The organism is Pseudomonas sp. xss_4 (assembly GCF_043104125.1).
Lineage (GTDB): Bacteria > Pseudomonadota > Gammaproteobacteria > Pseudomonadales > Pseudomonadaceae > Aquipseudomonas > Aquipseudomonas parafulva_B.
On the sequence record NZ_JBICKJ010000063.1, the window covers coordinates 1 to 56,247 of the forward strand.

Consider the following 56,247-nt stretch of genomic DNA (forward strand, 5'->3'; position numbering starts at 1 on the left):
GCCCCAGGATGGGGCCTACAGCGCGGTCCTCCCGGGAGCAAGACCGGAGTGAGGGAACCCCGAAGCGTAGCGTAGGGGCCGTATGAGTGGAGCACAGCGTTTTTTGGTTACTTTTTGTCGCGTTTGACAAAAAGTGACTCGCCGTAATGGCGAAAAGGTGACTAAGCGTCGCCATCGCAAATGGAATGTGCTCTCTTTCAATACCCACGCCAACGCAATCAAACTTGAAGCCTGAAACTTCAAACTTCAAACTTCAAACTTCAAACTTCAAACTTCAAACTTCAAACTTCAAACTTCAAACTTCAAACTTCAGAGTGTGGGCGCATACGGCAAGTTGGTATTCATTGGCGCGGGTGGCGCACAGTCACCTTTGCGCCCTTACGGCGGCTCACTTTTTGTCTTGTCAAAAAGTGAGCAAAAACCGCCTGCTCCTATCACCCGGCCCCTGCGCTGCGCTCCGGGGTCCTCTCGCTCCGGGCTTGCTCCCGGGAGGACCGCGCTGCAGGCCCCATCCTGGGGCCCAGCGCTTGACAGGCATCCATGCCTGTCACCTCCCTCCGCAAGCCCTGCGCTCGGCCTCCTTAAGTCGCGATCTGCGGCGCCTGAGCTATTGCGCGCTTAGAAGCAAAAGCAGAAAGCACGTGGCGGTAAGGACGCGGACAAGGACGACGGTAATCGCTTGGCCATCGCCGAGTGACAGGCGGGCTGGACATGGGTTGCAAGCAACCCAATCCCGCTCGCTCTCCCCCAGATCAGTCCGCCAACCGCCAGGTCGTCCCACCCTTGCTGTCTTCAAGCACCACACCCATGGCCGTCAACTGGTCACGAATGCGATCGGACTCTCCCCAGTTCTTGTCCGCCCGCGCCTGCAAGCGCGCCTGGATCAAACCCTCGACCTGGGCCGCGTCCACCTTCCCCTCAGCGCCTGCACGCAGGAAGTCATCGGCCTCCAGCTGCAACACACCCAGCACGTCACCCAGCTCACGCAAACGCCCCGCCAAGCCAGCCGCGGCCGACACGTCGCTCTCGCGCAGGCGGTTGATTTCGCGAACCAGATCGAACAACACGGCGCAGGCTTCAGGCGTGCCGAAGTCGTCGTTCATCGCAGCAGTGAAACGCTCGACAAAGGCCTCCCCGCCGCTGGCCGGTACACGAGGCAAGCCACGCAAAGCATGGTAGAACCGCTCCAGTGCACCCTTGGCGTCGCGAAGGCTATCCTCTGAATAGTTGATCGCGCTGCGGTAGTGGCTGGCCACCAGCAGATAGCGCACCACTTCGGGGTGATACTTTTCCAGCACGTCGCGAATGGTGAAGAAGTTATTCAGCGACTTGGACATCTTCTCGCCGTTTATGCGGATCATGCCGCAGTGCATCCAGGCGTTGGCGTACGGTTTGCCGGTGGCAGCTTCGCTCTGGGCAATTTCGTTCTCGTGATGCGGGAACTCAAGGTCGCTGCCGCCGCCATGGATATCGAAACTCTCACCCAGGCAGCACGTGGACATCACCGAGCATTCGATGTGCCAGCCAGGGCGGCCAGGCCCCCAAGGCGACTCCCAGCTGGGCTCGCCCGGTTTGACGCCTTTCCACAGGACGAAGTCCAGCGGATCCTGCTTGGCCTCGCCGACTTCGATTCGCGCACCAATACGCAAGTCTTCGATCTTCTTGCGCGAGAGCTTGCCGTAACCCACAAACTTGCCGACGCGGTAGTACACGTCGCCGTTGCCAGGCGCATACGCATAACCTTTGTCGATCAAGGTCTGGATCATGGCATGCATGCCGGCAATGTGATCGGTGGCGCGCGGTTCCTGGTCCGGAGGCAGGATGTTGAGGCGGCGTTCGTCCTCGTGCATCGCATCGATCATGCGGGCGGTGAGTGCATCGAAGGTTTCGCCGTTCTCGTTGGCCCGGTTGATGATCTTGTCATCGATGTCGGTGATGTTGCGCACGTACGTCAGGTTGTAGCCGCTCTTGCGCAACCAGCGGGTGGCCAGGTCGAAAGCCACCATGCTGCGACCATGGCCCAGGTGGCAGTAGTCATAGACGGTCATGCCGCAGACATACATGCGCACGTTGTTGCCGTCCAACGGCTTGAACGGCTCCTTGGTCTTGGTCAGGGTGTTGTAGATCGTGAGCACGGTGGTTCCTCAGCTGCCCCAGGAGTCACGCAGGGTGACGGTGCGGTTGAATACCGGGCGGCCCGGCTGGCTGTCCTTGAGGTCAGCACAGAAGTAGCCTTCGCGTTCGAACTGGAAGCGATCTTCCGGCTGCGCCTGGGCCAGCGAGGGCTCGGCACGGCAGCCGCTGAGCACTTGCAGCGAATCAGGGTTGATGTTGTCGAGGAAAGTGCCACCCTCCTCGGTCTTCTCAGGGTTTGCCGAGCGGAACAGACGGTCGTACAACCGGACTTCGCATTCCACACTGCCCTCGGCCGGCACCCAGTGGATCACCCCCTTGACCTTGCGGCCTTCGGGGTTCTTGCCCAGGGTGTCCGGATCGTAGGAGCAGCGCAGCTCGACGATGGTGCCCTCGGCGTCCCTGATCGCCTCATCGGCGCGGATGACGTAGCTACCGCGCAGGCGCACTTCGCCGTTAGGCTCCAGACGTTTGTAGCCCTTGGGCGGCGCTTCCATGAAGTCGTCGCGGTCGATGTACAGCTCACGTGCGAATGGCAGCACGCGCACGCCCATGTCTTCCTTGGGATGGCGCGGGAGTTCGAGCTGCTCGGTCTGGCCTTCGGGATAGTTGGTGATCACCACCTTCAATGGGCGCAGCACGCACATCGCGCGGGGTGCAGTGCGGTCCAGATCGTCGCGGATGCAGAACTCCAGCATGGACATATCGACCACACCGTCCGAGCGGTTGGTACCGATCATTTCGCAGAAGTTGCGGATCGACGCCGGGGTGTAGCCACGGCGGCGGAAGCCCGACAAGGTGGACATGCGCGGGTCGTCCCAGCCCTCGACGTGTTGCTCGTCCACCAGTTGCTTGAGCTTGCGCTTGGAGGTGATGGTGTAGTTGAGGTTAAGACGGCTGAACTCGTACTGGCGCGGATGCGCAGGCACCGGCAGGTTGTCCAGGAACCACTCGTACAGCGGCCGGTGTCCTTCGAACTCCAGCGTGCAGATGGAATGGGTGATGCCTTCGATGGCATCCGACTGGCCGTGAGTGAAGTCGTAGTTCGGGTAGATGCACCAGGTATCGCCCGTCTGGTGGTGGTGGGCATGGCGAATCCGGTAGAGGATCGGGTCACGCAGGTTCATGTTGGGCGAAGCCATGTCGATCTTGGCGCGCAGCACGCGCTCACCGTCCTTGAACTCACCGGCCTTCATGCGGGCGAACAGGTCGAGGTTCTCCTCCACGCTGCGCTCGCGGTACGGGCTGTTCTTGCCTGGTTCCTTGAGGTTGCCGCGGTACTCTTTGGCCTGCTCCGGCGTGAGATCGCACACGTAGGCCTTGCCCTGCTTGATCAGCTCGACGGCCCAGGCGTGCAGTTGGTCGAAGTAGCTCGAGGCGTAGCGAACGTCGCCGGCCCAGTCGAAGCCCAGCCACTTTACATCGCGCTGGATGGCATCGATGTACTCCTGGTCTTCCTTGGCAGGGTTGGTGTCGTCAAAGCGCAGGTGACAGACACCTCCAAACTCCTTGGCCAGGCCGAAATTGACGCAGATCGACTTTGCATGGCCGATGTGCAGGTAGCCATTGGGCTCGGGCGGGAAGCGGGTAACGATGCTGGCGTGCTTGCCCGAGTCCAGGTCGGCCTGGATGATCGGCCGCAGGAAGTTCGCAGGGACAGCGGGGGCGCCTTTGGCAGCGGCGTTGGGCGCGTTGTCGGCAGTGGGCTTGCTCATAGGATCCTTGAATGCACGTAGCCGGCCTGGGTAGGCCGAATGAATCAAAGGGCCTATCATAGCCGAAGCAGTCAAGCTGCCGACAGTCGGGCTCCGCCAAACTCGCGTGATTTCTCACGCCTTTTTGCCGCAGCCTTGGCAAAATGGCGCAAGCGCGCCATGTGTCCCCAACGCCTGACGCCGCGTCTGGTAGTAATCAGCGCCCAGCGCATCCTATTTTCGATTGCCTTGAAAAAGCGAGTTTCAGCATGTCCAAAGTCAAACTGAGCACCAACCACGGCGACATCGTCCTGCAGCTGGACGCCGAGAAAGCGCCGCAGACGACCGAAAACTTCGTTCAGTACGTCAAGGACGGCCACTACGACGGCACCGTTTTTCACCGCGTCATTAAAGGCTTCATGATTCAGGGCGGCGGCTTTGAAGCTGGCATGTCCCAGAAGAAAACCCGCGCCAGCATCCAGAACGAAGCCGACAACGGCCTGAAGAACAAGAAGTACAGCATCGCCATGGCCCGCACCATGGACCCGCACTCTGCCTCGGCACAATTCTTCATCAACGCTTCGGACAACGATTTCCTCAACCACAGCGGCAAAACCACCCAGGGCTGGGGCTACGCCGTGTTCGGTGAAGTGATCGAAGGCCGTGAAGTCGTCGACGCCATCGAGAAAGTTGCCACCGGCTCGAGCGCTGGCCACCAGGACGTGCCTAAGGACGACGTGATCATCGAGAAAGCCGAGATCATTGAGTGATACTGCTGATCTCCGATCTGCACCTGCAAGAAGAACGCCCGGACATTACCCGGGCGTTTCTTGGTCTGCTCGAAGGTCGGGCTCGCCAGGCAAAGGCGCTGTACATATTGGGCGATTTTTTCGAAGCGTGGATCGGCGACGATGCCATGACCGCTTTTCAGCAGTCGATCTGCCAAGCCATGCGACGGCTCAGCGACAGCGGCACTGCGCTCTACCTGATGCACGGCAACCGCGATTTCCTGATCGGCCAGGCCTTTTGCGAAGCTGCAGGCTGTACCCTGCTGAGCGATCCTTGTGTGGTGGAGCTGGGAGCAGAACGAGTGCTGTTGATGCACGGCGACACCTTGTGCACCCGAGACCTGGGCTACATGAAAATGCGGCGATTGCTGCGCAATCCCCTGAGCCTTTGGTTGCTTAGGCACCTTCCCTTGTCAGTTCGCCTGAAATTGGCACGCAAGCTGCGCAGCGAAAGCCGCGCCCAGACGCGAATGAAATCCACGGAGATCGTTGACGTCACGCCCGAAGAAGTGCACAAGGTCATGGCGGCGCACGACGTTCGCACGCTGGTGCACGGCCATACTCATCGCCCGGCCATTCACAAGCTGATGGTGGATGGGGAGCCGGCCCGGCGCATTGTCCTGGGCGACTGGGACAAGCGTGCCTGGGCCTTGCAAGTGGACGCGCAAGAGTTTCAGCTGGCGCCGTTCGAATTTTCCTGAGCGCTTGAGCGCTATTTGCTCGATAGTGGGCTAGCCCGTCTGATGCTTATGCGGGAGACGAGCAAGGCTTGCCTCCCGTCTCGACACTCACTGAATGCCCAGCCGCTCATCTCGCTCGCGGATAATCACCTCCCGGTACGCCGGATCGGCCTTGATCTGCTTCTCTGTGAACGGCATATCATGCAACTGACCGGCAGCGAACGCCTTGGTCTGATCACTGGCATGGGGCGAGGCCGCCTCGCTCGATTGGGAGAACGCCAGCAGACCGCGTGCCTTGGGACCTTCACCGGTGAAGCTGACCAGCTGTAGGTAGCTGGTGCCGCTGACAACCAAGCGCTTGCCCTGCCCCATCGGCACACTGTACATGGCGTTGTACACGCCAAGCGCCTGGGGCCCGCCCGGCACTGGCGTGCCATCATGGGCCTGTTGTACCTGCCCCCAGTGCGCCTTCGGGTCGATGCCCTCCTCGGCCACTTGCCGGAGTGAGGCAAGGGCCGCCTGATGAACCACCCTGCTCACCGATGCCTGCTCAACCGCCAGACCACGCGGGGTATGCACAGGATCGTTGCGATCGAACGCCACTCGCCATACCTGCGGTTGATGCTCGATTGCGTTGTAGATGTTTTCAAAGTGCACCAGCCCCATGTTGCTCTGCTGGTTGGCCTTGCCGTTCCAGCTGGCCAGGCTGCGGCACACGGGCTCGACATCAGTGGGGGCACGCTTGCACCAGCTCAGCAGATCCGGCAGCAGCAAACGCGCAAGGTAGACTTTGTCATCGGTCACCAAGCGCTGCAGATCTTCCACACCAAGCAGCGCCCTGCCTTGCAGACGTTCCAACGCGAAGCGCCCACGCATGCCCAGAGGCTGATCGCTGCGGCTGACCAAGGGCGAGTAGCCTGTCATCGGCTGCGCAGGGTTGGTCATCCAGGCTGGATCGTTGGAGTTCTGCACGAAATCATCGCGCTCCAGACGGGGCATCAGCTGCGCCGGAACCGTACCGGGTTGGGCAGCGCGGCTGTCGACTTTCCAGTTGCACAGGCTGCGGGAACCATCGAGCACTACCAGCGGGCCTGTCTGTTCGCCACCGCAGGCATCGAGCAATGCCTGGTCGACGTAAGGCACCACTGACTGGTTCAGGTAGGTCGTCTTGCCACGTTCATCCACGGCGACGGTGTTGACCCAAGGAATACCATGCAGCTGCTCAATGGAACGCGTCAGCGCCGCCACGCTGTCGGCACGATTGATCTGGTACCACTGTTGCAGCACGCGGGCGTTATCGCTGTTGGCATCACGCAGGCTGTAGGCCGTATGCCTGTCCCAGTCCAACCGCCCAGGCCACTGAACGACCGGACCAAATGACGAGCTATACAGAACACGCTCGACTTTTTGCAGTCGGCCATCGGCGGCCTTGACCATGATGCTGACGCTTTGGCGGGTCAGCGGCAGGGACTTGCCGTCGAGCACGTAGCGGGTTGGGTCCTTGGGGTCGAGTTGCAGGCGAAACAAGGTGAAATGCCTGGAGGTGTCGACGGTATGGGTCCACGCCAGGTGGCGATTAAAGCCGATGTTGATCGTCGGCAAGCCAGGTAATGCTGCACCCATCACATCGAGTTCACCGGGGATGGTCAATTGCATCTGGTAGAACCGCATGCCTCCCACCCATGGGAAATGCGGGTTGGCCAACAGCAAACCACGCCCATTGACCGAACGCTGGGCACCCACTGCAATGGCGTTGCTGCCACGCTGGGTGGCAAACCGTTGCTGCTGTTCCAGCGCTTTCCCGTAAGCGACGGCGGGCCGCCGGACATCGTTCTCGGGCGGCTGCGCGCCGGCCAGGGCTTCGACGAACTGCCCGACCCCACCTTCTGCAAGTAACCGCCGTGTAAGCTTGACCAGGTCCTGGCTGGTGATGGCGCGCACCCACTCACCCCCTCCACATTCCGGTGGCAGGCCCTGCTGACGACGCTCAGCCAGTGCTCGATTGAACCCACTGGCATAACCCGCCAAGAGAGCCTGGATGGCAGCGGGCTGCGCGTCCAGAAACGCCTGCACCTGTGTCGGCCCGTTGAGCCAGGTGAAGAAGACATCGCTGGCCAGGTTCTCGCGCTGGTCCACGGTCTGGCCTTGACCACCAAAATAGCGCGAGCGCTCACCGCTGACCGTCAGGACCTGGTCAGCCAGCAAACAAAGATTGTCCTGGGCATAGGCATAGCCAATGCCATAACCGAGTCCTCTTTCATCCTTGGCCACGATATGTGGCACGCCATAGGTAGTGCGACGGATCTGGGCGCTGGCATCTGGCGCTACGGGACGAGCGTGTGCGGTTAAGGCCGCAACCATGAGCGCTGCGGCCAGACCGGCACAACGGCTTGAGCGGATAAATGGGGACACGGACACTCCTCGAATACGGTTCATGCCGGTGAAACGAACGAACGCAAGAAGAGTTTAGGCGGCCTTTACGCTCAGGCCTGACGCTCGTGTACAGGGACCAGGCGTGACGGTAAAAGAAGCCGCTTGATCTGAGCCCACAACAACTGATGAAGGTTTTTTCGCTTTGCATTGCAGATTACAGGCGCTCATTCGTCTTATTCAAAGAGGCACCCATCGTTCGGTTCGTCCAAGAAAAGGAGCATTCACATGTACAACCCGCCAACTCCAGTGCAAGCCAACACGGCGCAGGCCAACACCCCGACTGGGCAGGACGCGCAGGTCGACGAACGAACCGGCAACGAGCAGATACGGGAGTTGCTGCGCAGCTTCGGGCTGCGTACGAGCCTGATACGGCTGAAAGTGATAGACGCCCTGCACGCGGCAGAGCGAAATGGAAGAAGCATTGGCGTGCGGGGTGTGCATGCGCAACTGGAGCAGTTGGACATACCGTTGTCATTTCTCAGCGTACGAGAAGTGCTCAAACGGTTATGTGCCGAAGGCGTGATTCAGCTAGGTGCTGACAAATGCTACAGCCTTGATCCGCAGGCACGTGCCCTGCTGGAGCGACCCACCTCAGCCTGAGTAGCTGGGTTGGCCACTGGACCGACAAACGTCATCGCCTGACTTTACGTCGCAGTATGCCGTTGATCACGACCACAACCACGGCAATGGCGATAGCCAGCATCTGAAAGGTCTGCTCGCTGATCGTACCCGCTTTTTGCAAATGGGAAAGGCCGATCATTAGCCCAAGGACCACCAGAATGATCAGGAGGGAATATTTGAGGCGCTGCACGTGTGTCATCGACGGTTCCTTGCTACATCCGGGACAGATGGCTTAGCTCAAGCCGCGCAGATGATACAACGTTCGCACGCCCCGGCGCTGCATTTCCTGCTGCCTGGTAGCACCCCAACCTGAAAACATTCGGCTTCATCACACGTGTGGGGAGCCCCATGAACAAACGCCTGTTAACACTCATGCTGTGCCTGACCGCCACGCCACTGCATGCCTTCAATACAACTGAGGTGCCTTGCGCAAGACTGCTCGATCTTGGTTACACGCTGAGCCAGCAAGCAGGGAGCAGCCAGTGGCAACAGTTGTGGCAACGGGTTCGAAAGGCTGGCTATCTGAATCCTGGCAACACTTCGTTGCGATTCGAGGTGCCCTCCGCTGTATTGCCAACACTTGCGCAGCAGACCCTGGCGCGCGCCGACCAAGTCCGGCCGGTGTCCGAGACCCACGCGATCTACCGCAGGACCTTCGATGACCGGATTATCGGATCCCGTAACGGGCAGCCTCTGCACGCGCTCTGCGTGCAGGTGGACTGGAGGTCCGTGCCATCCGGGCCGAGAAGTCTTCAAGACGCACACGTGGGCAGTGCCAGTCTACTCAGTGCCTACCCCTGCGACTGAGGTGCTAATACCCAAAGTGCCATACGTTGCGCACATCCCTTCGGGAACATTCGTTTTTCAAGCGCTTGCATGTTTTTTTCCTACACCGTGAGACTGCGCTGCCTGCATAAGCTAGTAACCGAAACTACAGCCCTCACCCCTAATGGCGCCTAGCGGGTCCCGCCGGCTATCACAGAGAATTTAGCCACACCTCGACGTTATGCCGCTGGTGACCCCTACCATTTTCGAAGGAGCGTCATATGGAAACGCCAGACTTGAGCCACATCGACGTTAGCCAATTGCCGCAATCGCTACAGGCACTGATTGAGTGCATAGGCATAGAAAACGCGTACCAGCTGACCTGCGCATTTGGCGGTAGGCCTAAGTACATTCCAAAACACCGCGATCGAACCAAACTTGCTGACGTGTTACCGGCTGAGGCACTCGACGCCCTGATCAAGCGCTTTGCAGGTGTCGCGCTTGAGATTCCCAAGGCTGATCATTTTATCCGCCAATTGCGCAACCACCAGATTCAGAAAGAAAGCGCCAGCGGATTCTCGCGCAGCTTGTTGGCCGACAAGTACGGCCTGAGCCTGCGCCAGATCGGCAACATCCGCCGTCAGGATTTGCCGTTGCGATGAGCTAAGCCTCCTCAACCCGTACACACCCTTAACCTGAAATTTAAAAGAGAACCCAGCATGTCCATAGACAACAGCCTCATAGGGTCCGTCATCAATGCCTTGCCCATGGACCGCATGATTGCGGGCCCGTTGCAGGCCATGGTCCAGGCCCAGGTCACCGCCAGCAAATCCTACGCAGACTTCCTCATGCAAGTCTGCGTACAGGACGGCAAGGCGGTCGCCATCCAGTTCGACTATGACGAGACCATCGTCGACGAGCAGGGCCAACCACAAGGCGTGGTGAAGAAGACGCTGCAAGTGCCGCTAATGGCGGCGATCACCCACCCCAACATCGCCATCGAAAACGGCACCGTCGAATTCGAGCTGGTCGTCAATCAGATGTCCGAAGCCACTTCGGCCAGGGACATGAACGCAGAAGGCGCCGCCTCCTTGGGCTGGGGCCCCTTCAAGCTCAACGTCAAGGGCAGCGTGAGCCATAAGTCCTCGCAAACGCGCAAGACCGACACCCGGGCACGCTACGCCTTCAACACGACCCTCAAGCGACAGGACCCACCAGAGGCAATGATGAGGGTGATCGACTTCCTCACGGAGGCGGCTACCAAGCCCATTATTGCAAAGGATGTCACGCAGCAATCGCCAGCCTTGAGTGCGCCACCTCAGGCTCAGGAAGAGCTCGATAGCCCAACGGCATGACTACTGCCAGCGCAGTCACGGCGCGGCGCGAACTGTCCCCCTGAAGGCTCTTCAGGGGACCCACTTGGCCCAATGAGTCGAACCCATGGACAAGAGCCCTGTCCCTATGACCTCCATTGACCTGCGCGAAATCACTCGCGGCCTGCAGGAAGCTGCGAGCGCCGCCAACAGCATGATCGCGCAACAGTACATTGAACTGTTCGATCGTTTTTTCGACTGCAATCACCAGGAGCTGGGCGCGCCGATGACCGCGAAGATGGTCGAGGTGGCCATGGATGGGCAGCACCTGATGCGCGTGCCCCTTTTCGCGCTAGTGTCGCCTAAAGGGTTGGCACTGGAACGGATGCAGGTCGACCTGTCGGTTCGCGTCCAGAATACCGAAGCACGACGAGCATTCACCCCAGCCGACGCAAGCCGCTCGGCCAGTTTCAAGGTAACCATCGGTGGCCAGGGGCGCCAAGGAGATAGCCGCGACCCCGACGAGGTGCAGATCCGGATGCAGTTCCAGGCAAGCGAACCGCCCGAGGCCTTGAACCGGCTGATCGAGGAATACACCAACTTGATCATCCCAGTTCGCGCCCCGGCTCCGGCTCCGGCTCCGGCTCCGGCTCCAGCTCCAGCGCCACCACCCTCGCCCACCAACGAATTCATCGAGGCGGCGACGGTACGTTGATTCCCAAACCACCTGCTTAACCCGACTCTCGGTCGGACCAAGCCGGCAACCTTCGGTGGCGACTAGAAGTCGCGTTTGTAGAAGACGTCCAGGGAGCTTGCCACGCCACTGGCAGCCTCGACATACACCTTCTTGCTGAGCTTGTAGCGCAGGGCGATGGTGTTGGCCGGCTCGAACACGCCCACTCCATAGCGCAGGCTGAGTTTCTCGGTCAGGTTGCCACTGGCCACCACACTGGTGGTGTTGCCTGAGCCCTCGGTATCGAGCTGGAAGTCATCGATACCCAGGCGGGATGCCACATTACCCGTGATCCCTGCGCTGCCGGCCAACCCCAGTCCCAAGGCAGCCTCGGCCAGCATGTTGTTGTCTTCACCCGATGCCCCCAACGGACGGCCAAGCACCAGGTAGGACAACGCTTGTTCCTGGCTCATGGCAGGCTCGGAAAACACCGTACTGGCCGGCTGCTCGGCGTTGCCGCTCAAGCGGATGCCGGCGATCACGTCATCGACTTGGCGGATCGCTTCGATGTCCAGGTAGGGCTGGTCGATCGGCCCGGCAAACAGCAGCCGGGCGCGGCGGATGGTCAGCCGCTGGCCGTAGGCGCGGTAGCGACCATCGGCCAGGCTCAACTCGCCACGCGTATCGAGATTGTCACCGATATGCACGTGCCCCAACAGGTTGGCAGTCAGGCCGAAACCACTGAACGACAGTTTGCCTCGGCCTACCTCGACATCGATATCCATGGCCATGGCCATCGGCGGCTTGCCCTCCTCGGTCTGGTTGCCGACGATGACCGTGTCGTCGGAAACCTTAACCGTGGAAGGGGGCAGCTCGCGCACCGTGATCTTGCCGTTGGGCACCTGCACCTTGCCTGTGACTGCCAACTTGTCGTCGATCAGTTCCAGGGTAAGGTCCGGCGCTACCTCCAGCGTGGCATAGGGTTCGACCGTGACAGGCAACTGCTGCCCTTGCACGCGGATGTTCATCCCCAGCGCCTGGCCCCAGGTCAGGTTGCCATCGACCTGGCCGCGACCTGCAGTGCCGCTGCGCCAGGTGCCGGCAAGCTGCACCTGTTCACCCGCGATCCGGGCCTGAAGGCCCAGGTCCTGGAACTGAATCGGCAGTTCGGCACCGGTGATCTGGCCGCCGCTCAAATTCATGCTGCCGTTGACTTGCGGCGCCAGCATCGTGCCAGACAGCTGCCCGCTCCCCTTGAGCTCCCCAGCCAGGTGCTCAACCATCGGCACGAAGGGACGGGCCACTGAGAGGTCGAGACCGGCCAGGTTGAAGTCGCCGGACAACGGCTTGTCCTTGCCCAGTGGATCGATACGCGCCGTGAGATTCAGCTGCCCCAGGCGCTCCCCCAGGAATGCAAGACGGGTATCGATACGCCGCGGCGCCAAGGTGCTATCCAGCCGCAGGGTCTGGTAGGGGAAATCGACCCAGCGGTTACCGTCATTGACACGCAATGTGCCGCCACTGGCGTCAACCACCACGGTGCCCTTTGGGCCGCTGGCGGGCAGGTCCAGGTTGATGTCGGCATTGAGCAGGCCCTGCCATGCGAAATCCTTGGGCATCCACTGCGCCAGGCTGTCCAGCGGGAAGCGCTTGAGGTGGTACCGCAGGCGCGGCTCAGGCGCCAACCGTTGATCATCACCACACAGACTGGCCTGCCCGGAACGCCAGCAGTGGGCGCCGAAATCCAGCTGACCGCTGGCCAGGCGCCGCAGTTTGGCAGGCGCCTGCAATTGCCAGTCTTGCCCGCCAGCCTGTACCCGCCCAGTGGCCAGGCGGCCGCGCCAGTCACCGTTATCCAGTTGCCCGTCCAGACCCACGTCCAGCTTCAGTTGCGGGCCGTTCAACGCCAGCGTCAATGCCTGTCGTCGCATGTCACCATTGCCGACCGCCTGCAGCGTACCGAGGGCGGTGTCACCCGCCTGGATACCCGTGACTTTCAAGTCGATATTGGCCCGTTGCCGGTCGTCCAGACGGGCCGAGAGATTCAGTTGCTGCAAGCGATTCTCGGCCTGTGCCAACCCGGTACCGCGCAATGCCAGCGTGCCTTGCGGCGCCTGCAGGGTACCGGCCACGTCCAGTTGCCCCTTGACCTGGCCCTGCAGCTCGGGCCACAGCTGCCCCAGCCGTGGCAGATCGATGTCCACCTTGCCGGCCAGGCGCTGTTGCAGGCTGCCACTTCCGTTTATACGATTGTCACCCAGTTGCACGCGCAAGGCTGCCAGTGTCCAGCGCTGCCCTGCCCCGTCCGCCTGAACGTTGAGCACAGCGGGTTGGCCGCGCAGGCGCCCCTTGAGGTCGAGCTGAGCGTCGAGCGACAGGTCATCGCCCTGCAGCTGGCCTTTGCTACGCAACGGCCCGGCCAATGTTCCAGGTAGCTCCGCCACCCAATAGGCCGGGTTCAGCGCCGACAACTGCAGGTCCACGTCCCAGGCGAGCGCTTGCGCGAAGCGTACGGCCACACGGCCTGTCGCCTTGCCTTGTCCCGCAGTAAGCGCCAGCGTTGGCAAAGTGACCTGCTCCAGATCCCCTTCGAAAGGGCTTGCCACCTTGAAGGCGCCGGCAGGCCCGTCCAGATCGCCATCAAAGCTGCCCTCGTAGCGACCGTCGCGATAGCGAACCTGCGCGTTCAGGCGTTTGAGCGTCACCTCAGGCGGTGTATCCAGCGGGTACAGGCGCAGCCAGGGAAAGTCCTGCCAGGCCAATTGGGCGTCCGCTGCCAGGCCGTCCTGCCAGTCGACCTTGGCTTGCAGCTTCACCTGCTGGCTATCGCCTGCGTTGAGATCAAGGCCCTTGACCACGGCACCTTTGCTGTCGACCATCCCGGACAAAGCCAGGGCGATGGGCGACTGCTGGGCTGGCAAGTTGGCAGACCCGGTCAATGCATAGCCCGTCTCAAGGTTCCCATCGGCTAACAGCACCAGGTCATCGAGCTGCAGGGTGTCGGGCAGTGCCTCGGATGGCTTGAACGCCTTGGTCTGAATGCTCAGGCTGGCCGGCAGGTGTTCAGCCAATGCCTGGACCTTGCCCGCAAGGGTGGCATCCAGATACCCATTGCTCGTCCCGGTCAGGTCAAGCGAGCGTTGCAGTTCACCCGTGGCTTGCAATGCCAGTTGCCATGGCTTGTCCCCCACGGCGGGGAGCTGCACCTGGGCCTGCAACTGCACAGGCCAATCGCCTTGAGGCTTCACATCACCTTGCAGGCCCAACTGCAGATCGTCGCGGGTCAGGTGCAGGCTGTCGATGCGCATGCCTTCACCGGTCCAGTGCGCAGCCAGTTGCAGATCACCGAGCAGGTCGCTGCCATCCAGGCGCAGTTGCCCTATCTTCACCTCGCCCAGTTCGATGGCAAGCGGCAAGTCCAATGTGGGCAGTTGCAGCGGGCCGTCGTTGCTGACGTCAGTCGAGGGGGCGAACGCCATGTCGATTCGTTCTGCGTGCAACTGCTCGATGCACAAAGCCCCACGCAGCAGGCATGCCGGGGACCAGTTCAGCAACGGCGCCTGCGTCTGGACTTGGGTCTGCCCATCGACGTAGGAAAGACGAGTGGCTTGCCAGGTGCCCGCCAAGCGTCCTGCGAAACCCTCCACGGTCAGCCCGGGAACCTTGCCCAGCGCCCAACGGCTGCCGCCCTCGGTGCCGATCACCAACGCGATGGTCAGCGTCAGGACGGCCACGAGCCCAAACAGGCCCAGCAGCATGTATTTGATGACAGATTTCAAAGCTCAGGCCCCATGGAAAAGTGCAGGCGGATGCCGCCGTCGTCGTCCAAGGCCTTGGCCAAGTCCAAGCGTAGCGGCCCTACCGGTGAAACCCAGCGTACGCCGAAGCCGACCCCCGTCTTCAGGTTGGGCAACTCGAAGTTGTTGAACGCGTTGCCCTGGTCGACGAAGGTCGCCAGGCGCCATTTGTCCGTCAGGGAATACTGGTATTCGACGCTGCTCGCCACCAGGTAACGGCCACCGATGCGATCCCCGTCGCTGTTTTTCGGCGACAGGGTCTGGTAGTCGTAGCCGCGCACGCTCTGGTCGCCACCAGCGAAGAACCGCAGCGAAGGCGGAACGCTGTTCTGGAAACCGTTGGTGGCGCTGCCGCCGAACTGAACGCGGCCCAGCAGCCGGTGGTTCTGACCTACCGTGGTGAGCCCTTTGAGCAGCACGTTGCCGCGCAGCAGGTTCGTATCGGAACCCAGGCCTTCCTTTGCCACTTGCGCTTCGAACTGCACGCGATAGCCATTATGGGGGTCAATGCGGTTGTCGCTGCGCAGGAATGAATAGCTGATACCGGGCATGAGCAGGTTGCTAAGGCCCGCATCGTCCCCCAGCCGGTACTCTTCGCGCTGGTACTTGAGCGATATGACCCGCTGCCAGCCGCTGGGCAGCTTGCTGTGCCATTCAGGGCCTACCGTCAAGAGCTTGCTGAGGGTGTCGGTGCCCGCCAGTTCTTCGTTCTGGTACCCCCCGGCAAATCGCAGTTTGTCGGTCAATGGCGGGTCCAACGGGATGTCGTACCACAGCCCCACGTTTTGACGCGGCGCCGACAGCTCCGCTTCCCAGCCATAGCTGTGCCCCTGGGGATTGACCCAATGGCGCGTCCAGTTGGCCTTGCCGCGCGGGCCAACGTCGGTGGAATACCCAAGGCCCAAGCCCAATGTGCGAGGCTTGCGGGTTTCCAGGCGTACATCGACCGGAATATTCTGAGCGACTGCGGCCGTGGGCGCGGCGTCTACGCGCACACCCTCGAAGTAGCCGCTGGACTGCAAGTCGCTGTTGAGTTCGGCAATCAGCTCCGAATCGTAGGGCGTACCGGGTTTGAACGAGACCATCCGCTGCAGCAAATCGTCGTCCAACGGCGTATCGCCACTGAAGGTGACCGCGCCCAGTCGGTACCGCGGCCCACTTTGGTAGACCAGGTCGATATCGGCCACCCCGGCGCGGGGATCGACGGCCAGGCGCTGCTGGCTGAAGCGACCTGCGAAGAAGCCATAGCGTGAGGCCTGGTTCTGAATGACACGCTTGGCATCCTCATAGACACCATGGTTCAGTTGCTCGCCAGTGCGAAGCGCGCCCCCGGAAGGCACTCTGAACGCGGTCATGTCACTGGCCGGCCCCTCGACACGCACGGTCACGTTGCGCAGGCGTATCGGCTCGCCGGGCACGATGTTGACCACCAGTCGTGGTGAACCGTCATCGTCGCGGGGCGGCTTGACGTCGGTACTTATCTGGGCCTGGTAGTAGCCCAGCGCCTGGGCCGCTTTGCGCGCCTGCTCCTCGGCCCCGCGACTGAAACGCAGCAGCGCTTGCTCGTCGCGGTCGCCCAAGCTACCGATATAGCCCTCGACATTGGCCTTGAGCGCCTTGTTGGCCGGCTTGACCGTCACCACCAATTCGCTCTGGCCCCATGCAGCAAAGCTGACGGCCCAGATCACCAGGCCCCAGTGAACTCTTCCTGAATATGTCATCCCGCGCATGCTACCAGACCAAGGGTGTAAAAGAAGCCAACCGAAACGCCATTCACGCCAAGGGTTCACTGACCTGAGCGCTGTCATACATCAGAACGCGTTGGCGCACTGTCCCAATGGCGACCTCGCCAACCTCGACAAAGCCTTGCATGTGATAAAACGCCACGTGTTCATCATTGCCCGTGTCGACGACGATCCCTTCGACCTGCCCATTCTTCATACACCATTGTTGTACCGCATGTAACAACTGGGCCGGATACACCTGGCCTTGCAGCGCCGGCAACACCCCCAGTAGCGGCAGCACGTGCACTTGATCGGTAGGCCGGCATGTCGAGACAGCCGCCTGGTACGCCATGAAGCGCCGGGTGGCGCGCACCCCCGCGCCAACCATCATGCGCAGGCGCCAGGCCCAACTGTCAGCCACACCCAGACGCCGCAGTGGCGGCACAATCAGCGCGACGCCTACCAAGCGATCGTCCAGCAGCAGGCCAACGGCGGGCAGTTGCAGGTAGAAATGCTGGCGTACCCACTCGCGTAGCAGCGTACGTAGGCGGCGCTCATAACCAGGGCGATGCGCTTCGAGCAGATAAGCGAAGGTAGGGTCGTCCCGGTAGACGGTATACAGCAGTGCCCGGGTTTCGCGGCGATAACCGGAGTCGAGCAGGCAAACGCGGGCCTCGGCGGCAGGGGCTTGAGACATGGAGGGGAACCTTCTGGGCTGGCTGATAGGCCTTGGAGGCACAATGCCGCCCATCGTTCACCTTCGCGCCATGTCAGCCGCGCCTAAGCGCCCTCATGCTGGTGATCAACGCCGATGTCGGCTAGCATCGCGCCTTTTTACCGGGATCGGCTCTGCATGAAGATCGTCTGTTTCAACATCAATGGCCTGCGGGCGCGCCCACACCAGTTGGCCGCCTTGGTCGAAAAGCACCAGCCGGACATCATCGGCCTGCAGGAAACCAAGGTCAGCGACGATCAGTTTCCACTGGCCGAGGTCCAGGCTCTGGGCTACCACGTGCATTACCACGGGCAAAAGGGCCACTACGGTGTCGCCTTGCTGTCACGCCAGGCACCTTTGAGCTTGCACAAAGGGTTTTCAACGGACGAAGAAGACGCCCAGCGGCGCTTCATCTGGGGCACCTTCGCCGACCACCACGGCAACCCCATCACCGTCATGAACGGCTATTTCCCCCAGGGCGAAAGCCGCGACCACCCCACCAAGTTTCCCGCCAAGCAGCGTTTCTACGCGGACCTGCAAGCGCTGCTCGAAAGCCAGTTTCGCAGTGACCAGCCCGTGTTGGTCATGGGCGACATGAACATATCCCCAGAGGATTGCGACATCGGTATCGGCCCAGACAATGCCAAGCGCTGGCTCAGGACCGGCAAATGCAGCTTCCTGCCAGAGGAGCGGGAGTGGATGGAGCGCTTGAAAGGCTGGGGGCTGGTGGACAGCTTCCGGCATCTGCACCCGGGTGTCGACGACCGTTTCAGCTGGTTCGACTACCGCAGCCGCGGCTTCGAGGACGAGCCCAAGCGTGGCCTGCGCATCGACCTGATCATGGCCTCGGCAAGCCTGGTTCCGAGGATCAAGGCTGCAGGCGTGGATTACGAACTGCGCGCGATGGAAAAACCGTCGGATCATGCGCCCATCTGGCTAGAGCTCAGCTAAGCCAGCCTAGGGCGCAGGAGGCCTTGTACGGCTCACAACGTCGTGCGCAAGGCCTCGCCGATACCCACACCGCGACCATCATCGGCAGCACTGACCAGGGCGAAATTGTAGGCGCCATGGGACCAGTATCGGGCCTGGAGCTGCCCATCGATTCGCTGCCCTTGCGGCATGCGCCGGAAGTGCTCGCCGGGTGAGCGCAGGAACAGGCTGATACGGCGCCCCGCCCCGTCCTGGAACACCACCAGCGCCGCCGGCCCTTGCTCGTTACTGAGCAGCCGGGCGCCCACCGGGGCGAACCCGTAGCCTGCCAAATCAGGCAGTTGGCCCACCTGGTGAAAGTGCGCTTGCAGCCAGGTGCGCAATTGATCGGGGTCACGCGCCTGAATATCCAGCGCTTGGCTGTCGGCGAACAATCGGTGGGCCTGCACGGCATCAGCCATGGGCTTTGCGTCGGCAAAGCTGGCATCGCGCGCCTGCCACCCGCCAAGTCCCCCAACGCCTAAGGCTAGGACGATCGCTGCAGCACTTGCCCAGCGACGCTTCAGGCGGTGTCCCGCCTGTTGGCGCAGCTGATCGCGATCAACCCGCGGGCCCGCCAGCGGCTGCGCAAGGCCCGCCAGGCTCGTGCGCAACTGGCGCGCATCGGCGCGCCAGCCTTCCACACGTTGCGCAGCCTTTGGATGATTGGCCAGCCAGGCCTGGACTTCGGCACGGCGCACCGGGTCCAGGCGGTCATCGACGTAGGCGTGAAGCTCTTCTTCGCTAGGAATAAGACGGGTCATTTCAATCTCCGCAAGGCCGGTGGTCGAGGGCTGTCCTCGGTCAATGCACGCAGGGCATCGCGCGCCCGCGACAGCCGTGACATGACAGTACCGATTGGAATACCCAACGTCTGGGCAGCCTCCTTGTAACTCAGGCCCTCAACGCTCACTAGCAACAGCAACGCGCGCTGCTCGGTCTTGAGCCGGCCAAATGCCTGCAAATCCGCCTGCGCCAGCACGATGTCCTCAAGGTTATCGCCGGCCGTTTCTTCGGCAGCGCTACTGCTGGCGAACCAGGACAGCCAGCGGGCATGCAACCGTTCTCGCCGTTTGCCATCCAGAAACAATCGATAAAGGATGGTGAACAGCCAGGCGCGCAGGGCATCGGGATCCTGATGCTGCTGACGCCGGCTCAAGGCACGTTCGACCGTGGCCTGCACGAGGTCATCCGCACTTCCCGCCTCGCGGGTCAGCCAGAGGGCGAAGCGACGTAGTCGGGCCAGTAGCGCTCGCCATTGTTGGTCGTCCAAGTCCTGCATGGAAAATATCCGGTCGATGATGGGGCAGTCTAGAGAACAGACGCGTTGGAGAAAAAGTTATTCCCGCTCGGGGAATAACTTTTCCAGGGCAGCGTCGTACTGGCACTTTTCGTGAAATCAACGGGACTGACCATGAACCAACCTTTGCACGGCCGGGCCAAGGCCTGGCGGCTTGCCGCAATCGGCGCGGTGATGCTGGCTGCCGGTGCGGGCTTCGCCTACAGCGCCGGCTGGCTTGGCCAATCCGCGCTCACACCACAGCGCATCATCGACACGTTCGAGGCCCAGGCTGGGCACTACCCGGGTTATCGCAAGAACCACGCTAAAGGCCTGTGCGTGAGCGGCTATTTCCAGGCCAGCGGGCAAGCGGCAAGCTTGTCGACGGCACGGGCATTCACCCAGGCGCATGTGCCGGTCACAGGCCGCCTGGCCATTGGTGGTGCCAACCCGTTTGCGCCTGACACCGGCATCCCCGTGCGCAGCCTGGCAATCGAACTCGCCACCGACGATGGGCAAGTCTGGAGGACCGGCATGAACAACCCGCCCGTTCTGGCGGTAAGTACGGCCGAGGCGTTCTACGAGCAGGTGCTGGCCAACACCCCGGACCCGGCCACGCGCAAGCCCGACCCTGCCAAGGTACAGGCCTTCTTTGCAGCCCACCCCGAGAGCGCCGCGTTCAGGCAATGGGCAGCCAGCTACAAGCCCAGCGACAGCTTCGCCAACACCCAGTACCACAGCATCAATGCATTCAAGTTGATCGATCACGACGGCCATGCCCATCCGGTGCGCTGGCAGCTTGAACCGCTCACGCCGTATACGGCCTTACCGGCGAAGGTGGACGACCCTCTGTTCCTGCAACATGACCTGCGACGACGGCTGGCGCTGGGGCCGTTGCGCTGGACCCTGCGCCTGGTACTGGCCGAACCGGGCGACGCTATCGACGACCCTGCCAAGCCTTGGCCAGCGAGCCGGCGCAGCGTCAACGCAGGCACCCTGGTGCTTGAGCAGGTCGACGCACCGGAACAGGGTGCCTGCCGCGACCTCAACTTTGACCCCTTGATACTGCCCCACGGCATCGAACCCTCCGCCGACCCTATACTCGCGGCCCGGTCAGCGGCCTATTCGGAATCATTCAACCGTCGTAGCCGCGAGTCCTTGAGCACGGGAGCCCGACCATGAAACCCACCGCCTTTCATCCCGTCGCCCGCCTGCTGCACTGGTCGATGGCGTTCCTGATCCTGGCCATGCTCTTGATCGGCGTGAGCATGGTCACGGACCTGTCGGTCCGTCACCCCGTACTGGTCAGCTTGCACAAGATCACGGGGCTTGCGCTGCTGGTGCTGATCGTAGCGCGCATCATCGTGCGCCTGAGCATTCCCCATCCACCTCTGCCCCAGGACCTACCAGCCTTCCAGCGCCTGGCTGCCGGCGCTTCGCACCTGCTGCTGTACGGCCTCATGCTAGCCATGCCCTTGCTGGGGTGGGCCATGCTCTCGGCCGGCGGGTACCCTCGCCCGTTTGGCCTGCCGGCGATCGTGCCCCATGATTTGCAGCTGTATGCCGTGCTGCGCCAGGCGCACGGCTGGGGAGGCTACCTGTTGTTCGCCACGGTACTGGTACACGTGGGCGCTGCGCTGATGCACGCCTGGGTTCGCCGTGATGGGGTGCTGCGCAGCATGTGGCCAGGATCAAAGGCGGACTGAGGGCGCCGCATCTTGCCTGGCGATGGCCCGTCCGGCCTCGCTGGCAGCGGGCACCTGCAAACCGCAGCGCGCAAGCCTTGAGAGTGTGTTTTAATGCGCCTCGCTCATTATTCTTGACACCTCTTATTACAAGGCGGCTATGGACACGGGGACGCGACTCAAACTAGTGCGTGAACGCAACAACCTCTCCCAGCGAGAGTTGGCGCGCCGCAGCGGGCTCACCAACTCGACCATTTCGCAGATCGAGCAGAACCGCGTCAGCCCATCGGTCAGTTCCTTGAAAAAGCTGCTGGAGGGCATTCCGATGAGCCTGGCAGAGTTTTTCAGCTTCGATGAACCCGTGCGTGAGGAGCGTTTCGTGTTCCGGGCGGGCGAGCAGCCCGACTTGGGTCGCAACGGATTGCGCATGCTGCTGGTAGGTGCCAGCGTCGAGGGCCGGCAAATGCGCATGCTGCGCGAGCTTTACGCCCCAGGTGCCGACTCGGGCGAGCCCATCGTGCACGCCGAGGGCGAAGAGTGCGGGCTCGTCACGCGAGGCACCGTCGAGCTGTGGGTCGATGGCCAGGTCAGCGTGCTCAATGCGGGAGATGGATACTACATCCCTACCACCCTGCCCCACAGTTTCAAGAATATTGGCCAGGACGAAGCGGAGATCATCAGCGCCAATACCCCCGCGAACTTCTGACCCAGGCGACGTGATGGTTGCAGACCACGTGAGCTGCAACCATCACCGGGTCATCGCACCGTCGGCACCTCAGTATCATCCTGCTCGCGGCTCGCATAGTGTTGGGCCAGCACAGCGCAGACCATCAGCTGGATCTGGTGGAACAGCATCAATGGCAGGATCATTGCGCCGATGCCGCTTCCGACGAACAGCACCTGCGCCATCGGCACACCGGTTGCCAGGCTCTTCTTCGAGCCTGCGAACAGGATGGTGATCCGGTCTTCGAGGTTGAAACCAAGCACTTTGCCCAACAGGCTGGTCCCCACCAACACCACGGTCAGCAGGATGCCGCAAACGGCGAACAGGCCTGCCAGGTGCTGCGGCGAAACAGTGTGCCACAAGCCCGTGACCACCGCCTCGCTGAAGGCGGTGTAGACCACCAGCAGAATCGAGCCCTGGTCGACGATCTTCAGCCAGCGCGCATTGCGTTTAACCCAGGCACCGATCCAGCGGCGGGCCAGTTGCCCGGCCACGAATGGCACCAGCAACTGCAGGGTGATCTTGAGCACTGCGTCCAGACCCGAGCCGGTGTCGCCGCTGGCGCCCAGCAACAGCACCACCAGAACCGGGGTCAGGAATATGCCCAGCAGGCTGGATGCGGCTGCGCTGCAGATGGCCGCTGGCACGTTACCCCGCGCCAGCGAGGTGAACGCGATGGCCGACTGGACGGTGGCAGGCAGGGCGCAAAGGTACAGCACCCCCAAGTAGAGCTCGTCTCCTACCAGTGGCAGGAACAGCGGCTTGAACGCCATGCCCAGCAGCGGAAACAGCACGAACGTGCAGGAAAACACCAGCAGGTGCAGGCGCCAATGCCCCGCTCCAGCGATGATTGCCTCCCGCGAGAGCTTGGCCCCGTGCAGGAAAAACAACAAACCGATCGCCAGGTTGGTGAGCCAGCCGAAATACACCGCCCCCTGCCCTGAGCAAGGCAACACGGTGGCGATCGCTACCACAGCCAGCAAGGCAAGGGTGAAGTTGTCGAACAGCATGCGCAGGTACTTCATCACAGCTCCGTCTTGTCTTTGGGCAAGGACGGAGGATAAGGTCTAGCGCCCCCAGGCGCTAACGCCGGAACCCCTCCTGGTATCGCGCAACGGACAGTCAGCCAAGGAATCTTCATGATCTGCTCCCGCTCCGTGGCCCTTGCGGTCGCCCTCACACTCGGCGCCCCCTGGTTACCCGCCTACGCCAATGACCCGCTGCGAATCAAAGTCGACACCGTCATCGGTCCCCTGATGCAGGCCCAGGGCATCAGCGGCATGGCGGTCGCGCTGTATGCGAATGGCCACGCTCATTACTTCAGCTACGGCGTCGCCAGCCGCGACAGCGGCGTGCCCGTTAGCCGCGACACCCTCTTCGAAATTGGCTCGCTGAGCAAGACATTCACCGCCACGTTGGTGGCAGTGGCCAATGCCGAAGGCCAGCTTGCCCTGGACGCCCCTGCCAAACGCTATCACCCGGCCCTGGCTGGCACTCCCCTGGGCGACGCCACCGTGCTGGACCTGGGCACCTACAGTGCCGATTGCCTGCCCTTGCAGTTTCCCGACACCGTGGAAACACCCCAGCAAGTGGTGACGTTTTTGCGCCAATGGCAGGCCAAAGGCACGCCAGGTGCCCAACGGTGTTACTCCAACCCGAGCCTGGGCCTGTTCGGCGACCTGGCCGCCCGCGCCCAACACCAACCGTTTGCCACCTTGCTTGAGCACAACGTGCTGGAGCCCATGGGCCTGCACAGTACCTACCTGGAGGTGCCCAGTGATGCACGTAGCCTGTATGCCCAAGGCTACGATGCCAGCGACAAGCCAGTGCGCGTAAACCCTGGCCCTTATGCGCAGCAAGCCTACGGCATCAAGACCAGTGCCAGCGATCTGCTGCGTTATGTGCGCTTGAACATGCAGCCCGACGGTCTGCCTGCGCCCTTGGCCCGCGCCACCCTCATCACCCGTAGCGGCTACGCCCAGATCGGTGAAATGACACAAGGCTTAGGCTGGGAGCGTTATGCGTACCCCGTTGCACTGCGCACCCTCATCGCCGGCAATGGCCCGCAGATGATACGAGGCCCCCAGCCGGCACAACGGCTGCAGCCGCCTGCCGCCCCATTGGCGGGAGCCTGGTACAACAAGACAGGCTCCACCAATGGTTTCGGTGCCTACGCAGCATTCGTCCCGTCTGAGGGGTTGGCCATCGTGCTTCTAGCCAACCGCAACTACCCCAACGAAGCCCGCGTGCGCGCGGCATACGAGATTCTTTCAGGGCTTTGAAATCGAGGATTGTCGAACAACTCCACGAAAATGTAGTGAGCAGAAAATATCACTACAAAATGGTTGACGCCGTTCATCGCGTTTGTGCATGATGAGGCCGTCTCCCTGATCGGGAGCCGTGGCAAGGGTGTTCCAGGCCGCCTGCGCGGTAACGCAGGCGGTCCGTGGAGAGGGAACTGTCCAAAAGGCAGCGTGAGAAAGCCCCTGTTGCAAAGCTGCAGTAGCAGCCTTGGAAACGCGCTACATCGCGATAGCGCCAACTGTGAAAATCACCTGAAACTGGGTAATGGGGGCTTTATGATGAACTTGAACGACAATCCGACCATCGATCAATTGGCCAAGCTGTTCGCCACGCGCAAGGACAGCCTTGATGACCATCTGTTGTGGGTGAGCCAAAGCGGCGAAGTGCGCCTGGACCGCTTGCCACCCAACACGATCGAAGATGAATTCCAGGAGCACCTGCCAAGCATGCGTGCGCGATTCAAGGCCTATCGCCGAGGCCAGGGCTATGTGGGCAAGAAGGCGGCTGCCGATACCGAGTTCGTCGGCCGTGTCTTGCAAACCCTGCAACAGCAATGGCCAGAGGCACGTACGCAACGTGCCGTGAAAGTGATCGAAGCGCAGTACTGACCGTCACGCTGTATCAAGCCCGGCCACCGCGCCGGGCTTTTTCATGCGCGCCTTTTGGCGTTTTTAGGTAATGGCATGGCACCTGTGGCCAACGCCCGAGCGCGCTCAACACCCCAAACCAGCGCCCGGGTCATGGTTTCCCCAGAGCGCGCAGGATAATACTCCTCCACCAGAGCCTGCCCATTGCGTGCGTAAAGGCCGAGAAACAGTTGAGTTGCGCCTTGCCTGGACAGGCGCACCTGCACATCCAGGGTGGTGCCATCGCTCAGCACTTCGTCGTGGCAGCGGCTGTGCAGTTGTGCATCGGCCCACTGCCAATAGGTTTCGTCCCTGACTCGCATCGTTTGCGGTCCTCCTTACAAAAAACGTAACCAAGGAACCATATCCGTGCCTGATAGGCGACCGTAACTGACCGACATCATGAGCTTGGTCAATCAACGCTTAAAAAAAGACAGGTAGCACTCGTAATTACTCAGGCCCTCGCAGCCTTGAGCCGCTGTCCGAGTCGGGCGCCGAACACGTTCACCAACAAGCCACTCATAACCAGCAAGGCACCCCAACCCTGGGTTTCGGTCAGGCGCTCGCCCAGCAGCAGCGCTGATGAACTCAGGCCTATGACAGGTACCAGCAGCGAAAAAGGCGCGACCTTTCCGGCCGGATGGCGCGACAACAGCGTGCTCCAGAGGCTGTAGCCCAGAATGGTGGCCACGAATGCAAGGTATGCCAGCGCGGCAATCGAGTGCCAGCCGATGTGCGTGAGCGCCTGGCTGATGCGTTCAGGCCCCTCCAACCAGCCAGAGAGCAGCAGAAAAGGCAGCGGAGGGATCAAGCCGCCCCAGATGACCAATGCCACCAGGTCTATCGACCCGAAGCGACGAGTGATGATGTTGCCCAAGCCCCACATCGCCCCGCCACACAAGGTCAGTACCAGCGCGAGCATGGGGACATGGCTACCGTCTTCGCTGCCGATCAGCGCTAGCCCACCGGCGGCCACCAGCAGCCCGAGCACGCTGGCCACGCGCAAGCGCTCGCCCAGAAACAGCGCAGCGAAGCCCAAGGTGAAGAAGGCCTGGGACTGCAGGACCAATGAAGCGAGCCCCGGTGGCATGCCGCTGGCCATGGCCTGGAACAGAAATGCAAACTGCCCCAGCGAGATGGTCGCACCGTAGGCGATCAACCAACGCCACGGCAGGTTCGGCCGCTTGATGAAGAACACCGCGGGAAAAGCCACAAGCAGAAAACGCAGCGCCCCCAGCAACATGGGTGGCAACCCATCGAGCCCGACCTTGATCACGACGAAGTTGACGCCCCAGGCGATGATTACCACCAGAGCGATGAGCAGGTCCTTGAGCGGCATTGCGGCTTCCTTCTTCAGCACTTATACATATTTCGTTACAGCATAAGGCTATTCCTCAATGAACCACCATTACAGTTGCGCCCTAGCGTTGCGCAACAGTGAGCTGTGCGGCCATCAGCAACATGCGGTTGGTACGCCCATGAAAAAGGGCCGCCTAGGCGACCCTCAACTTGCGCTCTGTCTCCACTGCCTTCATGCCACGGCGAACAGATCGTTCTCGATGTGCGCCTGGGCCGCAGCAATCGCTTGGGTGCGCTGCTCCGGGCCATAAGCCAGGCCATGAGCCCGAACCACTTGCAGGTCGCTAATACCGATGAAGCCCAGGAACACCTTGAGGAAGTCTTCGTGGCCGACCCCTGTTGGTTGATCGGCGTGCATTCCCCCTGCCGTGGAAACCAGCACCACTTTCTTGTCACCGCACAGGCCTTCTGGACCAGCCTCGGTATAACGGAAGGTCTTGCCGGCGACGGCGATGCGGTCGATCCAAGCCTTGAGTTGGGTCGGCACGCTGAAGTTGTACATTGGCGCGCCGATGACCACTGCGTCGGCGGCCAGGAACTCTTCGAGGGTCTCGGCACTGAGCTTGGCCTCGAAGGCCTGGGCCGCATCGCGCAGCTCTTCACCGGTGCCGGCAGCCATCAGGGTTGCGGCCGAGAAGTGAGCGATGGCATCGGCTGCCAGGTCGCGATAACCCACTTCAACGTTCGGCTCAGCGGCCTGCCACGCGGCGACGACTTCACGGCTCAATTGGCGCGAGGCCGAGTTGTCACCCAGGATGCTCGAATCGATGTGCAGCAGTTTCATGGGGTACTCCTGTGAAAGGGGGTAAGGCTGAATATATTCGATGAAAAGGATGTTACCTAAGTGTGTAATGGATGATAAGTGCGCCCAATCGCGCTAGTTTGTCCTACCCCTGGAACAATGAGCCGTGCCATGCAGGATTTGAACGACCTGTTTTACTTTGCCCGTGTCGTCGAAGCAGGCGGGTTCGCCGCCGCTGGACGCCAGCTCGGCATTCCGAAATCAAGGCTATCCCGCCGTATCGCCGAACTGGAGGATCGCTTGGGCATGCGCCTGCTACAGCGCACCACGCGGCAAGTGAAACTAACAGCCGTGGGCGAACGCTACCTGCATCACTGCCAAGCCATGCTCCTCGAAGCTGAAGCCGCTGAAGAGGCAGTAGCCAGCATGAGCAGTGAACCACGCGGCAGGCTACGCGTGTCCTGCCCGGTGGCCTTGGGTCATGCGTTCTTGCCGGACGTGGTAACCCGGTTTCTGCAACAGTATCCGCTCGTGCAGCTGGATCTGGTCTTGCTCAACCGTAGAGTGGACCTGATCTCTGAAGGAATAGATGTAGCGCTGCGAGTGCGCGACTTGGGCGATGAAGACCCTACGCTGGTGACCAGGCGACTGTGTCAGGCACAGATGCAACTGGTAGCCGCGCCCGGTTTCGCCCCCCAGGTGCGCACGCCTGAGCAGCTGGCCGACCTGCCGGTGCTGGGTGCACCCGAGGCCGACCGCCTGGTACACCTGAGGCTGCAGGGGCCAGGGGGCCAACAACGCGCCTTGGCGCTCGAACCCAGGCTGTCAGTGGACGATTTCGTGGTACGTAATGCAGCTGTACGCGCTGGGCTGGGCTTCACCGCCCTGCCCAGCCTGTTTTGTGAAGAGCAGCTCCAACGCGGTGAACTCGTTAGATTACTTCCGGACTGGTCCTTGCCAGGCGGCTACCTGCAGGCGGTTTACCCGCACCGACGCGGTGTCACGCCTGCGGTGCGGGTATGGATCGACCATTTGGCCGCCTCATTCGAAACGTGCGGGGAACGTTACGTGTGACACATCACTGAGCCCAACCCGAGTGGCCGGGACTTCAATGGGGGCGCTCGCCCCCATTCGTGATACAGCGGCTTCACCCCAACGCTGCAGCTCGCCCTTGAAAGAACAGCCAATACGCCCAGGCGGCCTGGTGCACGACCACGATGGCCCAGAACTTGACCTGGTAAGGCACCTTGCGTGTCTTGTGCCGGAACACCTGCTGCGCCAGCAGAGCCCCAGGCCAGCCACCGAACAGTTCTACACCATGCAGCAGCTTCTCCGGGGTGCGTCGCGCTTGGCTGCGGGCCTGGGACTTGTCGCGCCAATAGAGCAACACAGTGAGCAGACTCATCACCGGGTACACCACCAGCGGCCACCACGCCTGCGCGTCGTAGGCCAGGCACGCGACGCCCAACACCGGCAGCACACACAGCAGCCCCAGCAGCACTCCCTTGAACTTGGCATTGCGTATCCGTGTCGGGCGCTGGCGGTCTGACTGCTCATCCATGAGCGACGGTCCAGTCGACCCAGCCAAACAGCCAGCTCGCCAGGATCAGCATGCCGAAGACGATCCGATACCAGGCAAAGGCTGCATAACTGTGGTTGGCGATGAATTTCAGCAGACCGCGTACGGCGATCATCGCGAAGATGAACGAGGTGACGAAGCCCAGCGCAAAGACCGGCAGATCATCGGGCTGGAACAGATGACGGTACTTGTAACCCGAATACACGGCAGCCCCCACCATCGTCGGCATCGCCAGAAAGAAGGAAAACTCCGTCGCGGCAGTACGCGACAGGCCAAACAGCAGGCCGCCGATGATGGTCGAGCCGGAACGCGAGGTCCCCGGGATCATGGCCAGACACTGCACGAAACCGATTTTAAGCGCGTGGCTCCAGTGCATCTCGTCGACATGAGTCACCTGAACCCTGTGTTGGCGTCGCTCGGCCCAGAGCATGACCACCCCACCCAGTACCAGCGCAGCTGCCACGGTGACAGCGTTGAACAAGTACTCATGAATCAGGTCGGCGAACAATACACCCAATACCAACGCCGGCAGGAAGGCCAACAGCAAGTTGCCGGTGAAGCGCTGCGCTCTGGGCTGATTCGGCAACCCACGGACCACAGCGAATATTTTGCCGTGAAACTCCCACATCACCGCCAGGATGGCGGCCAGCTGAATGATGATGTTGAAGGCCATCGCCCGCTCACCTGTGAAACCGATGAGGTCGGCAACGATGATCTGGTGGCCAGTACTGGAAATCGGCAGGAACTCCGTCAGCCCTTCCACCACGCCCAGTATGATTGCCTGAAAGGCCGTCCAAAAATCCATCATTCCCCCGATGGAGCCTGCTCGTGGCAAGCTCCTTGTTCTTGATTTGCCTGAATATTGCCGCACGCGGCCCGGCTGTTTTACAGCGTCTGTTGGTCGCAAAGCCAGTGGAAAAGTTCACGGTTACTAAAGGTTTCATCTTGCGCCGCCGAAATGCTGGCAGAGCTCCTTTGCACTGTCATGACGTGGCAGGCAACAGACTCCACGGCACATGGCACTTAGCCATTGGTCGAGTGGGTCCATGGCCGCAGGCGTGCTTGGATGCAGGTGAGAACAAGAACAAATGGAGCATGCGCAATGAAGACGCTTAGATCGATGTCGATCAGCAGCCGTTTATGGCTGATCCTGATAGTGGCCATAGCCATGCTGTTGGTGCTTGGTCTGCTGATGCTGCGCCAGATCCACGGCGACTTGTACCAAGCCAAGGCAGAGAAAACCCGGCATGTGGTGGAAACGGCCACAGGTGTACTGGCGCATTTCCAACAGCTGGAGGCCGCCGGTACCTTGAGCCGTGACGCGGCCCAGCAACAAGCCCTGCAAGTGGTAAGGGCGTTGCGCTATGACCATGACGACTACTTCTGGATCAACGACCTGACCCCGCGCATGATCATGCATCCGGCCAATCCCAAGCTCGACGGCCAGGACCTTTCGGGCATTCGCGACCCGGATGGCTTTGCCGTATTCAACGAAATGGTCGCGCTGGCGCGCCAGCAGGAGGCTGGGCCCGTGAATTACCGCTGGCCCAAGCCAGGGGCTAGCGAACCTGTTGCCAAGACATCCTACATCCAGCTGTTCAAGCCCTGGGGCTGGATCATCGGCTCTGGGGTCTACGTTGACGACGTACAGACCGAGTTCGCTCGCCAGCTGCGTGACGCTTCGCTGCTGGGCATGGCGATCGCGCTGCTGATGGGCCTGATGGTCTGGGTGATCGCACGCAGCATTGCCCGCCCGCTACAGGAAGCCGTGCAGGCCATGGGCAATATCGCCAGCGGCGAAAGCGACCTGACCCGGCGCCTGGACACCCACGGGCGCGATGAACTCAGTCAGCTGGGCGAGCACTTCAACCGCTTCAACGGCAAGTTGCAAGGGGTGATCGGGCAATTACAAAGTGCGGCGCATGCGCTGGCCAGATCAGCCGACCATGTAGGCGACAATGCCGGTGCGGCGCAACAGCAAAGCGCCCAACAATCCCTGCAGATGGACCAGGTGGCAACGGCCGTGAACGAGGTGACCTACGCCGTGCAGGATGTAGCCAAGACCGCCGAGCAGGCCGCCGGGGAAATGCACTGCGCTCAGCAACAGGTCGCCCATGGGCAGCAGGCGATCCATGGCAGCCTGGCCCAGATCGACCGATTGTCCATCACCATCGAACAGGCGGTGCAAGTAATCCGTGACCTGGCCGGGCACAGTACCCGTATTGGCGGCGTGCTGGACGTGATCCGCTCGATTGCAGAACAAACCAATCTGCTGGCGCTTAACGCGGCGATCGAAGCCGCTCGCGCAGGCGAACAAGGCAGGGGTTTTGCCGTGGTAGCCGATGAGGTGCGCCTGCTGGCGCAGCGCACGGCCCAGTCCACGGCCGAGATCCACACCATGATCGAACACTTGCAGAGCCAGTCCGATGCCGCCGTCAAGGCGATCGACACCAGCAGCGAGGCCTCACGGCAAACCGTCACGCAAGCCCGCGAAGCAGGCGCCAGCCTGGATGCGATCAACCAGGCTCTGCACACCCTGACAGCGTTGAATGCCTCTATTGCCAGCGCCACCCTGCAGCAGTCCCACGTGGTCGAAGACATCAACCGCAACGTGCTGGACACGGCAGGCCTTTCGCAGCAGGCGGCCGAGGCGGCACGCCAGTCCAGTGAGGCCGGCGTGGCGCTGGGCCGCCTCAGCCAGGACCTGGAACAACTGCTGCGCCAGTTCAGGGTCTGAAGCCGACACCGGCTCAGGGCTGCTAGACGGCCCTGATCCCGGCAACGCTCTACACCTTCCTTGAGCTAACCGCTACAATCGCGCCCCTCCCTGAAATCTCCAAGGATCGCCGATGTCCGGCCTTGAATTCATCGCCGCCGTCCTCGGCGTCATCGCTGTGTGGCTCACGGTCAAGCAGAACGCCTGGTGCTGGCCCCTCGGCCTGATCATGGTGCTGATCTATGCCTGGCTATTTTATGAGGTCAAGCTCTATTCGGGGATGCTGCTTCAAGTTGCCTATGGGCTGTTACAACTGTATGGCTGGTGGCAGTGGAAGCGGCCTGAACGGCAAGACGCGGCACGCCAGGTATCGAGCTTACGGCCCGGCGCGCTGGTCATCCACCTGGGCCTGGGCGTACTGCTTAGCGCAGCATTGGGTACTGCCATGGCCACCTGGACCGATGCCGCCCTGCCCTGGCTGGATGCCAGCCTGACCGGCTTTAGCCTGGTGGCCCAGCTGTGGATGGCGCAAAAGCGCTTGCAATGCTGGCCCCTGTGGGTCGTGGTGGACATCATCTATGTCGGGCAGTACCTGCACCAGCACTTGTATTTCACCGCGGCGCTGTTTGCGGTGCTCACCCTCATTGCCCTGCGCGGATGGCTGGAATGGCACCGGGACCCGGCGTTGGTGAAGCCATGAGCGCTGTCACGAGCACCCAGGTTGTGGTGCTGTGCGGCCCCGAATCCAGTGGCAAGAGCTGGCTCAGCGGCCAGATCCAGGCGCGTTTCGGAGGGCTGGTGGTGGGTGAGTACGTGCGTCATTTCATCGACCAGCACTGCCGCGACACGTGCTACGCCGACATCCCCAGCATCGCCCGTGGGCAGTTGGCCTGGGAAGACGCTGCACGCGCAGCCTCGCCGTCGCTGTTGATTCTGGACACCCACCTGCTCAGCAACATGCTCTGGAGCCAGACCTTGTTCGGCGATTGCCCACCTTGGCTGGAGCAGGCTCTGCTCGATCGTCACTACGACCTGCACCTGCTTCTCAGCCCAGAGGGCGTACCCTGGGTTGCCGATGGCCAGCGCACCCAACCAGATGTGCGAGAGCGCCAGCAGTTTTTCGAGGCAAGCCTGCACTGGCTGCAAGACCACGATCAGCCTTATCACATCATCGAAGGTGACTGGACGACACGTCAGGCCCTGGCGCTGGAACTGGTCGCCTCGACGCTGCGGGGCTCTGAGCCGGTGTTAAGCCTCTGACACACCCCGGCTGTTGCCAACCCCGCAAGCATGCGGCTTACGCCGTGAGCTCCGATAAGTGTCACGCCACCGATACACTGCCTGTCATTCCAATCAAACCCAGCCCTAGAGGTGACCGCTTGGTCATCAGTCAATAGTCGTTGTATCAGCACTGACACAACGCAGCCCTACACGACAGCTTTCATCGCGCTAACTCCCTGAAATACAACGACTTCTCAAAAGCGGCACGGCTTCTGCTCTTGCTAGCGCAACGCTGAACAAGGCCAGCGGCTGAAGAAGGAATTGCCGTCGTGAGGAACATCGACAAACGCCTGGGTTACCTGTTGCTGCTGGGGTGCGCGATCAGCTCGCTCAGCGCGACCGCCCAAGCCGACAATGGCACCATCGTCATTACCCGCGACGTGCAGACACGCAATGCCGTGATTCCCCCACTGCGTCCGGACCCCACACCCACCACCGTCAATGCCAACCCGGTCAATCATGTGCTGCGCCAGACCAACGAGTTGAGCGATGGCGACTTCGCCAGCATCAGCAGCGGCTCAGGCATCAACGCCCTGATCACCCAACACACCGATCACCTGGGCAGCAACCTTGGCCACCAGAGCCAGTTGCCCAACCTCTCTGGCGGGCGTGGAGCAGGGTCGGGCAACGGGATCTCCAACATGGTCAATTCGAGCGTGCAGAAAGGCCTCGCGCCCCTGCAGATCCTGACGGGGGGCAAATGACATGAAGCCTGCCCTGCTCGTCATCACCCTGCTGTGCAGCGCCTCTGCCATGGCCCAGCCACCGACTGCCATCAGCAACAGCGCCACCATCGACGACGCCGGCCGTGCCTATCAGGGCAACATGACGGTTAACCAGGCCGCCGGGGACATGCAGCAGCAGGCCAATGCCCGGGCCTTCGCCCTTGGCCACGGCGCCAGTGCCACGACCCAGATCCGGCAACGGCTCAATACGCCTACGCACGCTCCCATGGATACCCAAGCCCGCATTGGCGGCGCCTCGTTCAGCCACGGTAATGGCGCGCTTGGCGTCAACCAGAGCGCCGGTGCCGGCACCCAGCAGGCCAACGCCCTGCGCATCAGTGTCGGAACACAACCGCAAAGCATCGACGACAGCGTCCTCCTGCAACAGAACGTGACGCTGCTCAACACCTTTGACTCAGCTGCTACCCCGACAGGTCATCGCCAGGTCACCACCAGTGACCAGGCGTTCACCGGTGGCCGTGGCGTGGTTCAGCTGAATCAGAGTGCCGGGGTGGGAAACCGCATGGCCAACACCTTGAGCATACGAGTCGCCGACTGACCGTTTGAGTCATGAACGACACTTAACCTTTAGAGTACGGAGAATCACCATGAAACCTTCGATGGCACTCAAGCCTCTGGTTTTCGCAATTGCTGCGGTCATGGCCGTTGCTGTACAAGCCGATCAGAACCGTCGCAGCTACAACGGCAACAGCACCACCTGGCTGCCTATCTCGGCCAAGGCCGATGCGCTGGACACCCAGCGTAGCACCGGCAACACCATCACCAACCAGGGCACCGTGAACGAAGCTGAAATGAGCAGCTCGGCAACTGGCGCCAGTGGCAACGTGGGTGTCAACGTGGCGTCTGGTAACGGTAACCAGCAGGGCAACGCGTCGGCCATCGCCAACGCCGCTGCCGACTCTACCCTGGACAACAGTTTCGTCTTCGGCACCGCGCAAGCCAATGCTGACGTCAGCCAGTACAGCAACAACAACCGTGTCGACAACTGGTCGACCCAGTCTTCGGCGGTGATGAGCGGCTCTGGCGAAGGCAGCTCGGGCAACGTAGGCATCAACATTGCCGGCGGCGACCTGAACCAGCAGAAAAACAGCATGGCCATCGCCAATACCAATGCCGGTATCGGCAACGCCACGGCTACGGCCAAGGCCGACCAGAACGGTCCTGGGCTTGTGGTCAACAATGGGGCCGACCGCACTTACCGTGTCGATACCCTGACCTTCACCACCTCGGCCACCGGTTCCAGCTCGCGTGAAGGTACGCTGAACTCGACCGATGACCGCAGTGCCTCGTCCAGCTTCAACCTGGCGGGCTCGCAAAGTGCCAGCTCCAGCGGCTCCAGCGGCTGGAATGCGAGTGGTTCGAGTGCCAATAACGCCAGCGGCTCCAACAGTGCCAGTGCCAGTGGCTCCAACAGCTGGGGCATGAACGGTTCGGCCAGCGGCAGCGCCAGCGCTTCGAACAGCGCCAGCCTCAGTGCCAGCCTGGCAGCGGCTGCCGATGCCACGCGTACCCTGACCCTGACCAACGGTGATCGCGAGCGCACCCGCACCAGCAGCGTCGACGGTTCACTCAATGCATCCCTGGATGCCTCGGTAAACACCTCGCAGCAAAGTGCCTACGACTCTTCGTTCGAGAAAGCCTTCGACTCCAACTACGACAAGTCGAGCGAGTCGGCCTATAACCATTCGCGGGACTCGTCGTACACCAAGTCCCATGACTCGTCCTACGAGAACGCTTCGGCTTCGGCGTTTGAAAAGTCTGGCGAAACCTCCAGTCAGTCCTCCAACGACGTGGCCAAGAGCTACAGCGAAAGCAGCGCTTACGACTTGAGCAATACCGTGTCCTTCCAAGTGCTGACCCCGACCGGCTGGGCCAACCCTGTGACCAACACTGCAACCCTTAGCGGTTCGGTCAATGGCGGCAGCGGCAACCTGGGCGTGAACGTGGCGGCCGGTGTCGGCAACCAGCAGAGCAACTCGCTGGCTATCTCCAATACCTCGTTCTGATGCCAGACCCAAGGCCCCCTTTCAGGGGGCCTATCTTCAACGCATCCAAAGGCGTCGATCATGCGCGTATTCGCCCTGGCGTTCCTGCTGTGCCTGGCCAGCATGGGTCAAGCAGCCCAGATGCCCCTGTCCGTCCTGCCCGGCGGTGCGGTGGTATTCAAGCCCATCCAGAGCATGCGCGAACGCAAGTTCGCCGACTTGGTGCAACAGAAGACCGACTTCAGCTGCGGCGCTGCCGCGCTGGCAACCATCCTGCGCCAGGCCTACTGGCTGGACGTGGACGAACACCAGATCATCGAAGGCATGCTGACCCATGCCGACCAGAACCTGGTCCGCACCCAGGGGTTCTCGATGCTCGACATGAAGCGCTACGTGGAAAGCCTGGGCATGCGCGCCCGGGGATACCGGGTGGCGCCCGAGACCCTGAACAGCGTACGAATCCCGGTGGTGGTGCTGATGGACATCCGCGGCTACAAGCATTTTGTGGTCATGCAGAAGGTCGACCGCGGCTGGGTCTACATCGGCGATCCGGTGTTGGGGCACAAGCGCTACAGAACCGAGGACTTCCTCAAGGGCTGGAACGGCATCATCTTCGCGGTGATCGGCCAGGGCTACGACAAGCACAACGCCCTGCTCGACCCTCCGTTGCCGCTGACGGCCAAAGGCCGCCTGGACGGCTTCACGCCGGTCAAGGATGCCGATCTGCTGGACTACGGCTTCATTCGAAGCGATTTCTTCTAACGCCTCTTCCAAGAACAAGGTGCATGATGCGCCGGGGAGCATTGCATGAAGACCCCTACCTGGTTGGTGCTGGCCTGCATGACGGCCTGCCTGCCTGTCCACGCCGAAGTGCTGCACCCCATCGAGCTCAAGGACCAGGAGCTGGCGAGCTTGCGTGGGCGCTACGTGATGCCGGGCCGAATCGTGAGTTTTGGCATCGTCATGAGCAGCACCTGGCAGAACGCGCGCGGTGAAGTGATAGGCGCCAGCAGCACCTTGCAGGTGCAAGAGGCCACGATCAAGCCGCAGTTCTATGTCTCGCTGATCGATGAGCACGGCGCGCCGACGGCCCAGGGAGGCGCCCAGCCGGTCGCCCAAGGCAGCGGCACGGTGAGCGGCGGTGCCGGGCTCGGCACCACCCAGGGGGTGACCCAGGTGGTCCGCGCGGCCGGCGACGACAACAGTGCGTACAACACTGTAAACGTCAACGTGACCAAGGCCGATCAGGCCCCCGCCGTGCAGCCCCATGGCCAGGTCTTGGCCGCTGGGCAGACGCTGATGGCCGAGAACGGTGCCGGCGCGCTGAGCGTATCGTCCACAGGCGTGGGCGTACAAATGAACATAGACGCCAACGCCAACCAGGGCAGCAGCGTACAGCGCCTGGCCCAGGGCGGGTTGATGCAGAACACCACCGTGCTTGGCAATGGCAACCTGGTGAACAACGTCACCTCCCTGAACGTGGTCATGCGCCAGAACCTGCCGACTGCCGCTTCGCTAAATGGCAGCCTGGACCAGCTCAAAGGGCTTCGCTCTGTCGGATACTGATCTACGCTCAGTCTCATCACAGCAGTCGGAAGGGACGGCATCTTCATGCAACGATCGTTAGCACTCAAAGCGGTTGTGTGTTTGACAACCTTGGCACCCGCCACATCGCTGTACGCCGCTGTAGATCCGCAAGTAGAAGCACTCAAGCAGGAACTGACCGAACTCAAGCGCCGTTATGAAGCCCAGCAGCAGGCGCTGATGGTGCTGGAGCAGCGGGTTCGCCAGGTCGAAGAAACCCCGGTCGCGCCCCCGCCAAAACGCCTGGTGCGATCGCCCAGCGAACGGGTCAAGGGGGCCCAGACCGTCGCTGCCGGGGCGCCTGGGACCACCGGCAGTTCGTATGGACAGGCGCTGGCCGCAGACTCCGAGCCTGCGCAAAGCGTCTCCAACCTGTACGACGAGGCCAGCGGGTTCTTCGGGGGTGGCAAGTTCAGCCTCGAAACCGGCTTGACCTACACCCACTACGACACCCGCGCCCTGACCCTCAACGGCTTCCTGGCGCTGGATTCGATCTTCCTGGGCAATATCAACCTGGACCGGATCAAGGCTGACAACTGGACCTTGGACCTGACGGCACGTTATAACCTGGACCAGCGCTGGCAGTTCGACATCAACGTCCCGGTCATCTACCGCGAGTCCACCTATTCGTCTGGCGGCGCCGGCGGTGCCGGGCCGAGCACCTCGGATGCCACGGTCACGCGGGACCCGGAAATCGGCGATATCAACGTAGGTGTCGCCTACAAGTTCCTGGACGAATCCGAGACCTGGCCAGACGCCGTGGCCACCCTGCGGGTCAAGGCGCCGACCGGCAAGGACCCCTATGGGATCAAGCTGCGCGAAGTGGCGGGCAACGACAATCTTTCCGTGCCCGAGAGCCTGCCGACCGGCAATGGGGTCTGGTCCATCACGCCGGGTATCTCGCTGGTCAAGACGTTCGATCCGGCCGTGCTGTTCGGCAGCTTGTCCTACACATACAACCTGCAAGACTCCTTCAGCGACATCAGCCCGCAGGTCAACAGCAAGGTCCCAGGTGACGTGAAGCTGGGCGACTCGTGGCAGATCGGTGCGGGTATTGCCTTCGCGCTGAACGAGAAGATGAGCATGTCGTTCTCGGTCTCCGACCAGTTCGGACGCAAGAGCAAGATCAAGCCCGACGGTGGTGACTGGCAATCGGTCTCCAACAGCGACTACAACGCGGCCAACTTCAACGTCGGCATGACGTTTGCGGCGACCAACAACCTCACGATCGTGCCCAACCTGTCCATTGGGCTGACAGATGATGCGCCCGATTTCTCGTTCAGCCTCAAATTCCCTTACTACTTCTGATGAACGACGCACCGGGCCCGCTTACGCGGGCCTCCTTTTGTGTGCCCGCGCTTTGCACGCCCGCCTTGCCCGGCCTCGGCCTGTTATCATCAGCCACAGCTTGATGACGATTTAATGGCAAAGGAAAGATTTTTGTGAAGAGCCTTTCAGACCCCTCACACCAGCGGCTCGCCGCCTTGGCCGTGTTGGTGCTGGTGCTACCTCTGGGCGCACGTGCCGTGTTGGGCTGGTCCAACCCGCTTGGCTATCTCTCCGACCTGGCCTTGGGCGGCGCACTGGTGCTGCTTTTGCACCGCCGGCCTTGGTGGCTGGCGCTGCCGGTGCTGTTGGCGTGGGCCCTCCTCTGGGTCGCCTCGGCCGAACTGGTCAGCGCGGTGGGACGGTTGCCCACCAGCGCAGACCTCGCCTATCTGGTCGACCCGCAGTTTATGGAGAACTCCACCGGGGGCGGTCTGGCCCACGCCTGGCTGCCTTGGTCCTTGGGTGCCGGGCTGCTGGCCTGGCTGGCCTGGGCGTGGAAGACGCGTACACAGCCTGGCCGATCGCTGCCACGCAAGGCGTGGATGGCGGTCCTGGCGTTGTTCGGCGTGCATTGGGCCAGCCAACACCTGGCACCCTCCGATGCCGAACAGTGGCGTCAATACAACCTGGGCCATCAGCTCGTCTCTGCGGCGGTGGGCGATGTGCAGCGCCAGGTGCAACGCTGGAGCGGCCAGGCGACGCCGTTCACCCCCCTGCCGAGCGCCGGCCTCACCCAGTCGGACCTCAACGGCCAACGCCTGCTCAATGGCCCGGGCAGCGCACGCAACCTGCTGGTCATCACGCTCGAGGGCATACCGGGTGCCTACCTGCGCCCCAATCGCGAGGCGCTGCACAGCCGCTTCGACGAAGACCTGATGCCGCGTCTGAGCCAATGGGCAGCGCGGGGCATGAACACCCCGGACTATGTCCTGCACAGCCATCAGACCATACGCGGCTTGTATGCAATGCTCTGTGGCGACTACGACAAGCTGGCCAACGGTACGCCCAAGGGCGTGGAGTTGCTGACCCAGGCCGAGCGCAACCAGGCCTGCCTGCCGGCACAGTTGCGCCAGGCTGGTTTTACCACCCATTACCTGCAGGGCGCTGGGCTGCGTTTCATGGCCAAGGACCGCATCATGCCCCACATAGGTTTTGATTCGGTACATGGCGTGGAGTGGTTCGCCAACCGCAATTACCTGGACTTCCCGTGGGGCAAGGATGACCGAGCCTTTTTCGAGGGCGCACTGAATTACGTCGGGCAACTGCGCAAGCAAGACAAACCGTGGATGCTCACCCTGCTCACCGTCGGCACCCACCAGCCCTACTCCGCCCCTGCCGATTACCTGGCGCGCTTCGACACGCCCAAGCAGGCCGCCGTGGCCTATCTGGACGATGCCCTGGGGGCCTTCCTGGATAACCTGGAGCGCCGGGGCGTGCTCAAGGACACCTTGGTGGTAATCACCTCGGATGAATCCCACGGTATCGATGGGGTGCGTCTGGCCTCTTCCTGGGGCTTCAACCTGACCCTCGCACCCGATCAGGCCCAGTTACCTCACCTCAAGGGCGGCACCTACGGGCATGTCGACCTGGCCACTTCGCTGCTGGACTATTTCGCGCTGCCCATCCCGCTGGCCCTTGGCGGGCGGTCGATGTACCGAGACTACGACACCGGTCGTGAAATGATCTCGTTCACCAATGGCATGCTCCGCTACCACAACGGCAAGGGCGTGTTTACCGAGTGCGATTTCCAGCAGCGCTGTCGCCGTTACGCCAGCGAAGGTTTCATTGCCGATCAGGCCCGCTACCTGGACCAGGGCGACAGCGCACTGGGCCAGCAGATGGGGGCATTGGCCGGCGTACTGGACCAGTCGCTGATGCAAAGCCCCCTCAACCTGCGCTATCAATTTGGCGGGCCTTCACCCATCCAGTTGCGCAAGCGCATCCATGACGATTGGGCCGATAACCTGATCGGCGCGCAGTACCTGGAAATGCCCGAGGGCTCGCGCACGCGGGTCAGGGTCAAGGTGCGTGCGCTGGACGCCAGGCACGCCGCGTATATCCAGCTCAAGGCCAAGCAACTGGAGCAGGATGTGCCGCTAGGCTTGCCCGAGGAAGTCAGAGTCACCGCTGACGAGCCGCTGGAGATGGAGTTCGGTTTCGACAACCCGGTGGAGCGCAAGGCCTTCTCCTTCCACCTGCTGGGCTATGGCGGTGGGCAGGTCGAGGTGAGTGACTTCAGCGTGATCACCGCATTGCCTGGCGAGGAGGATTTCCAGGATGAACTGACGCCGGAGCACGTCGCGCACTCAGGCTGATGCGCTGCCGGGTCGCGTCTACCCAGCCTGGCATACCCGCCTGGCTGGGTATTGCCCATCAAGCGGGGGTCAGGTTCGCACGCCCAGCATGCCCCGCTCGATGATGAAGTCGATCACCGCCTGCAACCCCTCCCCCTTTTTCAGATTGCTGAACGTCCAGGGCCGCTCGGGCCGCATCCGTTGGGTGTCACGCTCCATTACTTCGAGTGAAGCCCCAACGTACGGTGCCAGGTCGGTCTTGTTGATGACCAGGAAATCGGACTTGGTGATGCCGGGTCCACCCTTGCGCGGAATCTTCTCGCCTTCAGCTACGTCGATCACGTAGATAGTGAGGTCGGCCAGCTCGGGGCTGAACGTCGCACTCAGGTTATCGCCGCCACTTTCGACAAAGATGACTTCAAGGTTGCCAAACTTGCGTGCCAGCTCCTCGACGGCTGCGAGGTTCATCGACGCATCTTCACGGATGGCCGTGTGCGGGCAGCCGCCGGTTTCGACGCCTACGATGCGCTCAGGCTCAAGTGCACCGGCTTCGGTCAGGATGCGCTGGTCTTCCTTGGTATAGATGTCATTGGTCACCACCGCGATCTGGTAATGGTCGCGCATGGCCTTGCACAGCGCTTCGAGCAATGCGGTCTTGCCGGAGCCCACGGGGCCACCCACACCGACACGCAGGGGTTGTTGATAGCTTTGCATTCAGGCAGTCCTCAAGAACGGAACAAACGGGTGTATTGGGTTTCATGACGCGATGAAGCGATGGCCAGCAGTGGCAAGCCGCCGCCAAGCTGGTCGTCGCCAAGGGTCAGGGCGTGGTCGAATGCCTCGGGCAAGTCATTGCTCAGCGCGTGCAGCAGGGTCTGGGCAGCCTGTTGGCCGAACGGCACCAGCTTGACACCGGCCATTACCGCCCCTTCAAGCCAGGCGAAACCGTAGCCCATGGCCAGTTGCCGCAAGGGGATCGCCCAATGCACGGCCAGCCAGGCCATGCCACCCAGCTGGGTGAGCCCCAGGCTGTCACGCCAAGCCGGAACCTGGGCCAGCTGCCAACCGTCGAGCAGTCGCGCCAGGGCGGCCCCACGCTGTTGCTCTTCCAGGCGCAGCTCTGCCGTTTCGCGATTGGCCAGCAAGAACTGGCACCAATGGGCATAGGCCTGGGCATCGCTGGCCAGGCAGGCGTTGTACAGGCGGACAAGCACGGGCCAGTCCAGGTACGCCAAGGTGTCCTGGATCTGTTCGCGCTGCCAGGCGGCAAAACCATCTGTGTCCTTGACCCACCCTGCCTCGACTGCCCATTCCAGGCCTTGCGAATAGGTGAAGCCCCCGACTGGCAAGCCGGGACTTGCCAGCTGCAGCAACCGCAGCAACGCCAGATCGGTGCTCATCAACCGGCCAGCACCAGTGCTGCGCCGGCCAGCAGCCCACCGCCGAACGCTTTCTGCAGCCGTGCATGGCGGCGCAGCAGCAAGCCTGCTGCGTAGCCACAGGCCAGTAACAGCCCGCTCACTGCAACGAAGCCTGCGCTGAATTGCCAGAACGCGCTGGGCGTCGCCTCTACCCCATGCGCCCAGCCATGGAACAGCGCAAACACCGGCATGGCCAGCGCCAGCAGCAGTTGCCGTGCTGGCAGCAGCATGGCCGCACCGGCCACCATCAGCGAGCCTGCAATCAGGGTTTCCATGCCCAGTACATTGCCGAACAAGTGTCCCCCTACAGCACCGGCGAACATCGCCGCCAATGTCGCCAAGGGCAGCAGCAACGTGCGGCCAGTGAGCGCCGCCAACACGCCAGTGCCCAGCAGCATCAACAGGTGATCCAGCCCGGTCAACGGGTGCAACAGCCCGTCCTGTAGCGGGTGGGTATCGTGACCAGGGTGGGCGAAAGCGGGCAACGCCAGCATCAGTAACAACAGCGCGAACGTCTTTTTCATAGGTAGCTCCAGTAGGGTCAGGAATGAGCAGGCAGGCGCACGAAGGGGTGACCATGGCCATGGGTATGGGGTGTGCTCTGGTAGGCACCGGCCTCAGGCTCGAAAGGCGCTTGTTCGGCCTCCACGGTCAGGCCCAGGCCGCGCAGCATGTCATCGAGCACATGGTCATGCTGAAAGCGCAGCAGGCCAGGCTCGATCTGCAGAGGTACGTGTCGATTCCCCAGGTGGTAGGCGGCGCGTGCCAGCAGGTGCGGGTCTGCACACCGCACGGTCGAGACTGCTTCGGCCGCGGCCTGCACCCGGATCAACTGGCTGCCGGTAGCATCCGTCAGCAGTTCTCCGCCGCGCAGCAAGTGCCCCCGTTCGAGCATCAGGCCCGCTTCGCGGCCATCGTCAAGGGTTACCCGCAAACGGCTCTTGATGCGGCTGTCCACATCCAGGGTGACAGTGCCGGTTACGGCATGGGTGCCGGGGTCGGTGATACGACGGGTCAGAACTAACATCGGGGCTCCTTCAGAACAGGAAATAGCGCTGCGCCAACGGCAGCTCGGTGGCCGGTTCGCACACCAGCAGTTCACCGTCGGCCCTGACCTGATAGGTCTGGGCATCGACTTCGATCACCGGTTGCAGGGTGTTGTGGATCATGTCGGCCTTGCGCACCCGTCGGCAGCCGTGGGCCACCCCGATCAGGCTGCGCAGGTTCAACGCCTGATGCAGGCCATCGTCGATTGCGGCTTGTGGCAAGAAGGTCATGCGGGTGGCATGGCGGGCCGCGCCCAGGGCGCCGAACATCGGTCGGTAGTGCACCGGTTGCGGCGTTGGAATCGAGCCGTTGACGTCGCCCATGGGCGCAGTGACGATCATTCCGCCCTTGATCACCAACGCCGGCTTGACCGCGAAAAACGCCGGAGACCACAACACCAGGTCTGCCAGTTTGCCCGGCTCGACCGAGCCGACCTCATGGGCGATGCCGTGGGTGACTGCAGGGTTGATGGTGTATTTGGCGATGTACCGCTTGACCCGGAAGTTGTCGCTGTACGCCGTGTCGGGCGCCAGGGGCCCGCGCCGCTTTTTCATCTGGTGCGCCACCTGCCAGGTGCGCAGCACGACTTCTCCGACCCGGCCCATGGCCTGGGAATCGGAAGATGTCATGGCGAAGGCGCCCATGTCGTGCAGGATATCCTCGGCCGCGATGGTCTCGCGCCGGATACGCGACTCGGCGAAGGCGACGTCTTCGGCAATGCTCGGGTCCAGGTGGTGGCAGACCATCAGCATGTCCAGGTGCTCATCCACGGTATTGACCGTGTAAGGCAACGTGGGGTTGGTCGAGGACGGCAGTACATTGGCCTGCCCCGCTGCCCGAATGATGTCCGGCGCATGGCCCCCGCCAGCCCCTTCGGTGTGAAAGGTATGGATGGTGCGCTCGCCAATGGCGGCCAGGGTGTCTTCGATGCAGCCGGACTCATTAAGAGTGTCGGTATGGATGGCCACCTGGATGTCCATCTCCTCGGCCACCCCCAGGCAACAGTCGATGGCCGCTGGGGTCGAGCCCCAGTCCTCGTGCAGCTTGAGTCCCACGGCGCCGGCGGCGATCTGCTCGCGCAGTGCCTCGGGACGCGATGCATTGCCTTTGCCCAGCAGCCCTATGTTGATGGGCAAGCTGTCGGCTGCCTGGAGCATGCGCGCCAAGTACCAGGGGCCTGGGGTGCAGGTGGTGGCATTGGTGCCGGTGGCGGGCCCGGTACCACCGCCAATGAAGGTCGTCACGCCGCTGTTGAGCGCTTCATCCACCTGTTGGGGGCAGATGAAATGGATGTGCGAATCGATGCCGCCAGCTGTGACGATCTTGCCTTCGGCCGCAATCACCTCGGTGCCAGGGCCGATCGGCAAGGTGACGCCTGGCTGGACGTCAGGGTTGCCGGCCTTGCCAATGCCGGCGATGCGGCCATGCTTGATGCCAATGTCAGCTTTGACGATGCCCCAGTGGTCGATGATCAGCGCATTGGTAAAGACCAGATCCATGGCCTCGGCGGCCAGCATCTGCCCTTGGCCCATGCCGTCACGGATGACCTTGCCGCCGCCGAACTTCACCTCTTCACCGTACAGGGTGTAATCCTTTTCGACGGCCACCCACAGCTCGGTGTCGGCCAGGCGTACCCGGTCCCCTACCGTGGGCCCGAACATGTCGGCATAGGCCTGGCGAGACAGTCGGCTCATGCTTCACGCTCCAAAGGCCCCATGACCTTGCCCTGAAACCCATACACCTCGCGCTTGCCGGCATAGGCGACCAACTGCACGGTACGGGCCTGGCCTGGTTCGAAACGCACGGCGGTACCTGCCGGGATGTCCAGGCGAAACCCGCGGGTGGGGCCACGCTCGAAGACCAGGGCCGCGTTGACCTCGTAGAAATGGTAATGCGACCCGACCTGCACGGGTCGGTCGCCGTGGTTGGCAACGCTCACGCTGACGGTGGCACGGCCGCTGTTGAGCTCGATGTCGCCAAGGGCGACCTGGATTTCACCTGGAATCATCAGGGGCTCCGGTGGGGTTTCAGACAATGGGGTCATGCACCGTCACAAGCTTGGTGCCATCGGGAAACGTTGCTTCTACCTGCACGTCGTGCAGCATCTCGGCGATGCCGGGCATAACCTGCTCGCGGGTCAGTACTTCACGGCCAAGGCTCATCAGCTCGGCGACCGTACGCCCGTCACGTGCCCCTTCGAGCACCGCCGCGCTGATCAGCGCCACCGCCTCGGGGTAGTTGAGCTTAAGGCCACGGGCCAGGCGCCGTTCGGCCAGCAATGCGGCGGTGAACAGCAACAGTTTGTCTTTCTCTCTAGGGGTCAGCTCCATTGGTACTCTCTTCAGGTGGCCCAGATTCGTGGCGGGCAGGCGGACAACCCCAGGATGGCCGGACGCAGCACCTGCCAAAGGCGTTGCAGGGTGTGTTGCAGGTGTTGGTTGTCGTGATCGAGCAGGCGGATCACCAGCAGCGAGCCGAGCAGCGTCGCGCCTGCCGGGATACCCAGCGCGTCCAGATGCGGGCGTATGGCCTCAAGCGTGCCTTGATTGGCGGGCGCAGCGCAGAACGTTGCCAGCAACGGATGACCACCGAGCTTCTCCAGGCGTCCACCGCGCACCCGCAAGCGTTCGTGCAGGCCGATTTGGTCTGCAAGCTCGATGCTCAGCAGGCTGTCGAGCGCGCCTTGCTCAAAGCGCTCTTGCATGACCGGCCTACCCAGACACAAGGTTTCCCAGGCCAGTAGTCGAGCGCCGGCTTCGAGGGTGAAGCGGCTCTCGAGCGTTGCCTTGGCACCATTGAAAAAGATGCTGTCCTGAGGCAGCCACTCCAGTGTGCTGCCCGCTGCCAGGTGAAAGCGCTGGGTCAGGCGCGCCGTCGGGCCCACGCTGCGGTAGAACTTGCTCGCCCCCGGCATGGTAAGCAGCGCGTGACTACCGGGCCCCAGGCTGATGTCCAACTCTAGCCGGTCACCGGCGACGATGCCGCCTGGCGGGTGCAGGACATAGACGTGGCATGGCGCGCCTTCCGGATAGAAAGGCCGCTGCACCAAAAGAGGTCCGAAATGCCGGCGCGCACCAAGGCGGGTCACATCCTCGCGTACGACAAAACGCAATTGCAGACAAGCGCTCCACCCGGTCGGGTCGTCCAATGCTTTTAGCGGCTCTGCGAGCATCATCCTGCAGCCCTTGTAGTGCGTGGCCTGATGGCCGTTGCGAGGGGACCGGGCGGGGACGACTACGCGTTCCTGCCTGACCACTCGATCAAATTCTCGAGGTGGACATAGCAGGGAATGGGCCAATTCGGCAGCTCAGCGGTAGATGCTTGAATCAAAGCGCTGCGCCCGCATTGGGCAGCTGGTTGGTGCGCGCACTAGCCGAGGGCATGCACGAGCGCCATTGAGGTGCTCGTGGGCCTAGGCATGGGGTGGGCTGTCTTGCGACAAGGGACAGGCGTGTTCAGTAGTCGAAACGGTCCACGGCACGCCGACGTTCGTTGTCATCGCGCCGGTCATAGATGGCCGTGGTCTGGATGTTGGCGTGGTGCGCCAGCTTCTGAGCGATGGACAGGTCATGCTCTTCGATGACCCGCGTGATGAAGGCGCGACGAAAATCGTGCGGCATGATCTTCACACCGACCTGCGCACCGCGTTGGCGGGCAATGTAGTAGATCGCATGCTTGGTGATGCGAGCCCGGGTGATGTGGTTGCCCCGCCGAATTCGGTTGAACAGGAACGGATCGTCCTCTGCGCCGGCAGGCAAGCCAGCGCGCCGCAGGTCAAGCCAGGCCTGCAGTTTTTCGAAGGCCCAGGGCGGTGCGTACTTGATCAGCTGGTGATTGCCCTTACCCACCACCTGCAAACTGCGCGCCTCGAAATCCACTTGATTCAGGTCGATGTCCACCGATTCCGACTTGCGCATGCCGGTGCCGTACAACAGGGCGATGATGGCCGCATCACGAACGCCCTGCGGGCGCGGGTCAGCGGCGCAGACGTCCATCAGTTCCCGAATCAGGCTGCGCCGCAGGTTGCGACCAGGCGGTAGTCGCGAGCCAGTGGCAGGTTTGACCTCGCGCATGCGCAGCAGGTGCTCGTGGTCGATCAGGCCCTGTCGCCAGGCCTCGTTCATCACGCCGCGGATGGCGTTGACGTACAGCGACGAGCTATTGGGCGCAAAACCATCGCTGCGCAGCGCGGCGACCAGCCCTATCACATGACCAGGCTCGAGCTGATGCCACGGCACATCGACCAGGTTGCAGTCCACGAACCCTAGCCGGTCGGCAGCGTCCTGGAGGATATAGCGCATGGTCTGCTGGCTGGAGGGCGCCAGCCGGTCCATGTACTGCAAGAGCGGGTTTTTCGAAAGTTCGGACAAAACATAAATCCTGTAGCCGTGTTGCAGCGCAGGCGGACGATGAGTGCAAGCTACTCATTCTCAGGCCTCGGAGACAGCGCACGGGCCAAGCCACTGCGAACCTGACACGCTCAACCGCCCTCAAATACAACGGATTGTGGAACGGTGTGGCCGCTGATCTTACCGCAAAGGGCCCACCAGAACGAACGCAGGGCCTTAAAGCTGCCTTTTCATCAGTAGCGGCAAAGGGCCCGCTCTGCAGTGTCAAGCAATCGCTGGCGGCCACCAGCCTGGAAACATCTGCTGAACACGGGGTTCGGCAAAGCGCTCGTCGATAAGTACCAGTACCCCGCGGTCCTGGTCGCCCCGGATGACCCTGCCTGCTGCCTGGATGACTTTGCGCACACCTGGATACAGGTAGGCATAGTCGAACCCAGCGCCGAACTGGCGACCAAGCCGCTGCTTGAACTGCTCGTTGATCGGGTTGACCTGGGGCAGGCCCAAAGTGGCCACGAACGCGCCGATCAAGCGCGTCCCCGGCAGATCGACCCCTTCACCGAAGGCCCCGCCCAACACCGCAAACCCTACGCCGCGGCCGCCCTCGACGAAACGGTCGAGAAACGCCTGACGCTCGCCCTCGTCCATCCCTGGGGCTTGCGACCAGAGGGGGATTTGCCCGTGCTGGCGCGCCAGCAGCTCGGCCACCTGCTGCAGATATTCGAAGCTGCTGAAGAAGGCAAGGTAGTTACCCGGAAGGCGCTGGTATTGCTGCGCAATCAGCTCGACGATCGGCGCCAACGAGGCGCTGCGCTGCTGATAACGCGTGGAAACCTGACTTGCAATGCGCACTTCCAGCTGCTCGGCGCGAAACGGCGCGGCTACCTCGAGCCAAGCGGTGTCCGCCGGCATGCCCAGCAGGTCGTGGTAGAAGCGCCGGGGGCTCAGGGTGGCTGAAAACAAGGTCACACTGCGGGCCGCCAGCATACGGGGCGCGAGCAGCCGCGCTGGGTTGACGTTACGCAGGCACAGGGTGGAATAGCGCTTATTGCGTGGGCCGTTGCGCACGCTGATGTCGAAAAGAAAATGCTCGTCGAACAGTTCTGCCACCCGGTTGAACTGCAACGCGTTGAAGAAAAACTGCAGCAGGTGCGGATCGGTATGCGCCGGGGATTGGTTCATCTGCTCCTGAATCAGGCTGGTGCACTGCTGGAGCGCGCGTAGCAGCGCTTGGGGCAACGCGTCACTGGCCTGGTACGGCGCGCGCTGTTCCTTGTGCAGCGCATTCCACTGCCGGTTCAAACGGTCCAGCGCCGTGGTCAGCCCGGCCGGCTTACGTTGACGTAATGCCTGCAACTGGCCTTGATCGAGACTGGCGCTGTACATGCTGCGGCCGCGCTCGACCAGGTTGTGGGCTTCATCCACCAAAACGGCAGTACGCCATTGGTTGGCCTGGGCCAGGCCGAAGAGCAAGGCGTGGGCATCGAAGTAGTAGTTGTAGTCGGCAATCAGTACATCGACCCAGCGCGCCATTTCCTGCCCCAGGTAATAAGGGCATACCTGATGGGCCAACGCCACTGCGCGCAGGCTGCTGCGGTCGAGCATGGGCTGGGCAGCGGCGGCTTCGCGTGCGGCAGGCAGCCTGTCGTAGAAGCCCGCCGCCAACGGACATGACTCCCCGTGGCAGGCCTTGTCCGGGTGTTCGCAGGCCTTGTCGCGGGCGATCAGCTCCAGCGTGCGCAAGCCGGGCTGGGCCTGGGTATCGGTCAGTTGGCGAAGGGCATCCAGGGCCAGCGCGCGCCCCGGTGTCTTGGCTGTCAGGAAGAACAGCTTGTCCAACTGCTGCGGCACCATGGCCTTGAGCAAGGGAAACAGCGTGCCAAGCGTCTTGCCGATGCCGGTACTGGCCTGGGCCATCAGGCAGCGGCCAGTGCTCACGGCCTTGTACAGGGTCTCAGACAGCTGCCGCTGCCCTTGCCGAAACTGCGGATAGGGAAAGCGCAGCGCCAGTAGCCCTTGGTCGCGCTGCGCAAGGCGTCGTTGCTGACGGTGAGCCCAGGCCAGAAACCGTTGGCACTGGTCGTCGAAGAAGGCCTGCAGATCAGTCGCCGTGCAGTGCTGGGTGATCAGCGTCTGCCCGTCACTGTCGACGTCCAGATACACCAGGGCCACATCAAGGGCTGACAGGCCACGCGCCTGACACAGCAGCCAGCCATAGACCTTGGCCTGAGCCCAATGCAATTGGCGATGATTGTCAGGCTGGCGGGCCAGGTCACCCCGGTGGGTCTTGATTTCTTCGAGGCGGTTGCAGGCCGGGTCATAGCCATCGGCGCGTCCGCGAACACGCAGGGTTTCAAACTGCCCTTCAAGGGCGATTTCCGACTCATAGCCCGCCCCCCGGCGGGCGACCACGCGCCGATGGCCTTCAATGCCTTCCTGGGCTGTGGGCGACGGCGTGAAGCGCAGGTCCAGGTCACCCACCTTGGCGCTGAACTCACACAACGCCCGTACGGCTACGCTGTAGCTCACGCCGCCTCGCTCCAGCGCACATGACACACCGCGACCGGCAGGCCATGCAGGCGGCAGAATTCCAGCCACCGCAGCTGGTTGTCCTGCAGGCGATCACCTGGCCCCTTGACCTCCACCATGCGGTAGCGGCCTTGCTCCGGCCAGAACTGGATCAGGTCCGGCATACCGGTGCGGTTGTTGCGAATGTCCTGCAGCAACCTCAAAAAGCACTGCTTCAGATGGGCGCCCGGCAAGCAGCCCAAGGCTTGGTCCAGCAGGGTTTCACTGAGCATGCCCCAGAACACGAAAGGCGATTGCAGGCCGCGCTTGGTGGCATAGCAGTCCAGAATGGCCTGCCGATGTGTCCCGTCGTCCAGCCGGCTCAGGCAACGCTCGAACACTTGGCTGCGCCGATGCTGGAAGTCGCTGTCGTGCAGGTCTTGTGGCGCCGACTGGAACGGGTTGAAGAAGGCTCCTGGGACCGGGGCGAACACGGCCTCCCAGCACAGCAGGCCGAACAAGCTGTTGAACAGAGTGTTTTCCACATAGTGAACCTCCCCACCCGCCGCAGCCAGATGCTGTCGCACCGCTTCCTCGACGCCAAGCTCGGCGTGGGCTCTGGGCAGTTCCAGCTCCATCACTTCGACGGGCTTGAGGCGCTGGCGACGCTGAGGTGGCCCGCCGAGCTTGCGCGCCAGGCGCGGCAACATGCGCTCCAGCGCCTGTACCTCGAGCGCATTGGCCGGCGCTGCTGCCAGTTGCAGAGCCAGGGCATGGGCCTGCTCCCAGGACTGTGTGCGCTCCAGTACGCGTACTTGACGAATGCGCGCCTGGGGGTGGGCGCACTGGGCGTACACCGCCATGGCCTGATCCCACTCGCCGTTGCGTTCGCACTGCTGGCCCAGCGCGAACAGCAACCGCGCCCGGCGCCTGGCTAGCCATGCATTGCCACTGTGCAAGCCTTGCAGTGTCGCCAGGATCGAAGCGGTATCGGCGCCCTCCTCAAGACGCTCGGCGCACTGGTGCAGCGCCAGGGCCAGATCAACCTCCGAGCGCTGGTGCAAGGCCCGCGAGTCAGCGCTGAACGCTACTTGCTCGAAGCGCAGCACCCCCAGGTCGGCGAGCACGAAGTCCGACCAGTCTTGATAAAGATTGCCGAAAAACAGCAGCCGAATTCGGTCACAGACCGGCTGTCGACACCACTGCACGATACGCAGCTCACTGTCGGCGAACCATTGGCGCAGCGACCGCGGAGCCAGTTCCAATGCTTGCAACTCGGCCAGCAGCTCATGCTTGGCCGCCCGCGGCCGGCTGAGCTGCGCTGCAAAGCACTGCGCCAGTTCATCCTTGCGCAAGAGCGTGAACAACTGCTCGAGGGTCAAGTGCTCGGGCTCGCACACCCAGCCGAGGCCGATCAGAGGTGCCAAAGCCTGCCCGGTATCACCGACTTCGGCATACTGCAGGCGATCATCGCGAAACAGCTCACCCTTGCGCATGACCATGCGCACCATGATCGCTTGTGCAGGAGGATCCAACTCGGCGAACGCAGCGATGAACGCCTGCTCGCTCAGATCGAGCAGGTCTGCATAGCGCTGCCCCACCCAGCACAGGACCTGGCGGAAGTTATGCAGGTAATACAGGGGATCTTCGACAGAATGGGCAATCACGGAAATCGGTCGGACGGCAGCTTTACGGGGTACTGGTTATACATACAGATTGGCCCATGTGACAAGTGCCGCGGGTCGGGCCGTGCACCTTCGCACCGTGGCAGCACGGCCGATGCCGGCTGGTAAGGTCATCAGGGATGCCCGGCGATCCGAGCCAGTCGATCGACGGCAATCTGTAGCTCTACCGGGTCATCGCCGGTCCAGCCCAGGGCCAGGTGGTGCTGAAAGCGGCTTTGCAAGCTGAAGTGCTTGCCAGGCATGGCATGCAGCGACGTGCCTGCCAGCGCCTTGCTGATGGACTCCCAATGCACAGGCTGGCGCAACCTTGCCCAGATCAAGCCGCCGCCGTCGGGCAAACGCAGTTGCAGCTGTGGCCCGAAGCGTAACGCGAGCACGCGTGCCAATGTTCGGGTACGGCGTTGCAGCGCCTGGCGAAGCCAGGCCCATTGTGCGTCCACCTCCCCTTTGTCCAACATGCAGGCCAGCGCTTGCATGCGTAAGGGTGGCAAGCGGAAAGCCCGTTCGCCAAAGCCTCTGGTCAGTGCACCGGTTGGTCCGAGTACGTAGGCATACGGGGCCTCGGGCCCAAGCACTGCCTCGAACCCACCCACCACCAACAGTTGCCTGACATCCACCCAGTCTCGCTGGCGTATGACAGGCGGGCCTGCGTGACAGAGCTCGCTGTCCAGGTCGCTTTCCAGCACCCATACCCGATAGCGTGAAAGCAGATGGCCCAACTGCTGCTGGCCCGCCGAGGACACTAACCGCCCTTGTGGCGTGCTCAGACATGAGGGCAACACCACAAGCCCCACTGGCTCGCTTTCCAACAGACAGGTCAGCGCATACAGATTCAGATCACCCCGAGTATCCACTGGCACCTCCAGCACGGGCACCCCGGTCCGGGCGAGCGCCTGCAGTAGCTGCCAGCAGCACGGTGAATGAACCAGTACTGTCGCATGCCGAAGTTCGAGCGCTGCCCACACCGTATCGAGCAACGCAGTGAGGTCCGGCGCCACGTGCACATCCTTGGCGCACCAGTAACGGCTGCTGGAATGGGTGTAGCGCTCTGCAAGCGCCTGACGCAATCTCACGCTCCCCGGATCCTGCCCCCTGCCCACGGCTCGCAGCCGCTGACGCGCCAGCCGGCGTTCATGGTTGTGCAAGTTCAGCTCGAACAGCGATGGCTCGAATACCGGCAGCTGCCGGGGCACGATGGCCAGCTCGCTGCTTGACGCACCGTGCACGAAGTAGCCCGATCTGGGCAGGCGCTGAACACGACCGGCTTCCTCCAGCAGGTTATAGGCGTGCTGAACAGTGCCCAACGACACCCGCAGCCTCGAAGCCAAGCCACGCAGCGAGGGCAAACGCTGTCGTTGGCCGGGCGGCGATTGATCGATGAGTGCTTCGATGTACCGGTAGACCTTGCGGTAGGCAAACTCGCGATGCGGGGCCTGCGGCATCACGACCACTCCACGTCACTGCCCTGCGCCGGCAATGGCGCCTGACACAGCAGACGCAGGTTGATGTCACGCCTGGCCAGGTGCCTCAACACGCGCATGGCCGAGGCAGGCAAGCTGGTTTCATACACGGCCCGCAGCTGTGCAACAGGCAAGCCACTGACATTGACGAGCCAAGCCTTCACGGCCTGTGGACAAGGCTCGCCGCGTAAGGCGTAGTGCAAATAGGGCAATGCCACCAGCATGTCGGTATGCCGGCACTTGAGGTAGCGCTCCAAATGCTCACCCCTGCGAGCGAAAGGTGCAAACAGCAGGCAAATCAACTGATCGTGACTCAAACCCAGCACGCCGCCCGCCTGCGCGGCGCGGCCCCGGCCCGGTTTGTCTACCTGATTTTTGAGCGACAATGCGGGCCTGCACCCCAGGGTTTGCTGAGCGCGGCTCTGCAATTGACGCACCTGCGCCAACGCCTCAGGCTCCACGAAAGCCCCCAATGGATAGGCATCCTCTGGCACTGCACACGCATTGCCGAGCATCGATTCGAGTTTCTGCCCTTCAAGCAAGTCAGCCAGAAGCTCATCGATCGCCATGACTCGCAGTGGTGTACGTGCCTGCACCTCCCGGCCTGCCGGCATGGTTTCCTGGCCGCCAGCACCCTCCAGCCGCCGTGACAGTTGACTGAGGCCGTCAGCCAACGCAGCCAGGCAATGCTGCGCCTCGGGCAAGCCAATTTCGCCTGCAAGGTGCAGGATGCGCCGGAACCAGGCCAGAAAACGATGCCGCTCTCGCGCCGGTATTGCCGTGATCATCACGTCGACAGGTGTTTGGGACTGCACGGCCTCACTGAATGTGGTTGCCAGGTCCAGATAAAGCCAAGCGCCTAGCACCCCCTCGGGCCTGGTCCGTGCCAGATGCCCCAACATCAGCATGGCAGTACTGGCCGCAGGGGCGTCGTCTCTGCTGGGCACCCAGTCTCGCGAAAAGGGCCTGACTGCCCGGCCCTGGACCATAAGCAACTCAACGCGTGGATCATCCTGCAGGAACAAGGCATTGAACGCACGCTCGTGAGCTATCAGGGTGTTGAAACTGGGAGCGGGTTGACTGATCACCAACACGCGCAACTGGAAGGTGACCGGCCCGCGTGCGGCGATGCTCAATTGCGCAGCCCGAAGCATGGCCAGTAACCTTGCACTACGGCGGTCGTTGCCATGCAGGACCAATACACGGAATGTCCCGATATATTCAGCACCTCCGGCAGCTATTAGCAATCGCTGAATCAACAACTGCAAGGACGCACGTTGCGATTGGGACATATGATTCAACAAGCGCTCCAGCACTTGCCGATAAATATGATGCATAGCCTGATCGTGAATAGCCGTCACGATATTACCTCGTCCAGTTCATGCGGCCAGTCGATGCACAAGCACTTGGCATCGACCGGCCCGGGGTACTCCGAAAGGTCGTTACAGTTCACGCACAACGAAGTTCACCTTCACTGTCGACACACATCGGAAACCCTCACCGCATGCCCATGGCACACCGGACCTTCACGCCATTGCCCAGCCAGCTCAGCCCTGCTCATATCACGCTCCTTGCGTAAACTGTCATTGCGCCATTATCGATATGCAACAGAAGAATTAAAGATACAGATCAGGGGAAAAAAAGTAGTCAGCAGTGATGAAACGACAGCTTGACGTTGAAACTTAAAGACTTCAATCAAAGATAAGAGGCGAAATATTTCTGCAACTCGAGAACACTGAAACTTTATGTAGTATCAGTCTTCGTCCATTGTAGGACTTATCCTTTTATAAATTCATGCACAGGCCCCCGGCCACGGGTCGAAGCGAGTAAACAACCAGGAACAGTCAGCCGTCGCCGGGGATCACGCCGGCGACGGCTGACTGTTGGGAGGAGTATGTGCGGGTAAAGCCAGATGTGGCCGGCAGCGACCTGTAGATGCCCACCCAGTGAAGCGAGCCATCAGCAAGTGGCTTGTCAGGCTGGCGTAAGGTCCAGAACCACGCGCCCGCCGCAAGGGCACTGGTCCATGTACCGATGGGCGTCGACCACTTGCTCGAACGGATACACCTTGATGATCTGCGGCGTGAGCAGCTTATCGGCCGTGAACTGGTTGATGTCGCGCAATGCCCTGTGCAAGGCCACCTGGTCCTGGCTGATGCCCAATTCAGGCTTGCCTGTAAAATTGCCAATACAGTGCACGTAGAACTGAATGTTCTTCTGGAATGCAGCACAGGCCGGGAATGGGGTCTGGTTGCCGCCTTGCAGGCCATACAGCACCAGGCTGCCACGCGGGGCCAAGACATCACCGAGCAACGACATCTGTGGCCCACCCAGGCCATCGAGCACCATGTCTACACCGCGACCTTCGGTGTACTTGCCTACCTGCATCACCAGGTCCTGCTCCTCGGTGACGATCACTTTGTCAGCGCCCAGGCCGAGCAGATAGTCACGCTGCTCGCCATCCTTGGTCGCGGCAAACACCGTCAGCCCAAGCGCCTTGCCCAGCTGCACGAACGCCGGGCCCGCGCAATGACTGGCATCGGTGACCAGTGCCGTCTGCCCACTTTTTGCACGGGCCAGATCGACGTACGCAAAATAGGCGATCAGCAGCGGCGTATAGTGCACGCTCGCTTCGATCGGTGTCAGCACCTCGGGATAGCGGGTGATGGCTGAACGGGGCAAGACGATGACGTCACCGTACACCGGGTGATCGTTGGCACTGGTGGCCGGGAAGCTCGCGACCCTGTCACCGACCACGATGTCGTCGACCGCCTCGCCCACCGCCGTCACCACGCCGGCCATTTCATGACCTATACCGGCTGGCAGCCGTGCACGGGAGGACGCCAGGTTCTGGCGCCAGAGCACGTCGTACCAGCTGACACCGATCGCCTCGACGCGGATTTGCACCTCACCGGCGGCGGGCATCGGCTCAGCCTGCTCCTCGCAACGGAGCACATCCGCAGCGCCGAACTTGTGGAACCGAATCATGCGGGACATCGCCTACCTCGCCTCGTGAAACATCAATTACCACTGACTCTATCCGGGCTTTACCCATCAGACCAGCCGCGGTCATTAATAGTCGACATGCCTGTCATCGATTGGGCCCTGCATTTTCCCTGCAATTGGCCCCCTGGATGGGTGCAGGTTACCAGCCTTTGGCCTTAATATTCACCCCTGCTCCTTTTCTGGCGAAGCGCCCCGATGAATCGAAACGACTTGCGTCGCGTAGACCTCAACCTGCT

The 56,247-nt window shown here is 62.1% G+C and carries 54 protein-coding genes and 1 pseudogene (1 of these 55 only partly in view); 26 read left to right on the plus strand and 29 right to left on the minus strand.

Features of this window, described 5'->3' with window-relative positions:
* Positions 1 to 752 precede the first annotated feature (752 nt).
* Together cysS and ACF8GB_RS11140 are read right to left on the minus strand one after the other, a co-directional pair.
* On the minus strand, positions 753 to 2,135 hold the full coding sequence (cysS, locus tag ACF8GB_RS11135) for a cysteine--tRNA ligase (protein ID WP_058605167.1): 1,383 nt from the start codon (positions 2,133 to 2,135) through the stop codon (positions 753 to 755).
* A 9-nt stretch (positions 2,136 to 2,144) separates the two neighbouring features.
* Positions 2,145 to 3,848, minus strand: coding sequence for a glutamine--tRNA ligase/YqeY domain fusion protein (locus tag ACF8GB_RS11140; RefSeq protein WP_058639320.1), 1,704 nt, complete (start codon positions 3,846 to 3,848; stop codon positions 2,145 to 2,147).
* 248 nt (positions 3,849 to 4,096) lie between these two features.
* On the opposite strand from ACF8GB_RS11140, the gene ACF8GB_RS11145 reads away from it, so the two are divergent.
* Both ACF8GB_RS11145 and ACF8GB_RS11150 read left to right on the plus strand, forming a co-directional pair.
* Positions 4,097 to 4,597: a peptidylprolyl isomerase gene (locus ACF8GB_RS11145; protein WP_196142799.1), complete on the plus strand. Its 501-nt coding sequence runs from the start codon at positions 4,097 to 4,099 to the stop codon at positions 4,595 to 4,597.
* Positions 4,594 to 5,316, plus strand: a complete 723-nt coding sequence (locus ACF8GB_RS11150; RefSeq protein ID WP_392527039.1) for a UDP-2,3-diacylglucosamine diphosphatase — start codon at positions 4,594 to 4,596, stop codon at positions 5,314 to 5,316. Before ACF8GB_RS11145 ends, ACF8GB_RS11150 begins: the two co-directional genes overlap by 4 nt.
* An 87-nt stretch (positions 5,317 to 5,403) precedes the next feature.
* On the opposite strand, the gene ACF8GB_RS11155 is transcribed toward ACF8GB_RS11150, so the two are convergent.
* Complete coding sequence (locus ACF8GB_RS11155) at positions 5,404 to 7,731, minus strand: acylase (protein ID WP_392475730.1); 2,328 nt, start codon at positions 7,729 to 7,731, stop codon at positions 5,404 to 5,406.
* Between the two features lie 222 nt (positions 7,732 to 7,953).
* Here ACF8GB_RS11155 and ACF8GB_RS11160 point away from each other — a divergent pair, with 222 nt between their 5' ends.
* Positions 7,954 to 8,328 carry a hypothetical protein gene (locus ACF8GB_RS11160; RefSeq protein WP_058639324.1) on the plus strand — a complete coding sequence of 125 codons (375 nt, stop codon included), beginning with the start codon at positions 7,954 to 7,956 and terminating at the stop codon, positions 8,326 to 8,328.
* Positions 8,329 to 8,359: 31 nt separating this feature from the next.
* Here the strand turns inward: ACF8GB_RS11160 and ACF8GB_RS11165 are convergent, their stop codons facing one another.
* A complete protein-coding gene (locus tag ACF8GB_RS11165) occupies positions 8,360 to 8,548 on the minus strand; it encodes a hypothetical protein (protein WP_023533551.1) in 189 nt (62 codons plus the stop codon).
* Positions 8,549 to 8,697: 149 nt separating this feature from the next.
* Here ACF8GB_RS11165 and ACF8GB_RS11170 point away from each other — a divergent pair, with 149 nt between their 5' ends.
* From ACF8GB_RS11170 to ACF8GB_RS11185, 4 genes are all read left to right on the plus strand, one after another.
* Positions 8,698 to 9,156: a hypothetical protein gene (locus ACF8GB_RS11170; protein WP_058639325.1), complete on the plus strand. Its 459-nt coding sequence runs from the start codon at positions 8,698 to 8,700 to the stop codon at positions 9,154 to 9,156.
* A 239-nt stretch (positions 9,157 to 9,395) separates the two neighbouring features.
* A complete protein-coding gene (locus tag ACF8GB_RS11175) occupies positions 9,396 to 9,776 on the plus strand; it encodes a Mor transcription activator family protein (RefSeq protein WP_078478675.1) in 381 nt (126 codons plus the stop codon).
* A gap of 57 nt (positions 9,777 to 9,833) precedes the next feature.
* On the plus strand, positions 9,834 to 10,469 hold the full coding sequence (locus tag ACF8GB_RS11180; protein ID WP_145254535.1) for a DUF2589 domain-containing protein: 636 nt from the start codon (positions 9,834 to 9,836) through the stop codon (positions 10,467 to 10,469).
* Between the two features lie 85 nt (positions 10,470 to 10,554).
* Entirely contained in the window at positions 10,555 to 11,142 is a 588-nt protein-coding gene (locus ACF8GB_RS11185) for a DUF2589 domain-containing protein (protein WP_058639328.1), read from the plus strand.
* Between the two features lie 62 nt (positions 11,143 to 11,204).
* On the opposite strand, the gene ACF8GB_RS11190 is transcribed toward ACF8GB_RS11185, so the two are convergent.
* From ACF8GB_RS11190 to ACF8GB_RS11200, 3 genes are read right to left on the minus strand one after another with little or no spacing between them, the layout of a single operon-like run.
* On the minus strand, positions 11,205 to 14,879 hold the full coding sequence (locus ACF8GB_RS11190; protein WP_392527040.1) for a translocation/assembly module TamB domain-containing protein: 3,675 nt from the start codon (positions 14,877 to 14,879) through the stop codon (positions 11,205 to 11,207).
* A complete protein-coding gene (locus ACF8GB_RS11195) occupies positions 14,876 to 16,618 on the minus strand; it encodes an autotransporter assembly complex family protein (RefSeq protein WP_392527042.1) in 1,743 nt (580 codons plus the stop codon). Before ACF8GB_RS11195 ends, ACF8GB_RS11190 begins: the two co-directional genes overlap by 4 nt.
* Positions 16,619 to 16,670: 52 nt before the next feature.
* Positions 16,671 to 17,318: a GNAT family N-acetyltransferase gene (locus tag ACF8GB_RS11200; RefSeq protein WP_196186439.1), complete on the minus strand. Its 648-nt coding sequence runs from the start codon at positions 17,316 to 17,318 to the stop codon at positions 16,671 to 16,673.
* Positions 17,319 to 17,474: 156 nt separating this feature from the next.
* On the opposite strand from ACF8GB_RS11200, the gene xthA reads away from it, so the two are divergent.
* A complete protein-coding gene (gene xthA, locus ACF8GB_RS11205; protein WP_058639332.1) occupies positions 17,475 to 18,287 on the plus strand; it encodes an exodeoxyribonuclease III in 813 nt (270 codons plus the stop codon).
* Between the two features lie 32 nt (positions 18,288 to 18,319).
* Here the strand turns inward: xthA and ACF8GB_RS11210 are convergent, their stop codons facing one another.
* Positions 18,320 to 19,069, minus strand: coding sequence for an anti-sigma factor family protein (locus ACF8GB_RS11210; RefSeq protein WP_392527043.1), 750 nt, complete (start codon positions 19,067 to 19,069; stop codon positions 18,320 to 18,322).
* Positions 19,066 to 19,587 (minus strand): sigma-70 family RNA polymerase sigma factor, encoded by a 522-nt coding sequence (locus tag ACF8GB_RS11215; RefSeq protein WP_058605153.1) that lies wholly within the window; start codon positions 19,585 to 19,587, stop codon positions 19,066 to 19,068. The genes ACF8GB_RS11210 and ACF8GB_RS11215 overlap by 4 nt, the downstream gene beginning before the upstream one ends.
* Positions 19,588 to 19,713: 126 nt before the next feature.
* On the opposite strand from ACF8GB_RS11215, the gene ACF8GB_RS11220 reads away from it, so the two are divergent.
* The 3 genes from ACF8GB_RS11220 (at position 19,714) to ACF8GB_RS11230 (ending at position 21,975) form a co-directional block, all read left to right on the plus strand.
* Positions 19,714 to 20,766, plus strand: coding sequence for a catalase family peroxidase (locus ACF8GB_RS11220; protein ID WP_392527053.1), 1,053 nt, complete (start codon positions 19,714 to 19,716; stop codon positions 20,764 to 20,766).
* Positions 20,763 to 21,290: a cytochrome b gene (locus tag ACF8GB_RS11225; RefSeq protein ID WP_078478681.1), complete on the plus strand. Its 528-nt coding sequence runs from the start codon at positions 20,763 to 20,765 to the stop codon at positions 21,288 to 21,290. The genes ACF8GB_RS11220 and ACF8GB_RS11225 overlap by 4 nt, the downstream gene beginning before the upstream one ends.
* A gap of 139 nt (positions 21,291 to 21,429) precedes the next feature.
* Positions 21,430 to 21,975 carry a cupin domain-containing protein gene (locus tag ACF8GB_RS11230; protein ID WP_027915556.1) on the plus strand — a complete coding sequence of 182 codons (546 nt, stop codon included), beginning with the start codon at positions 21,430 to 21,432 and terminating at the stop codon, positions 21,973 to 21,975.
* A gap of 50 nt (positions 21,976 to 22,025) precedes the next feature.
* On the opposite strand, the gene ACF8GB_RS11235 is transcribed toward ACF8GB_RS11230, so the two are convergent.
* Positions 22,026 to 23,018 carry a bile acid:sodium symporter family protein gene (locus ACF8GB_RS11235; RefSeq protein WP_326384083.1) on the minus strand — a complete coding sequence of 331 codons (993 nt, stop codon included), beginning with the start codon at positions 23,016 to 23,018 and terminating at the stop codon, positions 22,026 to 22,028.
* A gap of 114 nt (positions 23,019 to 23,132) precedes the next feature.
* On the opposite strand from ACF8GB_RS11235, the gene ampC reads away from it, so the two are divergent.
* Positions 23,133 to 24,275: a class C beta-lactamase gene (gene ampC / locus ACF8GB_RS11240; protein WP_196121879.1), complete on the plus strand. Its 1,143-nt coding sequence runs from the start codon at positions 23,133 to 23,135 to the stop codon at positions 24,273 to 24,275.
* A 297-nt stretch (positions 24,276 to 24,572) separates the two neighbouring features.
* Entirely contained in the window at positions 24,573 to 24,905 is a 333-nt protein-coding gene (locus tag ACF8GB_RS11245) for a hypothetical protein (protein ID WP_058605149.1), read from the plus strand.
* Between the two features lie 41 nt (positions 24,906 to 24,946).
* On the opposite strand, the gene ACF8GB_RS11250 is transcribed toward ACF8GB_RS11245, so the two are convergent.
* From ACF8GB_RS11250 to ACF8GB_RS11260, 3 genes are all read right to left on the minus strand, one after another.
* A complete protein-coding gene (locus ACF8GB_RS11250) occupies positions 24,947 to 25,246 on the minus strand; it encodes a hypothetical protein (RefSeq protein WP_058639337.1) in 300 nt (99 codons plus the stop codon).
* A 131-nt stretch (positions 25,247 to 25,377) separates the two neighbouring features.
* Positions 25,378 to 26,262 carry an EamA family transporter gene (locus ACF8GB_RS11255; protein WP_058605147.1) on the minus strand — a complete coding sequence of 295 codons (885 nt, stop codon included), beginning with the start codon at positions 26,260 to 26,262 and terminating at the stop codon, positions 25,378 to 25,380.
* Positions 26,263 to 26,454: 192 nt separating this feature from the next.
* On the minus strand, positions 26,455 to 27,066 hold the full coding sequence (locus tag ACF8GB_RS11260) for an FMN-dependent NADH-azoreductase (protein ID WP_392527044.1): 612 nt from the start codon (positions 27,064 to 27,066) through the stop codon (positions 26,455 to 26,457).
* Between the two features lie 129 nt (positions 27,067 to 27,195).
* Here ACF8GB_RS11260 and ACF8GB_RS11265 point away from each other — a divergent pair, with 129 nt between their 5' ends.
* Entirely contained in the window at positions 27,196 to 28,098 is a 903-nt protein-coding gene (locus ACF8GB_RS11265) for a LysR substrate-binding domain-containing protein (RefSeq protein WP_058639339.1), read from the plus strand.
* Positions 28,099 to 28,171: 73 nt separating this feature from the next.
* On the opposite strand, the gene ACF8GB_RS11270 is transcribed toward ACF8GB_RS11265, so the two are convergent.
* The gene (locus ACF8GB_RS11270) at positions 28,172 to 28,585 is read right to left on the minus strand and encodes a DUF1294 domain-containing protein (protein ID WP_058639340.1); all 414 of its coding nucleotides are present in this window, start codon (positions 28,583 to 28,585) and stop codon (positions 28,172 to 28,174) included.
* Positions 28,578 to 29,408 (minus strand): undecaprenyl-diphosphate phosphatase, encoded by an 831-nt coding sequence (locus tag ACF8GB_RS11275; RefSeq protein ID WP_326384089.1) that lies wholly within the window; start codon positions 29,406 to 29,408, stop codon positions 28,578 to 28,580. Before ACF8GB_RS11275 ends, ACF8GB_RS11270 begins: the two co-directional genes overlap by 8 nt.
* 387 nt (positions 29,409 to 29,795) lie before the next feature.
* On the opposite strand from ACF8GB_RS11275, the pseudogene ACF8GB_RS11280 reads away from it, so the two are divergent.
* The 11 genes and pseudogenes from ACF8GB_RS11280 to ACF8GB_RS11330 form a co-directional block, all read left to right on the plus strand.
* Positions 29,796 to 30,467 (plus strand): annotated as a pseudogene (locus tag ACF8GB_RS11280) (cache domain-containing protein); the annotation flags it as partial.
* A gap of 138 nt (positions 30,468 to 30,605) precedes the next feature.
* Complete coding sequence (locus tag ACF8GB_RS11285; protein ID WP_392527054.1) at positions 30,606 to 31,340, plus strand: methyl-accepting chemotaxis protein; 735 nt, start codon at positions 30,606 to 30,608, stop codon at positions 31,338 to 31,340.
* A gap of 112 nt (positions 31,341 to 31,452) precedes the next feature.
* Complete coding sequence (pnuC, locus tag ACF8GB_RS11290) at positions 31,453 to 32,019, plus strand: nicotinamide riboside transporter PnuC (RefSeq protein WP_196186434.1); 567 nt, start codon at positions 31,453 to 31,455, stop codon at positions 32,017 to 32,019.
* Positions 32,016 to 32,579, plus strand: a complete 564-nt coding sequence (locus tag ACF8GB_RS11295) for an AAA family ATPase (protein ID WP_392527045.1) — start codon at positions 32,016 to 32,018, stop codon at positions 32,577 to 32,579. The genes pnuC and ACF8GB_RS11295 overlap by 4 nt, the downstream gene beginning before the upstream one ends.
* A gap of 290 nt (positions 32,580 to 32,869) precedes the next feature.
* Positions 32,870 to 33,304, plus strand: coding sequence for a hypothetical protein (locus tag ACF8GB_RS11300; protein ID WP_058639343.1), 435 nt, complete (start codon positions 32,870 to 32,872; stop codon positions 33,302 to 33,304).
* A 1-nt stretch (position 33,305) separates the two neighbouring features.
* Positions 33,306 to 33,884 (plus strand): hypothetical protein, encoded by a 579-nt coding sequence (locus ACF8GB_RS11305; protein ID WP_058639344.1) that lies wholly within the window; start codon positions 33,306 to 33,308, stop codon positions 33,882 to 33,884.
* 49 nt (positions 33,885 to 33,933) lie between these two features.
* Positions 33,934 to 35,352 (plus strand): hypothetical protein, encoded by a 1,419-nt coding sequence (locus ACF8GB_RS11310; protein WP_058639345.1) that lies wholly within the window; start codon positions 33,934 to 33,936, stop codon positions 35,350 to 35,352.
* 60 nt (positions 35,353 to 35,412) lie between these two features.
* Positions 35,413 to 36,093, plus strand: a complete 681-nt coding sequence (locus ACF8GB_RS11315) for a C39 family peptidase (RefSeq protein WP_023533487.1) — start codon at positions 35,413 to 35,415, stop codon at positions 36,091 to 36,093.
* Positions 36,094 to 36,138: 45 nt separating this feature from the next.
* On the plus strand, positions 36,139 to 36,897 hold the full coding sequence (locus ACF8GB_RS11320; RefSeq protein ID WP_058639346.1) for a hypothetical protein: 759 nt from the start codon (positions 36,139 to 36,141) through the stop codon (positions 36,895 to 36,897).
* 45 nt (positions 36,898 to 36,942) lie between these two features.
* A complete protein-coding gene (locus ACF8GB_RS11325; RefSeq protein WP_196186432.1) occupies positions 36,943 to 38,223 on the plus strand; it encodes a hypothetical protein in 1,281 nt (426 codons plus the stop codon).
* Between the two features lie 134 nt (positions 38,224 to 38,357).
* Positions 38,358 to 40,559 carry an LTA synthase family protein gene (locus ACF8GB_RS11330; protein ID WP_058639347.1) on the plus strand — a complete coding sequence of 734 codons (2,202 nt, stop codon included), beginning with the start codon at positions 38,358 to 38,360 and terminating at the stop codon, positions 40,557 to 40,559.
* Positions 40,560 to 40,628: 69 nt separating this feature from the next.
* Here the strand turns inward: ACF8GB_RS11330 and ureG are convergent, their stop codons facing one another.
* From ureG to ACF8GB_RS11400, 14 genes are all read right to left on the minus strand, one after another.
* A complete protein-coding gene (gene ureG / locus ACF8GB_RS11335) occupies positions 40,629 to 41,252 on the minus strand; it encodes an urease accessory protein UreG (RefSeq protein ID WP_027915537.1) in 624 nt (207 codons plus the stop codon).
* Positions 41,253 to 41,263: 11 nt separating this feature from the next.
* The gene (locus ACF8GB_RS11340; RefSeq protein WP_058605132.1) at positions 41,264 to 41,938 is read right to left on the minus strand and encodes an urease accessory protein UreF; all 675 of its coding nucleotides are present in this window, start codon (positions 41,936 to 41,938) and stop codon (positions 41,264 to 41,266) included.
* Positions 41,938 to 42,483, minus strand: coding sequence for a HupE/UreJ family protein (locus tag ACF8GB_RS11345; RefSeq protein ID WP_197844803.1), 546 nt, complete (start codon positions 42,481 to 42,483; stop codon positions 41,938 to 41,940). The genes ACF8GB_RS11340 and ACF8GB_RS11345 overlap by 1 nt, the downstream gene beginning before the upstream one ends.
* A gap of 17 nt (positions 42,484 to 42,500) precedes the next feature.
* Positions 42,501 to 42,986 carry an urease accessory protein UreE gene (gene ureE, locus ACF8GB_RS11350; protein ID WP_058639349.1) on the minus strand — a complete coding sequence of 162 codons (486 nt, stop codon included), beginning with the start codon at positions 42,984 to 42,986 and terminating at the stop codon, positions 42,501 to 42,503.
* Between the two features lie 10 nt (positions 42,987 to 42,996).
* Complete coding sequence (gene ureC / locus ACF8GB_RS11355) at positions 42,997 to 44,700, minus strand: urease subunit alpha (protein WP_058639350.1); 1,704 nt, start codon at positions 44,698 to 44,700, stop codon at positions 42,997 to 42,999.
* Complete coding sequence (locus tag ACF8GB_RS11360) at positions 44,697 to 45,014, minus strand: urease subunit beta (protein WP_028687722.1); 318 nt, start codon at positions 45,012 to 45,014, stop codon at positions 44,697 to 44,699. The genes ureC and ACF8GB_RS11360 overlap by 4 nt, the downstream gene beginning before the upstream one ends.
* A 19-nt stretch (positions 45,015 to 45,033) precedes the next feature.
* Positions 45,034 to 45,336 (minus strand): urease subunit gamma, encoded by a 303-nt coding sequence (locus ACF8GB_RS11365; protein WP_003253929.1) that lies wholly within the window; start codon positions 45,334 to 45,336, stop codon positions 45,034 to 45,036.
* Between the two features lie 11 nt (positions 45,337 to 45,347).
* Entirely contained in the window at positions 45,348 to 46,181 is an 834-nt protein-coding gene (locus ACF8GB_RS11370; protein ID WP_058639351.1) for an urease accessory protein UreD, read from the minus strand.
* A 280-nt stretch (positions 46,182 to 46,461) separates the two neighbouring features.
* The gene (gene xerC / locus ACF8GB_RS11375) at positions 46,462 to 47,376 is read right to left on the minus strand and encodes a tyrosine recombinase XerC (protein WP_145254575.1); all 915 of its coding nucleotides are present in this window, start codon (positions 47,374 to 47,376) and stop codon (positions 46,462 to 46,464) included.
* A 243-nt stretch (positions 47,377 to 47,619) separates the two neighbouring features.
* Positions 47,620 to 49,881 carry an ATP-dependent DNA helicase gene (locus ACF8GB_RS11380; RefSeq protein WP_196121874.1) on the minus strand — a complete coding sequence of 754 codons (2,262 nt, stop codon included), beginning with the start codon at positions 49,879 to 49,881 and terminating at the stop codon, positions 47,620 to 47,622.
* The gene (locus ACF8GB_RS11385; RefSeq protein WP_078478698.1) at positions 49,878 to 51,527 is read right to left on the minus strand and encodes a VRR-NUC domain-containing protein; all 1,650 of its coding nucleotides are present in this window, start codon (positions 51,525 to 51,527) and stop codon (positions 49,878 to 49,880) included. Before ACF8GB_RS11385 ends, ACF8GB_RS11380 begins: the two co-directional genes overlap by 4 nt.
* Positions 51,528 to 51,658: 131 nt before the next feature.
* Positions 51,659 to 52,987, minus strand: coding sequence for a GntR family transcriptional regulator (locus ACF8GB_RS11390; protein ID WP_058639355.1), 1,329 nt, complete (start codon positions 52,985 to 52,987; stop codon positions 51,659 to 51,661).
* Complete coding sequence (locus ACF8GB_RS11395) at positions 52,987 to 54,366, minus strand: hypothetical protein (protein WP_392527047.1); 1,380 nt, start codon at positions 54,364 to 54,366, stop codon at positions 52,987 to 52,989. The genes ACF8GB_RS11390 and ACF8GB_RS11395 overlap by 1 nt, the downstream gene beginning before the upstream one ends.
* A gap of 613 nt (positions 54,367 to 54,979) precedes the next feature.
* The gene (locus tag ACF8GB_RS11400) at positions 54,980 to 56,002 is read right to left on the minus strand and encodes a zinc-dependent alcohol dehydrogenase family protein (protein WP_058605122.1); all 1,023 of its coding nucleotides are present in this window, start codon (positions 56,000 to 56,002) and stop codon (positions 54,980 to 54,982) included.
* Positions 56,003 to 56,206: 204 nt separating this feature from the next.
* Here ACF8GB_RS11400 and ACF8GB_RS11405 point away from each other — a divergent pair, with 204 nt between their 5' ends.
* Positions 56,207 to 56,247: the beginning of a LysR family transcriptional regulator gene (locus ACF8GB_RS11405; RefSeq protein ID WP_058605121.1), read on the plus strand. Its footprint extends 874 nt past the window's final position; the window shows 41 of its 915 coding nt (coding positions 1-41); its start codon is at positions 56,207 to 56,209; its stop codon lies beyond the right edge, outside the window.

Bases quoted from the DNA above. Each gene is read 5' to 3' on its own strand.
- ACF8GB_RS11140 (WP_058639320.1), bottom strand. From the start codon at position 3,848: ATGAGCAAGCCCACTGCCGACAACGCGCCCAACGCCGCTGCCAAAGGC.
- ACF8GB_RS11145 (WP_196142799.1), top strand. From the start codon at position 4,097: ATGTCCAAAGTCAAACTGAGCACCAACCACGGCGACATCGTCCTGCAG.
- ACF8GB_RS11155 (WP_392475730.1), bottom strand. From the start codon at position 7,731: ATGAACCGTATTCGAGGAGTGTCCGTGTCCCCATTTATCCGCTCAAGC.
- ACF8GB_RS11160 (WP_058639324.1), top strand. From the start codon at position 7,954: ATGTACAACCCGCCAACTCCAGTGCAAGCCAACACGGCGCAGGCCAAC.
- ACF8GB_RS11165 (WP_023533551.1), bottom strand. From the start codon at position 8,548: ATGACACACGTGCAGCGCCTCAAATATTCCCTCCTGATCATTCTGGTG.
- ACF8GB_RS11170 (WP_058639325.1), top strand. From the start codon at position 8,698: ATGAACAAACGCCTGTTAACACTCATGCTGTGCCTGACCGCCACGCCA.
- ACF8GB_RS11175 (WP_078478675.1), top strand. From the start codon at position 9,396: ATGGAAACGCCAGACTTGAGCCACATCGACGTTAGCCAATTGCCGCAA.
- ACF8GB_RS11180 (WP_145254535.1), top strand. From the start codon at position 9,834: ATGTCCATAGACAACAGCCTCATAGGGTCCGTCATCAATGCCTTGCCC.
- ACF8GB_RS11185 (WP_058639328.1), top strand. From the start codon at position 10,555: ATGGACAAGAGCCCTGTCCCTATGACCTCCATTGACCTGCGCGAAATC.
- ACF8GB_RS11195 (WP_392527042.1), bottom strand. From the start codon at position 16,618: ATGACATATTCAGGAAGAGTTCACTGGGGCCTGGTGATCTGGGCCGTC.
- ACF8GB_RS11200 (WP_196186439.1), bottom strand. From the start codon at position 17,318: ATGTCTCAAGCCCCTGCCGCCGAGGCCCGCGTTTGCCTGCTCGACTCC.
- xthA (WP_058639332.1), top strand. From the start codon at position 17,475: ATGAAGATCGTCTGTTTCAACATCAATGGCCTGCGGGCGCGCCCACAC.
- ACF8GB_RS11210 (WP_392527043.1), bottom strand. From the start codon at position 19,069: ATGACCCGTCTTATTCCTAGCGAAGAAGAGCTTCACGCCTACGTCGAT.
- ACF8GB_RS11215 (WP_058605153.1), bottom strand. From the start codon at position 19,587: ATGCAGGACTTGGACGACCAACAATGGCGAGCGCTACTGGCCCGACTA.
- ACF8GB_RS11225 (WP_078478681.1), top strand. From the start codon at position 20,763: ATGAAACCCACCGCCTTTCATCCCGTCGCCCGCCTGCTGCACTGGTCG.
- ACF8GB_RS11230 (WP_027915556.1), top strand. From the start codon at position 21,430: ATGGACACGGGGACGCGACTCAAACTAGTGCGTGAACGCAACAACCTC.
- ACF8GB_RS11235 (WP_326384083.1), bottom strand. From the start codon at position 23,018: ATGAAGTACCTGCGCATGCTGTTCGACAACTTCACCCTTGCCTTGCTG.
- ampC (WP_196121879.1), top strand. From the start codon at position 23,133: ATGATCTGCTCCCGCTCCGTGGCCCTTGCGGTCGCCCTCACACTCGGC.
- ACF8GB_RS11245 (WP_058605149.1), top strand. From the start codon at position 24,573: ATGATGAACTTGAACGACAATCCGACCATCGATCAATTGGCCAAGCTG.
- ACF8GB_RS11250 (WP_058639337.1), bottom strand. From the start codon at position 25,246: ATGCGAGTCAGGGACGAAACCTATTGGCAGTGGGCCGATGCACAACTG.
- ACF8GB_RS11255 (WP_058605147.1), bottom strand. From the start codon at position 26,262: ATGCCGCTCAAGGACCTGCTCATCGCTCTGGTGGTAATCATCGCCTGG.
- ACF8GB_RS11260 (WP_392527044.1), bottom strand. From the start codon at position 27,066: ATGAAACTGCTGCACATCGATTCGAGCATCCTGGGTGACAACTCGGCC.
- ACF8GB_RS11265 (WP_058639339.1), top strand. From the start codon at position 27,196: ATGCAGGATTTGAACGACCTGTTTTACTTTGCCCGTGTCGTCGAAGCA.
- ACF8GB_RS11270 (WP_058639340.1), bottom strand. From the start codon at position 28,585: ATGGATGAGCAGTCAGACCGCCAGCGCCCGACACGGATACGCAATGCC.
- ACF8GB_RS11275 (WP_326384089.1), bottom strand. From the start codon at position 29,408: ATGGATTTTTGGACGGCCTTTCAGGCAATCATACTGGGCGTGGTGGAA.
- ACF8GB_RS11285 (WP_392527054.1), top strand. From the start codon at position 30,606: ATGGACCAGGTGGCAACGGCCGTGAACGAGGTGACCTACGCCGTGCAG.
- pnuC (WP_196186434.1), top strand. From the start codon at position 31,453: ATGTCCGGCCTTGAATTCATCGCCGCCGTCCTCGGCGTCATCGCTGTG.
- ACF8GB_RS11295 (WP_392527045.1), top strand. From the start codon at position 32,016: ATGAGCGCTGTCACGAGCACCCAGGTTGTGGTGCTGTGCGGCCCCGAA.
- ACF8GB_RS11305 (WP_058639344.1), top strand. From the start codon at position 33,306: ATGAAGCCTGCCCTGCTCGTCATCACCCTGCTGTGCAGCGCCTCTGCC.
- ACF8GB_RS11310 (WP_058639345.1), top strand. From the start codon at position 33,934: ATGAAACCTTCGATGGCACTCAAGCCTCTGGTTTTCGCAATTGCTGCG.
- ACF8GB_RS11315 (WP_023533487.1), top strand. From the start codon at position 35,413: ATGCGCGTATTCGCCCTGGCGTTCCTGCTGTGCCTGGCCAGCATGGGT.
- ACF8GB_RS11320 (WP_058639346.1), top strand. From the start codon at position 36,139: ATGAAGACCCCTACCTGGTTGGTGCTGGCCTGCATGACGGCCTGCCTG.
- ACF8GB_RS11325 (WP_196186432.1), top strand. From the start codon at position 36,943: ATGCAACGATCGTTAGCACTCAAAGCGGTTGTGTGTTTGACAACCTTG.
- ureG (WP_027915537.1), bottom strand. From the start codon at position 41,252: ATGCAAAGCTATCAACAACCCCTGCGTGTCGGTGTGGGTGGCCCCGTG.
- ACF8GB_RS11340 (WP_058605132.1), bottom strand. From the start codon at position 41,938: ATGAGCACCGATCTGGCGTTGCTGCGGTTGCTGCAGCTGGCAAGTCCC.
- ACF8GB_RS11345 (WP_197844803.1), bottom strand. From the start codon at position 42,483: ATGAAAAAGACGTTCGCGCTGTTGTTACTGATGCTGGCGTTGCCCGCT.
- ureE (WP_058639349.1), bottom strand. From the start codon at position 42,986: ATGTTAGTTCTGACCCGTCGTATCACCGACCCCGGCACCCATGCCGTA.
- ureC (WP_058639350.1), bottom strand. From the start codon at position 44,700: ATGAGCCGACTGTCTCGCCAGGCCTATGCCGACATGTTCGGGCCCACG.
- ACF8GB_RS11360 (WP_028687722.1), bottom strand. From the start codon at position 45,014: ATGATTCCAGGTGAAATCCAGGTCGCCCTTGGCGACATCGAGCTCAAC.
- ACF8GB_RS11365 (WP_003253929.1), bottom strand. From the start codon at position 45,336: ATGGAGCTGACCCCTAGAGAGAAAGACAAACTGTTGCTGTTCACCGCC.
- ACF8GB_RS11370 (WP_058639351.1), bottom strand. From the start codon at position 46,181: ATGATGCTCGCAGAGCCGCTAAAAGCATTGGACGACCCGACCGGGTGG.
- ACF8GB_RS11390 (WP_058639355.1), bottom strand. From the start codon at position 52,987: ATGCCGCAGGCCCCGCATCGCGAGTTTGCCTACCGCAAGGTCTACCGG.
- ACF8GB_RS11400 (WP_058605122.1), bottom strand. From the start codon at position 56,002: ATGTCCCGCATGATTCGGTTCCACAAGTTCGGCGCTGCGGATGTGCTC.